The organism is Planococcus sp. 107-1, assembly GCF_021513255.1.
GTDB lineage: Bacteria > Bacillota > Bacilli > Bacillales_A > Planococcaceae > Planococcus.
Window position 1 is genome coordinate 1,265,877 of sequence record NZ_CP090977.1, and the last position, 57,671, is coordinate 1,323,547.

General features: G+C 44.0%; 58 protein-coding genes and 3 pseudogenes (2 of these 61 cut by a window edge). 48 read left to right on the forward strand and 13 right to left on the reverse strand.

All coding sequences use genetic code 11. The features are described 5' to 3' along the window. On the reverse strand, positions 1-188 hold the beginning of the coding sequence (locus L0M13_RS06760) for a BaiN/RdsA family NAD(P)/FAD-dependent oxidoreductase (protein ID WP_235198835.1). Its footprint begins 1,090 nt before the window's first position; only the first 188 of its 1,278 coding nucleotides appear in the window; the start codon lies at positions 186-188; its stop codon lies beyond the left edge, outside the window. A gap of 349 nt (positions 189-537) precedes the next feature. Here L0M13_RS06760 and L0M13_RS06765 point away from each other — a divergent pair, with 349 nt between their 5' ends. Together L0M13_RS06765 and L0M13_RS06770 are read left to right on the forward strand one after the other, a co-directional pair. Continuing rightward, complete coding sequence (locus L0M13_RS06765; RefSeq protein ID WP_235198836.1) at positions 538-2,145, forward strand: putative polysaccharide biosynthesis protein; 1,608 nt, start codon at positions 538-540, stop codon at positions 2,143-2,145. Positions 2,146-2,154: 9 nt separating this feature from the next. Further along, the gene (locus L0M13_RS06770; RefSeq protein WP_235198837.1) at positions 2,155-2,868 is read left to right on the forward strand and encodes a pseudouridine synthase; all 714 of its coding nucleotides are present in this window, start codon (positions 2,155-2,157) and stop codon (positions 2,866-2,868) included. A 94-nt stretch (positions 2,869-2,962) separates the two neighbouring features. Here the strand turns inward: L0M13_RS06770 and L0M13_RS06775 are convergent, their stop codons facing one another. Next, positions 2,963-3,184: a DeoR family transcriptional regulator gene (locus tag L0M13_RS06775; protein WP_052652080.1), complete on the reverse strand. Its 222-nt coding sequence runs from the start codon at positions 3,182-3,184 to the stop codon at positions 2,963-2,965. Between the two features lie 301 nt (positions 3,185-3,485). Between L0M13_RS06775 and pepV the strand changes: the two genes are divergently transcribed. The 7 genes from pepV to L0M13_RS06810 all read left to right on the forward strand — a co-directional run bounded on the left by pepV (position 3,486) and on the right by L0M13_RS06810 (position 8,892). Then, the gene (pepV, locus tag L0M13_RS06780; protein WP_235198838.1) at positions 3,486-4,865 is read left to right on the forward strand and encodes a dipeptidase PepV; all 1,380 of its coding nucleotides are present in this window, start codon (positions 3,486-3,488) and stop codon (positions 4,863-4,865) included. 54 nt (positions 4,866-4,919) lie between these two features. After that, entirely contained in the window at positions 4,920-5,768 is an 849-nt protein-coding gene (gene dat, locus L0M13_RS06785; RefSeq protein WP_235198839.1) for a D-amino-acid transaminase, read from the forward strand. A 74-nt stretch (positions 5,769-5,842) separates the two neighbouring features. After that, positions 5,843-6,382: an RNA 2',3'-cyclic phosphodiesterase gene (thpR, locus tag L0M13_RS06790; protein ID WP_235198840.1), complete on the forward strand. Its 540-nt coding sequence runs from the start codon at positions 5,843-5,845 to the stop codon at positions 6,380-6,382. Between the two features lie 19 nt (positions 6,383-6,401). Further along, positions 6,402-6,644 carry an acylglycerol kinase family protein gene (locus L0M13_RS06795; RefSeq protein WP_235198841.1) on the forward strand — a complete coding sequence of 81 codons (243 nt, stop codon included), beginning with the start codon at positions 6,402-6,404 and terminating at the stop codon, positions 6,642-6,644. Next, a complete protein-coding gene (locus L0M13_RS06800; RefSeq protein WP_235198842.1) occupies positions 6,641-7,315 on the forward strand; it encodes a diacylglycerol/lipid kinase family protein in 675 nt (224 codons plus the stop codon). Before L0M13_RS06795 ends, L0M13_RS06800 begins: the two co-directional genes overlap by 4 nt. Positions 7,316-7,370: 55 nt before the next feature. Next, positions 7,371-8,021: a tRNA (guanosine(46)-N7)-methyltransferase TrmB gene (gene trmB / locus L0M13_RS06805; RefSeq protein ID WP_235198843.1), complete on the forward strand. Its 651-nt coding sequence runs from the start codon at positions 7,371-7,373 to the stop codon at positions 8,019-8,021. Between the two features lie 19 nt (positions 8,022-8,040). Then, positions 8,041-8,892: a YtnP family quorum-quenching lactonase gene (locus L0M13_RS06810; RefSeq protein WP_235198844.1), complete on the forward strand. Its 852-nt coding sequence runs from the start codon at positions 8,041-8,043 to the stop codon at positions 8,890-8,892. Between the two features lie 42 nt (positions 8,893-8,934). Here the strand turns inward: L0M13_RS06810 and L0M13_RS06815 are convergent, their stop codons facing one another. Beyond that, on the reverse strand, positions 8,935-9,249 hold the full coding sequence (locus L0M13_RS06815) for a PepSY domain-containing protein (protein WP_235198845.1): 315 nt from the start codon (positions 9,247-9,249) through the stop codon (positions 8,935-8,937). 170 nt (positions 9,250-9,419) lie between these two features. Here L0M13_RS06815 and L0M13_RS06820 point away from each other — a divergent pair, with 170 nt between their 5' ends. From L0M13_RS06820 to ccpA, 13 genes are all read left to right on the forward strand, one after another. Next, entirely contained in the window at positions 9,420-10,493 is a 1,074-nt protein-coding gene (locus L0M13_RS06820) for a M42 family metallopeptidase (RefSeq protein ID WP_235198846.1), read from the forward strand. Positions 10,494-10,551: 58 nt separating this feature from the next. After that, positions 10,552-11,073 (forward strand): DUF84 family protein, encoded by a 522-nt coding sequence (locus tag L0M13_RS06825; protein ID WP_235198847.1) that lies wholly within the window; start codon positions 10,552-10,554, stop codon positions 11,071-11,073. 63 nt (positions 11,074-11,136) lie between these two features. Next, positions 11,137-11,652, forward strand: coding sequence for a hypothetical protein (locus tag L0M13_RS06830; protein WP_235198848.1), 516 nt, complete (start codon positions 11,137-11,139; stop codon positions 11,650-11,652). Between the two features lie 11 nt (positions 11,653-11,663). After that, entirely contained in the window at positions 11,664-11,981 is a 318-nt protein-coding gene (locus L0M13_RS06835) for a thioredoxin family protein (RefSeq protein ID WP_235198849.1), read from the forward strand. A 95-nt stretch (positions 11,982-12,076) separates the two neighbouring features. Further along, the gene (locus L0M13_RS06840) at positions 12,077-12,892 is read left to right on the forward strand and encodes a DUF1444 family protein (protein WP_235198850.1); all 816 of its coding nucleotides are present in this window, start codon (positions 12,077-12,079) and stop codon (positions 12,890-12,892) included. Beyond that, complete coding sequence (ytpR, locus tag L0M13_RS06845; protein ID WP_235198851.1) at positions 12,889-13,497, forward strand: YtpR family tRNA-binding protein; 609 nt, start codon at positions 12,889-12,891, stop codon at positions 13,495-13,497. Before L0M13_RS06840 ends, ytpR begins: the two co-directional genes overlap by 4 nt. Before the next feature lie 6 nt (positions 13,498-13,503). After that, positions 13,504-16,278: a DNA translocase FtsK gene (locus L0M13_RS06850; protein WP_235198852.1), complete on the forward strand. Its 2,775-nt coding sequence runs from the start codon at positions 13,504-13,506 to the stop codon at positions 16,276-16,278. A 162-nt stretch (positions 16,279-16,440) separates the two neighbouring features. Further along, the gene (murC, locus tag L0M13_RS06855; protein WP_235198853.1) at positions 16,441-17,754 is read left to right on the forward strand and encodes a UDP-N-acetylmuramate--L-alanine ligase; all 1,314 of its coding nucleotides are present in this window, start codon (positions 16,441-16,443) and stop codon (positions 17,752-17,754) included. A 284-nt stretch (positions 17,755-18,038) separates the two neighbouring features. Next, positions 18,039-18,530: a DUF948 domain-containing protein gene (locus L0M13_RS06860; protein WP_235198854.1), complete on the forward strand. Its 492-nt coding sequence runs from the start codon at positions 18,039-18,041 to the stop codon at positions 18,528-18,530. A gap of 25 nt (positions 18,531-18,555) precedes the next feature. Beyond that, positions 18,556-19,287 carry a YtxH domain-containing protein gene (locus L0M13_RS06865; RefSeq protein ID WP_235198855.1) on the forward strand — a complete coding sequence of 244 codons (732 nt, stop codon included), beginning with the start codon at positions 18,556-18,558 and terminating at the stop codon, positions 19,285-19,287. Positions 19,288-19,304: 17 nt separating this feature from the next. Continuing rightward, positions 19,305-19,634 carry a bacillithiol system redox-active protein YtxJ gene (gene ytxJ, locus L0M13_RS06870; protein ID WP_235198856.1) on the forward strand — a complete coding sequence of 110 codons (330 nt, stop codon included), beginning with the start codon at positions 19,305-19,307 and terminating at the stop codon, positions 19,632-19,634. 167 nt (positions 19,635-19,801) lie between these two features. Beyond that, on the forward strand, positions 19,802-20,887 hold the full coding sequence (locus L0M13_RS06875; protein WP_235198857.1) for a bifunctional 3-deoxy-7-phosphoheptulonate synthase/chorismate mutase: 1,086 nt from the start codon (positions 19,802-19,804) through the stop codon (positions 20,885-20,887). Between the two features lie 95 nt (positions 20,888-20,982). Further along, on the forward strand, positions 20,983-21,981 hold the full coding sequence (gene ccpA / locus L0M13_RS06880) for a catabolite control protein A (RefSeq protein WP_235198858.1): 999 nt from the start codon (positions 20,983-20,985) through the stop codon (positions 21,979-21,981). 31 nt (positions 21,982-22,012) lie between these two features. Here the strand turns inward: ccpA and L0M13_RS06885 are convergent. The 3 genes and pseudogenes from L0M13_RS06885 to L0M13_RS06895 all read right to left on the reverse strand — a co-directional run bounded on the left by L0M13_RS06885 (position 22,013) and on the right by L0M13_RS06895 (position 24,456). Beyond that, positions 22,013-23,162: pseudogene (locus tag L0M13_RS06885) on the reverse strand (acetoin utilization protein AcuC). Beyond that, on the reverse strand, positions 23,159-23,803 hold the full coding sequence (locus tag L0M13_RS06890) for an acetoin utilization AcuB family protein (RefSeq protein WP_235198859.1): 645 nt from the start codon (positions 23,801-23,803) through the stop codon (positions 23,159-23,161). The pseudogene L0M13_RS06885 and the gene L0M13_RS06890 overlap by 4 nt, the downstream one beginning before the upstream one ends. Positions 23,804-23,823: 20 nt before the next feature. Beyond that, a complete protein-coding gene (locus L0M13_RS06895; RefSeq protein WP_235198860.1) occupies positions 23,824-24,456 on the reverse strand; it encodes a GNAT family N-acetyltransferase in 633 nt (210 codons plus the stop codon). A gap of 170 nt (positions 24,457-24,626) precedes the next feature. Here L0M13_RS06895 and acsA point away from each other — a divergent pair, with 170 nt between their 5' ends. After that, the gene (gene acsA, locus L0M13_RS06900; RefSeq protein ID WP_235198861.1) at positions 24,627-26,345 is read left to right on the forward strand and encodes an acetate--CoA ligase; all 1,719 of its coding nucleotides are present in this window, start codon (positions 24,627-24,629) and stop codon (positions 26,343-26,345) included. Between the two features lie 124 nt (positions 26,346-26,469). After that, a complete protein-coding gene (locus L0M13_RS06905) occupies positions 26,470-26,631 on the forward strand; it encodes a hypothetical protein (protein WP_235198862.1) in 162 nt (53 codons plus the stop codon). Positions 26,632-26,686: 55 nt separating this feature from the next. Here the strand turns inward: L0M13_RS06905 and L0M13_RS06910 are convergent, their stop codons facing one another. Then, complete coding sequence (locus L0M13_RS06910; protein WP_235199278.1) at positions 26,687-29,635, reverse strand: transglycosylase domain-containing protein; 2,949 nt, start codon at positions 29,633-29,635, stop codon at positions 26,687-26,689. Positions 29,636-29,994: 359 nt separating this feature from the next. On the opposite strand from L0M13_RS06910, the gene tyrS reads away from it, so the two are divergent. Further along, on the forward strand, positions 29,995-31,260 hold the full coding sequence (gene tyrS, locus L0M13_RS06915) for a tyrosine--tRNA ligase (protein ID WP_235198863.1): 1,266 nt from the start codon (positions 29,995-29,997) through the stop codon (positions 31,258-31,260). Positions 31,261-31,304: 44 nt separating this feature from the next. On the opposite strand, the gene L0M13_RS06920 is transcribed toward tyrS, so the two are convergent. Beyond that, positions 31,305-31,808, reverse strand: coding sequence for a hypothetical protein (locus L0M13_RS06920; protein WP_235198864.1), 504 nt, complete (start codon positions 31,806-31,808; stop codon positions 31,305-31,307). Positions 31,809-31,991: 183 nt separating this feature from the next. Between L0M13_RS06920 and L0M13_RS06925 the strand changes: the two genes are divergently transcribed. The 4 genes from L0M13_RS06925 to L0M13_RS06940 all read left to right on the forward strand — a co-directional run bounded on the left by L0M13_RS06925 (position 31,992) and on the right by L0M13_RS06940 (position 34,478). After that, positions 31,992-32,633 (forward strand): FMN-dependent NADH-azoreductase, encoded by a 642-nt coding sequence (locus L0M13_RS06925; RefSeq protein ID WP_235198865.1) that lies wholly within the window; start codon positions 31,992-31,994, stop codon positions 32,631-32,633. 134 nt (positions 32,634-32,767) lie between these two features. Continuing rightward, positions 32,768-33,385 carry an NUDIX hydrolase gene (locus tag L0M13_RS06930; RefSeq protein WP_235198866.1) on the forward strand — a complete coding sequence of 206 codons (618 nt, stop codon included), beginning with the start codon at positions 32,768-32,770 and terminating at the stop codon, positions 33,383-33,385. Continuing rightward, the gene (locus L0M13_RS06935) at positions 33,382-33,756 is read left to right on the forward strand and encodes a hypothetical protein (protein WP_235198867.1); all 375 of its coding nucleotides are present in this window, start codon (positions 33,382-33,384) and stop codon (positions 33,754-33,756) included. Before L0M13_RS06930 ends, L0M13_RS06935 begins: the two co-directional genes overlap by 4 nt. Before the next feature lie 140 nt (positions 33,757-33,896). Next, entirely contained in the window at positions 33,897-34,478 is a 582-nt protein-coding gene (locus L0M13_RS06940; RefSeq protein ID WP_235198868.1) for a general stress protein, read from the forward strand. Positions 34,479-34,525: 47 nt separating this feature from the next. Here L0M13_RS06940 and L0M13_RS06945 read toward each other — a convergent pair whose 3' ends face one another. Both L0M13_RS06945 and L0M13_RS06950 read right to left on the reverse strand, forming a co-directional pair. Continuing rightward, entirely contained in the window at positions 34,526-35,332 is an 807-nt protein-coding gene (locus L0M13_RS06945; RefSeq protein WP_235198869.1) for a cobalamin-binding protein, read from the reverse strand. A 254-nt stretch (positions 35,333-35,586) separates the two neighbouring features. Further along, positions 35,587-36,102 carry a hypothetical protein gene (locus L0M13_RS06950; RefSeq protein ID WP_235198870.1) on the reverse strand — a complete coding sequence of 172 codons (516 nt, stop codon included), beginning with the start codon at positions 36,100-36,102 and terminating at the stop codon, positions 35,587-35,589. A 222-nt stretch (positions 36,103-36,324) separates the two neighbouring features. Between L0M13_RS06950 and L0M13_RS06955 the strand changes: the two genes are divergently transcribed. The 3 genes from L0M13_RS06955 (at position 36,325) to nadR (ending at position 39,195) form a co-directional block, all read left to right on the forward strand. Further along, the gene (locus L0M13_RS06955; RefSeq protein WP_235198871.1) at positions 36,325-37,173 is read left to right on the forward strand and encodes an STAS domain-containing protein; all 849 of its coding nucleotides are present in this window, start codon (positions 36,325-36,327) and stop codon (positions 37,171-37,173) included. A 242-nt stretch (positions 37,174-37,415) separates the two neighbouring features. Continuing rightward, a complete protein-coding gene (pnuC, locus tag L0M13_RS06960) occupies positions 37,416-38,153 on the forward strand; it encodes a nicotinamide riboside transporter PnuC (protein ID WP_235198872.1) in 738 nt (245 codons plus the stop codon). Between the two features lies 1 nt (position 38,154). Further along, a complete protein-coding gene (gene nadR, locus L0M13_RS06965) occupies positions 38,155-39,195 on the forward strand; it encodes a multifunctional transcriptional regulator/nicotinamide-nucleotide adenylyltransferase/ribosylnicotinamide kinase NadR (protein ID WP_311195635.1) in 1,041 nt (346 codons plus the stop codon). A gap of 100 nt (positions 39,196-39,295) precedes the next feature. Here the strand turns inward: nadR and rpsD are convergent, their stop codons facing one another. Then, entirely contained in the window at positions 39,296-39,898 is a 603-nt protein-coding gene (gene rpsD / locus L0M13_RS06970; RefSeq protein ID WP_235198873.1) for a 30S ribosomal protein S4, read from the reverse strand. A gap of 326 nt (positions 39,899-40,224) precedes the next feature. Here rpsD and megL point away from each other — a divergent pair. Continuing rightward, a pseudogene (gene megL, locus L0M13_RS06975) lies at positions 40,225-41,431 on the forward strand (methionine gamma-lyase). A 340-nt stretch (positions 41,432-41,771) separates the two neighbouring features. Here the strand turns inward: megL and L0M13_RS06980 are convergent. Next, on the reverse strand, positions 41,772-42,251 hold the full coding sequence (locus L0M13_RS06980) for a GAF domain-containing protein (protein ID WP_235198874.1): 480 nt from the start codon (positions 42,249-42,251) through the stop codon (positions 41,772-41,774). 45 nt (positions 42,252-42,296) lie between these two features. Further along, the gene (hisJ, locus tag L0M13_RS06985) at positions 42,297-43,088 is read right to left on the reverse strand and encodes a histidinol-phosphatase HisJ (RefSeq protein WP_235198875.1); all 792 of its coding nucleotides are present in this window, start codon (positions 43,086-43,088) and stop codon (positions 42,297-42,299) included. Between the two features lie 157 nt (positions 43,089-43,245). On the opposite strand from hisJ, the pseudogene ezrA reads away from it, so the two are divergent. From ezrA to L0M13_RS07060, 15 genes and pseudogenes are all read left to right on the forward strand, one after another. Further along, a pseudogene (gene ezrA / locus L0M13_RS06990) lies at positions 43,246-44,945 on the forward strand (septation ring formation regulator EzrA). Between the two features lie 59 nt (positions 44,946-45,004). Next, positions 45,005-46,102, forward strand: a complete 1,098-nt coding sequence (locus tag L0M13_RS06995) for a cysteine desulfurase family protein (RefSeq protein WP_235198876.1) — start codon at positions 45,005-45,007, stop codon at positions 46,100-46,102. A 61-nt stretch (positions 46,103-46,163) separates the two neighbouring features. Next, on the forward strand, positions 46,164-47,366 hold the full coding sequence (gene thiI / locus L0M13_RS07000; RefSeq protein ID WP_235198877.1) for a tRNA uracil 4-sulfurtransferase ThiI: 1,203 nt from the start codon (positions 46,164-46,166) through the stop codon (positions 47,364-47,366). A gap of 111 nt (positions 47,367-47,477) precedes the next feature. Further along, the gene (mbcS, locus tag L0M13_RS07005; RefSeq protein WP_235198878.1) at positions 47,478-49,187 is read left to right on the forward strand and encodes an acyl-CoA synthetase MbcS; all 1,710 of its coding nucleotides are present in this window, start codon (positions 47,478-47,480) and stop codon (positions 49,185-49,187) included. Between the two features lie 204 nt (positions 49,188-49,391). Beyond that, a complete protein-coding gene (gene rarD / locus L0M13_RS07010) occupies positions 49,392-50,309 on the forward strand; it encodes an EamA family transporter RarD (protein WP_235198879.1) in 918 nt (305 codons plus the stop codon). Positions 50,310-50,387: 78 nt separating this feature from the next. Beyond that, the gene (gene sppA / locus L0M13_RS07015) at positions 50,388-51,401 is read left to right on the forward strand and encodes a signal peptide peptidase SppA (RefSeq protein ID WP_235198880.1); all 1,014 of its coding nucleotides are present in this window, start codon (positions 50,388-50,390) and stop codon (positions 51,399-51,401) included. Between the two features lie 14 nt (positions 51,402-51,415). After that, positions 51,416-51,994 carry an RDD family protein gene (locus tag L0M13_RS07020; protein ID WP_235198881.1) on the forward strand — a complete coding sequence of 193 codons (579 nt, stop codon included), beginning with the start codon at positions 51,416-51,418 and terminating at the stop codon, positions 51,992-51,994. 35 nt (positions 51,995-52,029) lie between these two features. Then, positions 52,030-52,536 (forward strand): thiol peroxidase, encoded by a 507-nt coding sequence (gene tpx, locus L0M13_RS07025; protein WP_235198882.1) that lies wholly within the window; start codon positions 52,030-52,032, stop codon positions 52,534-52,536. 54 nt (positions 52,537-52,590) lie between these two features. Then, positions 52,591-53,514, forward strand: coding sequence for a class I SAM-dependent methyltransferase (locus L0M13_RS07030; protein WP_235198883.1), 924 nt, complete (start codon positions 52,591-52,593; stop codon positions 53,512-53,514). 75 nt (positions 53,515-53,589) lie between these two features. Continuing rightward, the gene (locus L0M13_RS07035; RefSeq protein ID WP_235198884.1) at positions 53,590-53,775 is read left to right on the forward strand and encodes a hypothetical protein; all 186 of its coding nucleotides are present in this window, start codon (positions 53,590-53,592) and stop codon (positions 53,773-53,775) included. A 166-nt stretch (positions 53,776-53,941) separates the two neighbouring features. After that, positions 53,942-54,793 carry an alpha/beta fold hydrolase gene (locus L0M13_RS07040; protein ID WP_235198885.1) on the forward strand — a complete coding sequence of 284 codons (852 nt, stop codon included), beginning with the start codon at positions 53,942-53,944 and terminating at the stop codon, positions 54,791-54,793. A 96-nt stretch (positions 54,794-54,889) separates the two neighbouring features. Beyond that, positions 54,890-55,885 carry an S-layer homology domain-containing protein gene (locus L0M13_RS07045; protein WP_235198886.1) on the forward strand — a complete coding sequence of 332 codons (996 nt, stop codon included), beginning with the start codon at positions 54,890-54,892 and terminating at the stop codon, positions 55,883-55,885. 146 nt (positions 55,886-56,031) lie between these two features. Then, positions 56,032-56,628 carry a histidine phosphatase family protein gene (locus tag L0M13_RS07050; RefSeq protein ID WP_235198887.1) on the forward strand — a complete coding sequence of 199 codons (597 nt, stop codon included), beginning with the start codon at positions 56,032-56,034 and terminating at the stop codon, positions 56,626-56,628. A gap of 112 nt (positions 56,629-56,740) precedes the next feature. Beyond that, positions 56,741-57,427, forward strand: coding sequence for a tetratricopeptide repeat protein (locus tag L0M13_RS07055; RefSeq protein ID WP_235198888.1), 687 nt, complete (start codon positions 56,741-56,743; stop codon positions 57,425-57,427). Positions 57,428-57,478: 51 nt separating this feature from the next. Then, positions 57,479-57,671, forward strand: the start of a protein-coding gene (locus tag L0M13_RS07060) for a nucleotidyltransferase domain-containing protein (protein ID WP_235198889.1). It continues 593 nt past the right edge of the window; the window shows 193 of its 786 coding nt (coding positions 1-193); it begins with the start codon at positions 57,479-57,481; its stop codon lies beyond the right edge, outside the window.

Here is a 57,671-nt window from a genome sequence, read left to right on the forward strand (position 1 = left end):
ATATGTTTCACAATTTCGTCAAGAGGCAGCCGGTTGGTCACATTGCAGCGTCCGCCGCCGGAAATAATCAGTTTTTTTCCGAGCTTTTTGCCTTTTTCAATAAGTAAAACCTGTTGTCCGGTTGATGCAGCGGCGATGGAAGCCATCAAGCCTGAGGGACCCCCGCCGATAATAATAACGTCATACATATATAAGAACTCGCTTTCGTTTTTAATTTGAATAGAGGAAAAGTATTTTAATTGTCGAGACTCCGCTTTTCTTAATGTCCAGACTCCAGCGCTTGTCGGGGCTAGACGGGCGCTTCCGCTTTTCTTAGTGTCCAGACTCCGATGCCTAGCTCCTCGGACATAAGCCAGCCCAGCTGTGCGGCAAAGAACGCCGCTTCGCTGTTCCGTCTTATGTCTGCCGGAGCTGAACAGGCATCTCCGCTTTTCTTTTAGTATACACGATGCATTGAAACTCGTTGAGTAATTTCTTTTATAGGTGTAAACTATCGTGTAGATTGCTTTTAACATTGAACAAGTCAGGAAGTGCAAAATGTCATCACTTATTAAAGGAACTGCCATTCTAACCTTAGGTTTATTTCTGTCAAAAATCCTTGGAGTCATATATGTCATTCCGTTCTACAGCATGGTCGGAGAAGAGAATATTGGCCTTTACCAATATGCGTACATACCTTATAACTTGATGCTGTCGTTGGCCATTTCGGGTGCGCCGATCGCGTTCTCAAAATTTGTCGCTAAATACAATTCACTCGGTGATTACGAAACCGGAAGAAGGCTGTTGAAATCCGGATTGACCACGATGATGGTCACAGGTTTTGCGGCATTCGTCTTCCTTTATTTATTTGCAGGGCCGCTTGCTGAAATCACCATCGATTCAAAAGACGAAGTCCATACAGTAGAAGATGTAAAAGAAGTGATCCAATGGGTCAGCTTTGCATTGCTTGTCGTGCCGTTCATGAGTTTGTTCCGCGGATTCTTCCAGGGCTATAATTTCATGATGCCGACGGCTGTCTCGCAGCTGATCGAACAGATTGTCCGCATTGTGTTCCTGCTTGTTGGAGCGTATCTTGTCTTGAATGTTTTCAATGGAACACCGGAAACTGCCGTGCAGATTGCTGTTCTATCTGCATTTGTCGGAGCGCTTGGCGGGGTGCTTGTCCTGTTTTACTACTGGAAAAAGAAAAAGCCGGAGTACAATCAGCTCCGGGCGAACTCGGTTGAATCGTATGATGTCAGCCTCCGTGATATGTACAAGGAAATCGCTATTTACGCGGTTCCCGTTGTCTTTCTTGGAATTGCCAACCCGCTATTCCAATTTGTCGATATGCTGACATTCAATAACGCGATGGCCTCTACTGAAGGGGCGGCAAACTCCAGCATCTATTTGAGCATGCTGAATTTCCAGACCCATAAACTGGTCATGATTCCGGTTATGCTGGCTACTGGATTTTCCATGGCGCTGATTCCATTGATCACGAAATACTTTACAACCAATGACCATAAAGCGGTCAATCGAACGCTGGATCAAACATTCCAGATCCTCTTATTCTTGACGCTTCCGGCCGTTGTCGGAATGACTTTGCTGTCTGATGAACTTTACCATATTTTCTATGAAATCAGCGATATGGGTTCTGAAGTTCTGTCCCATTACTTGCCGGTAGCGATTCTTTTCGCTTTGTTCCCGGTTACGGCATCCATTTTACAGGGAATCAATCAACAAAAATGGATCATCCTGAATCTATTAATTGGCTTGCTGTTAAAACTGGCTTTAAATATTCCATTGATCGAGCGATTTGAAACAGATGGAGCGATTGCAGCTACAATTATCGGATACGTAGTAGCTACGGGCATGAACTTGGCCGTCATCAAAGTGACCATGAATTATCACTCAAATATGGTGGTTCGCCGAATTATCCTTATTGTATTGATGAACATCGTCATGGCTATTGCGGTATTTGCTGCTTTGGCAGGAGTTGATTTGTTCATCGATATGGACACGAAAATCCATTCGATTTTCCGTATCCTGATTGTCGGGGCAATTGGCGGGGCAGTTTATGGCTATCTTGGGTTGAAAACAGGAATTGCCCAAAAGCTGCTGGGTGAACGATTAACGAAATACACAAGAAAATTCGGGTTCTAGGAGGATTACATGCGCATCGATAAGTTTCTGTCGAATATGGGGTATGGCTCCAGAAAAGAAGTGAAAATTTTACTGAAATCAAAAGCGGTTGAAGTGAATGGATCGGAAATCCGAGATCCGAAAGTGCATATAAACGAGCTTTCGGACGAGGTAACGGTCGGCGGAGAACGTGTGGAATATGCGGAATTCATCTATTTGCTGATGAATAAACCGCAAGGCGTGATTTCAGCAACGGAAGACAAATACGACCAAACGGTTATTGATCTACTAGCAGATGAAGAGCAGAACTTTGAACCGTTTCCGGTAGGGCGTTTGGATAAAGATACAGAAGGCTTTCTTTTGCTGACGAATGATGGAAAACTTGCCCACGAACTCTTGTCACCAAAGAAACACGTAGACAAAAGATATTTCGCAATCATAGACGGGGAAGTTACCGCAGAAGATGGAGCGGCTTTTGAAAATGGAGTCGTTCTCGACGATGGCTACAAAACAAAGCCGGCTGTGTTGAAAATCCTGGAAAGCGGTGCTGTCTCAGAAATTGAATTGACGATTACGGAAGGAAAATTTCATCAAGTCAAGAGGATGTTCCAAAGCGTGGGAAAAGAAGTCACGTATTTAAAGCGTTTATCGATGGGGCCGCTGGAATTAGATCCGGCGCTTGCGCTCGGCGAATACCGCCATTTAACGGAAGAAGAAATTGACCAATTAAAACAAAGAAAATGACCGCAGCCTTTGCGGTCATTTTCTTTGTTAAGAAGTTTTTCTGAGCTGTCTGTAAGATCGGCTTTCCTGTAGTTCAGGTGCTTGCGCTTTTCTATCAGGAAGTCATCTTCACCTTTTTATGCGTCGTTGTCCATTTGCCGCGAGTTGGACTCGTCACCAAATCGTTAAAGGCTAACACATTCAAATCTCTTTGAATGGTGCGAGGAGTGATGCCGAATTCATCGACTAGATCTTGCGTAGTTACAGTTCCGTTGTCACGGATGTACTTATACATATCTTTGATTCGAATGAGCATACGATCAGTTGTAGGTTTCATGTAAGAGAACCACTCCTTCATCTTTTTTCCCATAGGCAAAGACTAGCGGACGGATTGTTGAGGTATACTCAACGGTTTTGAAATAATTGCCAAAGACAGCCCCTTTTCTTAATAAATATGTCAAACCTATTATCTGACAATTTGATTATATCGAAAAAGTAATTGAATATCCATATTTTTTACCGAATTCACACAAACTTAATAAATGAAATCGGTTTTTTTTCCGTTGATTTTAAGGAACATCCTTCAAAAAAATCCAAAAAGGTGTACAATAGCTTTAATTAAAAAAGGGGAGTGAATCATGGACTGGCTACAAGAAGCAGAAAAAAGAAGAGAAAGCATGATAAACGAATTGCAGCAATTGCTTGCGATTCCGAGTGTGTTGAGTGAAGAGACAGCACCAGATGCCCCTTTTGGCAAGGATGTAAAACAAGCGCTCGATTGGTTTTTGGCGAAAGGCGAGGAAAAGGGCTTTGAAGCGAAAAATGTTGCGGACGTTGCCGGCCATCTGGAAATCGGCACTGGTGAAGAATTGCTTGGAATTTTAGGGCATGTCGATGTTGTGCCTGTAGGCGATGGCTGGACAAAAGATCCATTTGGCGGTGAAATTGAAAACGGCAAATTATATGGCAGAGGCGCCATTGATGATAAAGGTCCGACTATTGCAGCTTGGACAGCTTTAAACATCGTCAAAGAAGCCGGCTTTGAATTTTCAAAACGGATCCGCTTAATTATTGGAACAGATGAGGAAAGTGGATTCCGGTGCGTCGACCGTTATTTCGAGACAGAAGAAATGCCGACGATCGCGTTTGCGCCGGATGCGGATTTCCCGATCATCAATGCCGAAAAAGGCATCGCGGGCATCCGTTTTTCCAAAAACATCTGGGAAATGCCGGATGAATTGATTTCCTTTGTTTCAGGCAAACGGACGAATATGGTGCCGGATTTGGCAGAAGCGGTAGTTGAAGGGGAGCTTCCACAGTGGCAGCAAGCATTTGAAGAATTTTGCACCGCTCACTCGGTTTCAGGGTCGGCTGAAAAACAAGGGGATGAAGTTAAGTTGCTTCTCTCTGGGAAATCCGCCCATGCGATGGAGCCGGACCACGGAGTGAACGCGGGAATTCTACTGGCACTGTTTTTAAAAGATCATCTGACTGGAGACGGCCAGGAATTCGCCGAATTCATTTCAAATAACTTTTATCAGGATTCTCGTGGACGCAGATTGGGCTTGGACTTTACCGATGAAGTTTCTGGAGACACGACATTCAACGCGGGCATCTTCCGCTTTGAACGGAACGAGTCGGCGACCATTGACATTAGCATGCGCTATTCGATCACGTACCCGTTTGATGAAAAAGTGAAGAAGCTTGGATTGCTTGGATACGAATTGACGGTTGAATCCAATTCCCCTCCACATCATGTAGATGAAAATGATCCGTTCATCAAAACGCTTCAGCAAGCTTATGGACGGCAGACGGGCGACAAGGCCGATCTATTAGCAATCGGCGGAGGCACCTATGCACGCGTGCTTGATAAAGGCGTTGCATTCGGCATGCTGTTCCCAGGTGAAAAAGATGTTGCCCATCAAGCGGATGAATTTGTCGATATCGACAATTTGATTAAAGCGACTGCGATTTATGCAGAAGCGATCTATGAATTAGCTTGCAAGAAGAACGGCTGAACCATATTTATTGCCGCACGAGCCAAACAGAAAATGAGAAAAGAGGGACTGCTGATGGATTGGATATTGCATAATGATGAATTTATTCGTGAAGAGGAATTGAACATTTCAAAAGAAGACCGAGGTTATCAATTCGGCGATGGGATCTACGAAGTAATCCGTGTGTATGAAGGCAATCTATTCACTGCAGAAGAACATATTGACCGTTTTTACGAAAGTGCTGAAAAGATTAAAATCATCATTCCTTATACAAAGGATGTCTTCCATAAATTGATGTATGATTTGGTGGAAATGAATGAAATCGAAAATGGGCAAGTTTATGTGCAGCTTACACGCGGCGCATATACGCGTCAGCACCAATTCCCATCCGATACGTCACCAGTGCTTGTCGCTTATACAAAAACGGTAGAGCGTCCGCTTGAATTGATGGAAACAGGTGTCCATGCGAAATTTATCGAAGACATCCGCTGGCTGCGCTGCGATATCAAAAGCTTGAACTTGCTCGGGAATATCCTGGCGAAGCAGGAAGCGTACGAAGCGGGTTGTTTTGAAGCGGTTCTGCACCGCGGCGAAGTCATCACCGAAGGATCTTCTTCCAATATGTATGGCTTGAAAAACGGGATTCTTTATACACATCCGGCAACGAATTTGATTTTAAACGGAATTACACGCCGCGTAATCCTAAATCTATGTGCGGATCTTGGCATCGAAGTCCAAGAGCTTGCTTTCACGAAAACTCAAGCTTTGGAAATGGATGAGTTCTTCATGTCTTCAACGACCTCAGAGGTAATGCCGATTGTCCAAATCGATGGACAGAAAATCGGAGAAGGCGTTCCTGGTGAACTTACGCGAAAATTGCAGGAAGCTTTTGTGGCAAATCTTAAATTGACTGTGAAATCTTAATAAAGTGGCCGGCGAAAGCCGGCCGCTATTTTTTTGTTTCTCCGCAAATGGTATAATGAAGAGAGGTGAAGCTGGTGGAAGCCCATTATTTTATAGGTATCAAAATCCCTGCTATTGCAGCGGCTGCCTTGGAGCAGGCAAGAAATTCCTGGGATATGGATAGCCACAAACGTTACACAGCACCGGAAGATATGCATTTGACGCTCGTGTTTATCGGCAATGATCCGAACGGAGAAATCACGAAAGCTTCGGAAGTTTTAAAGGAAATTGATCACGCCGCGTTTGAGTTGACGATCAATGGCGTCGAAGTTTTTGGAAACCCTGAAACGCCGCGCATCGTTTATGCGGCAGTCAAAGAAAGCGAAGAACTTCAAAATCTGCAGGCTAAAGTAAAAGAGAAAGTCTTGGAATTTAAGCTGAATCCTGATTTGAAGCCATTCGTGCCTCATATTACGCTAGCTGCAAAATGGAAAGGCGGTCCGCCGGTTAAACAAGAGTGGCAGCTAAAACTCATCACGTTTACTGTGGATCGCTTTACCATATTCCGAATTGCACCTGGACAAACCCCAAAATATATCGAAGAGTTTACTTATCATTTGAAAGAAGGCGTTTAATGCGCCAAGATGAGGTCACATGAAAACATTATTTATCATCAATCCAGCAGCCGGAAACGGCAGATCCTTAAAAAAGTGGAGAAGTTTCAAAAAAACACTGGATTTTCCTTTTGAAGCGGAAATCACCGAATACGCCGGCCACGCCACCCAAATCGTCAAATCTTTGCATCAATCGCAAAATTCCTATTTGGTAATCGGATTTGGCGGAGATGGTACACAGCGGAAATCACCATCGGAGCAGCAGGGGCGAATAATCTCGTGATCGGTTCTGTTGCAGCAGGTTCAGGCAATGATTTTGGCAGGGGGTTCCAGTCATTCAAGGATGGCCCAGCTATTGCGCGATACCTGCAGTCGCCGAAAAGCGCAGCCTGTGATCTTGGTGAATTCAGCAACGGAGAAGTGCATCAATTCGTCAGCAGCAGCGGCATTGGATTTGATGCGGAGATCAGTGATATCGTCAATCGTTCTTCGCTGAAAAAACAGTTGAACCGCATCGGCGCTGGAAAACTCGTTTATTTGATGTATGTGATTCTGACGTTGATCCGTTTTCAGAAATTCGATTTAATGGTCCAACTTGATGGAGAGGAAAAAGAGTTCCATGACGTTTGGTTTGCAACCATTCATAACCAGGCGTATTTTGGGGGCGGCATGAAAATTTCCCCTTATTCGAAAACAAATGACGGTGTACTTGAATTGACAGTGGTCCATGGAATTTCGCGCTTGAAACTGTTGCTGGTCTTTGGTACGGTTTTTAGCGGAACCCATACACGCTTTAAAGAAGTGGCTCAGTTCAGCGCCAAGGAAATTTCGGCCAAGACTCCTCATCACTCAATTTACCGGCATGTCGATGGGGATGCGATTGCCAAGACGAATTTAGAGGAAACGGTGAATTATGCGGTGAGCGCTTCCAAATGGCAGGTTATCCAGCAATAAGAAAAACAAAGGCAAATTGTCTGCTTATTATTATAAGAAAGAAAGAGGATGTAAAATGAGAGCACGCTATAAACCATGGGCAGCGGAGTTAATTGAATCGCACCCTGAAATCGTTATTCCTGAACCAACTTTGTTAAAAGGCAAATGGCAGCAAGAATTTGGCAACGCACAGCCGCTTCACATTGAAGCCGGCACTGGAAAAGGGCGCTTCATTGTCGGAATGGCAAAAGCGAACCCGGAAATCAATTATATCGGAATCGAATTGTTCGATAGCGTAATTGTTACGGCACTTGAATCCGTATTGGAAAGTCCGGAAGGCGTGCCAAACCTTCGGCTTCTGCGTGTCGATGCAAAGAATCTGGCAGATTACTTTGAGAAAGCGGAAGTGGATCGCTTGTATCTGAACTTTTCAGATCCTTGGCCGAAAACACGCCATGCAAAACGCCGCTTGACGCATGAATCGTTCTTGAAGATTTATCAATCAATCTTGCCAGAAAACGGCGAAATCCATTTTAAAACAGACAACCGCGGACTTTTCGAATATTCATTGGTGAGCATTTCAGAATACGGAATGCTATTGAAAGATGTTTCCTTGGATCTTCATGCGAATGAACCGGAATGGAACATTATGACCGAATACGAAGAGAAGTTCTCTAAAAAGGGCCAACCGATTTACCGCATGGAAGCGCAGTTTCAAGTAAATTAATTCACAAGGGGGATTTATAGTGGAGAAATTTCAATTTCACGATATGGCATTAACGTGGTTAGACGGAGGAACGACTTGGCTTGACGGCGGCACGATGTTTGGGGTGGTGCCGAAAGTCGTCTGGTCAAAACGTTATCCGGTCAATGAAGAAAATCAGATTGAACTGCCGACCCACCCGATTCTTGTTCAGTATGAAGGCCATAATATTATCATCGACAGCGGTCTCGGTTCCGGAAAATTGACTGATCGCCAAAAGCGTAATTTAGGGGTTTCTTCAGAATCCCGTATCGAAGAAAACTTGACTGAACTCGGGTTGACGGTAGAAGACATCGATACCGTAATCATGACGCATCTACACGGTGACCATGCTGCTGGGCTCACGAAACTGCAAGGAGAAGAATATGTGCCGGTTTTCCCGAATGCGAAAATCCATGTTTCCGCAGTGGAATGGGAAGAAATGCAAAATCCGAATATCCGTTCCAAAAATACATATTGGAAAGAAAACTGGGAGCCGATCGTCAGCCAAGTGGAAACATTTGAAGGGGAAAAGACCTTGTTCGACGCCTTTACAATGATCCATACTGGGGGACATTCAAACGGACACAGCGTAGTCAAAATGGAAAGCGGCGGCGAAACCATTCTGCATATGGGGGATATCATGCCGACGCACGCCCATCAAAATCCGCTTTGGGTATTAGCCTATGACGATTACCCGATGGACTCGATTTTTGCCAAAGAGAAGTTGATGAAAGAAGCATTGGATAAAGGCTATTATTTCTCCTTTTACCACGATGCCTATTTCCGCATTTTAAAATGGAGCAGCGACGGCAAGGAAATCGTCGAATCTGTCGTATACAAACAAAAGCCATAAGAAAAGGAGCCGGGTTGACCGGCTCCTTTTTAAATAGGAAAATTAAACTTTCGTAACTTCAAGAACAGCGCCAGTGTAGGCATCTGCAAGGAATTCAAATTGCTCGAGTTCATCCTGGCTGTGGCGTGTAATGCCGCCTTTATAAACTTCAGTCGTGATTGCGTGTTGTTTGTATGGCTCGGTTTTCATGAAAATCCACGAGCCGTCAATCGGACCTTCTTCTTTAAATGCTGCTTTAACGCTGCTTAATACATCGTCTGCAGGGTAGAGCTTTTCTTTCCGGTCATAAACTTCTTTGATGATGAAAGTGGCTGCTACACCTGTAACAAAGCCGATCAATAAATCACGATTCTTCACTGAAATCCCTCCTATACGTACTGTTTAAATTGTACCATAGAAGTTTTCGATGCGAAATTAAAAGGGAATGCAGAGGCAGATTCTTTCGAAAAACGAAATACAAAGCTGGAAATAAACTGATAAAAGAACTAAACTAGATAAAGGCAATTTATTTAGGGGGAATTAGACGCATGAATAGTGAAACGAAAGAGTTATTTAAAACCTTAACGGAACTTCCAGGAGCACCAGGAAATGAGCATGCAGTCAGAAAGTTCATGAAACAGGAACTTGGAAAATATTCCGATGAATTGATTCAAGATAATCTTGGAAGCGTCTTTGGCGTTAAGCATGGACAAGAGAATTCGCCAAGAATTATGGTAGCAGGGCATATGGATGAAGTTGGATTCATGGTCACTCAAATTACCGACAACGGCATGATCCGTTTTCAGCCTTTAGGCGGTTGGTGGAATCAAGTGATGCTCGCGACGCGAGTCGAAATCATTGCAGGCGATCGAATTATCCCGGGTGTAATCGGATCGATTCCTCCGCACCTGCTCAGCGATGAGCTGCGCAGCAAACCGATGGAAATCAAGAATATGCTGATTGATATCGGAGCTGACGATAGAGAAGATGCGTTGTCGTTTGGCGTTCGTCCTGGCCAGCAAATTGTTCCTTTTAGCCCATTTACGCCGATGGCCAATGACAAGAAAATCATGGCCAAAGCTTGGGACAACCGCTACGGGTGCGGATTAGCCATTGAACTATTGAAAGAATTGAAAGATGAAAAACTGCCGAACCAATTATTCTCAGGGGCAACGGTTATGGAAGAAGTCGGACTTCGCGGCGCTCAAACCGCTTCGACGATGATCAATCCGGACATTTTCTTTGCGCTTGATGCTAGCCCGGCAAACGATGCCAATGGCAATAAAAACGAATTCGGCCAGCTTGGAAAAGGGACACTCCTGCGAATTACAGATAAGAGCATGGTTACACATCGCGGCATGCGGGAATTTATCTTGGACACGGCGGAGACCCACAGCATTCCCTACCAATATTTCGTTTCACAAGGCGGAACCGATGCCGGAAGAGTCCATTTGACGAACGAAGGGGTGCCAAGTTCAGTCATCGGCATTTGTTCGCGGTACATCCATACATCGGCATCAATTATCCATACAGACGATTATGCGGCAGCCAAAGAGTTGTTGATCAAACTCGTAAAAGCAGCAGATCAGACCACTGTAGATACCATTAAACAAAACGCTTAAAAAGTGCCTTCGGGCGCTTTTTTTTGAATTAATTTCAAAATAGGAAGGAAGAAGAATCATGGAAAAATTAACTGCGGCGATCGCTTCGAACAATCCGGCAAAAATCAAAGCGGTCTCAGCCGTTTTGGAAAAATTGCAATTCGAAGCCGAAATCGTACCGGTTGAGGCGGAATCCGGCGTTTCAGCCCAGCCCTTCTCGTTAGAAGAAACGCGGCAAGGCGCTGTGAACCGGGCTCAGACAGCCCTTCTTGGAGGATTTGATCTTGCGTTCGGACTTGAAGGAGGCGTATACGAATTAGAAGGGGTCCTCTATTTATGCAATTGGGGTGCGCTGGCTACAAAAGAAGGATACGTTTACACAGCTGCAGGTGCACAACTTCCGTTGCCGGAGAGGATTTCTGAACAACTGCGCGCCGGACGGGAATTGGGGCCAGTGATGGACGAATACGCCGGCGAAATCGGAGTACGCCATCATAAAGGGGCAATCGGTATCTTAACGGCAGGGCTCATCAAACGGAATGAAATGTTTGAGCACATCGTCGAACTGTTGGTCGGTCAATTCCTGAAAGACAGCGATTAAGTTGCATGTCCTAGAAAACACCTTTAAAATAAGGGTTAGTAACGAAGTTAGGGAGGAATTTGTGTGCCTCGTAAGAAATTAGGATTGGCAGTTATAGCCGCAGCATTTTTACTTGCCGGATGCGTTGCTACGCCGGAAGAACGGGTAGCGGATGGAATGGAATCCGCAAAATCGGCATTTGAACAACAACCGGAAGATGTGAACGAACAGACAGACCATGTGGAGTTCTATCTGCCGGGAGGCTACACAGTCGAAGAACCTTCTGATGAAAACAATATAATCATTACAAAAGGCAGCGATTCTTTTGTGTTATTTGTGAATCCGAATGAATCGGCAGACAGCCGCTTATTCTACGATCTTCAAAAAGCGAATCCCGAGCAAAAATGGACTGCGGATGAAACTTTCGAAGAAAACGGACGTTTCGGGTTTGCGACTGTCCGAAACATTGCAGAAGACCGCTATGAATTGGTAGTCAGTGCAGGCGGCGTCAAAATGACGACCATTTCCGAAGAAAGTAAAATTGATGGCAATATGGAATGGATGATGAAAACCGTCCGTTCAATCGATAACGAAGAATAGGAGTTTTAGCAATGAGAAAATTAGCGAGTGTTGAAGAATTCAATACATTAGCAGCTACAGAATCGGTTGTTTTCATGTTTACTGCTGGATGGTGCCCGGATTGCCGTGTTATCGATCCAATTATGCCGGACGTGGAAACGAAATTCAGCGGCTATACATTTGTATCGGTGGACCGCGATGAGTTTATCGACTTATGCATCGAAAAGGATATTTACGGCATTCCAAGTTTCCTCGCTTATAAAGACGGAGCAGAAGCTGGCCGGTTTGTCAGCAAAGACCGCAAAACGCAAGACGAAATCGAATCATTTATCACGAATTTATCTGCTTAAAGCTCTTCGCTTTAACCAGAATCGGCGGGATAAAAAAATGACGGTTCGCCATTTATGGCAGAACCGTTTATTTTTGAGAGAAAGGATGGAATCCGATGAAATCATTTGAACTTGTAAATATTTTGAGAGAGCGGATGCCAAATCCGCAATTGAATTGGCGTTTCGACCGGGAAAAAAACATGCTTCATATCGAACACGAGGCTTTGAAAAAAGGGACAAGCATTTCTCTGCCTCAAGTGATCAACCGGTATGAAGCAAAAGGGGAACCGGCGATTGATGAAATCGTCTACATCATCACGGAAACATTTGAGGCGATGGAAAAAGAGCTGAAAGGTGAATTGAAATCGACCGAACATATTTTTCCGGTTATCCGTTCCACTTCTTTCCCGGAAGAGTCGAAAGAAGGAAATAAGTTCGTGACGAGTGAACATACTGCAGAAACAAGGATCTATTATGCCTTGGATGCGGGGACTACCTATCGCTTAATTGATGAAAATATGTTAAATTCATTAAGTCTGACAGTGGAGCAGCTCAAGGAAATTGCCAAATTTCAGGTGAAGAAACTGAAAACTGCAGTGAAAGAAGACCATGTAGCAGGCAACGTGTTTTATTTTCTTAACGAAAATGATGGCTATGATGCCTCCCGAATTTTAAATGAGAGTTTTTTAAAAGAGATGAAAACAAAAATCACCGGCGATATGACCGTGTCTGTGCCCCACCAGGATGTGCTGATCATTGGAGATATCCGGAATGAAACCGGTTATGATGTGTTGGCCCAAATGGCGATGCACTTTTTCACAAACGGCAAAGTGCCGATCACTTCACTTTCGTTCATCTATGAGAATGGCGAATTGGAACCGATTTTCATTATGGCGAAGAATAGAATAGAAGAGGAGAACGATAAGAAATGAATGCTTTTTACAATAAAAACGGAATTGGCGATGTCCTTTTAGTTCAATTACAGACAGAAACACCAGAAAAAATTCACCCGGAACAAACAGGGGACATTACCTTGATCAAAGATGCTTCTGGCACGATTGCCGGCTTTAATTTGTTTAATGCCAGTGAATACATGGATTTAGGAGAAGCTGCTTCTGTTGAAGTGACGGAAGAAGTGGTCACTGTCCTTCAAAATGCGTTGGAGAAAAACGGCGTCGACTATATTTTGGAAGTCGATTTATCGCCAAAATTTGTGGTTGGCTATGTGGAATCGAAAGAAAAACACCCGAATGCGGATAAATTGAACATTTGCCAAGTGGCAGTCGGAACTGAACAATTGCAGATCGTTTGTGGTGCTCCGAACGTAGAAGCCGGCCAAAAAGTGGTAGTTGCGAAAGTTGGAGCGGTTATGCCATCTGGGATGATCATTAAAGATGCAGAGCTTCGCGGAGTGGCTTCAAGCGGGATGATTTGTTCTGCGAAAGAATTGGCGTTGCCGAATGCGCCCCAAGAAAAAGGGATACTCGTTTTACCAGAAGATGCAGAAACGGGATCACCATTTGAAGTAAAGGCGTGACGCAAAATGAGTTGGGTTAAAAATTTATGGAGCCGCATGTTCCCAGAAGACACGGAAGAAGATTACGAGGAAGTCGAAAAAGAAACCACTTCGGCTTCTTCGGTTCGTCCTCAAAGAGCACCTTTTCGTTTTCCTGTCATAACGGACGAAGAAAAAGGGTCGTTCATCAAACAGAATCCGAGAAATGACAAATTGGGCGACAGTTTAAGAAGAGGGGATGAGCAGCAGGCGGCACCGAGAAGACGTCCGGTAAATCCGGCTATCCAACGTGCTTTGAATTACGACGCGAAAACCCTCCAGGAAGCCCAGCCAGAAACGCCGAGAGAGCGCACGCCGGTGCGGAATCGTGAGCCGGTTCAGGATTTTGAACCGATTCGGACGTACGAACCGCGTCGAAGCCACGAACCGCGTAACGCTGGAGCACCAAAGCCAGCCGTTCATTCGTATGAACCGCCTGTACCGCCGAAAAGCCGCAAATACGAAGCGCCGACAAGCGTTAAGAAAACTCGGCGTTTTGAACCAACCCGCGTACCTTCACCGATATACGGATACAATGATACTCCGGAAAATCGCATCCATAAGCCGATTGTGAAAAAGGCAACCACTTTTGAGCAATTGAAAAACGATGAGAAGGAAGTTTCAGCGATTCTTGCTGCGACAAAAGCACCTGCTTTAAATTTCGCCCCGGAAACGGTTGAAAAACCAGAAGCCATGGTATCTCAGCCGACTGACAATCATTCCTCTGATCAGCCTATCGAGCTCTTGGAATCCAAAGCGGAAAAAAAGGCGCTTGAAACGGATTCAAATCCTGAGTCTATTGCTGAAACAATACTGCCAGATCAGGACTTGGCAGATGAAGATAAAGTGATTGAAAACGTGCCGGAATCGGCAGTGGAAGCAACGCTCGAACTTGAAACAGAAGCGATTGAAGCACCGGCTGTAGAACTGCCAATTGTTACAGCTATAGAACCGAGTGCAGAACAAGAATCGAGCGAAAGCAAAATTGAAAAACCGCTACATACTGAACTTGAAGCCGCTTCAGAATCGCCGGCTAAAACGGTGAAACCAGCTGGAAAACGGGAGAAGACAGTGCCGTTCAATGTATTGATGCTGAAATCGGATAAAGAACGGGTCAAAAAACCGTCCATTCCTGCAGCTACTCCTGCAATTAAAAATAATCCTGGCATAAATGTAGTTGAAGCTGAACCGGCGTCTGATAAAAAACAAGCAGCAACGGATGATAAAAAGCTGGAAGTGAACCGGCAAATGATGTCCGAGGTTCTGTCTGCTGAAAAGGAGCCTGAAACTGAACATCCAGAAGTTCTGGAACTGGAAACATTTCAGGATGTGGAAACTGTCACAGAAGTTAAAGCTTACGAACAGCCGGGGACGGATTATCTCCGTCCGCCCGAAAATGATTTAGTGGATGAAGTGTGGATGGAAGAGCAAGGCGAGCGGCTAATTGAAGCGTTATCCCATTTCCAGATTCAAGCCTCTATACTAAGCATTGTCCAAGGGCCTGCTGTTACGCAATTTGAAGTGACAGTTGCACAAGGCGTGAAAGTCAGCAAAATACGTAACTTAGCAGACGATTTGAAATTGGCATTGGCTGCCAAAGATATTCGGATTCAAGCTCCGATTCCCGGGAAAAGCTCAATCGGGATTGAGATCCCGAACCGGAAATCACGGGCTGTCCGCATTTCGGAAGTCATTGAAAGCCGCGTATTTTCGGAGTCGGAATCCCCGTTGGAAGCAGCGCTGGGCCTCGATTTGACCGGGAAACCGGTGACGCTTGATCTTCGGAAAATGCCGCACGGACTGATTGCGGGAGCTACGGGATCCGGGAAAAGCGTGTGCATCAATTCTTTGTTAGTGAGCTTATTGTATAAATCATCTCCAAGAGATCTAAAGCTTTTGCTGATTGATCCGAAAATGGTCGAATTGGCGCCTTATAACCATATTCCTCATTTGGTCAGTCCGGTCATTACAGATGTAAAAGCGGCTACCGCTTCTTTGAAGTGGGCTGTTGAGGAAATGGAACGGCGTTATCAATTATTTGCCCACGCAGGTGTTCGGGATTTAAACCGTTATAATAAGATGGTGGAAGAAAAAGGCGATTATGCTCAGCATCTGCCTTATATCCTAATTGTCATTGATGAATTGGCTGACCTGATGATGATGTCTCCTTCGGATGTTGAAGACGCAATTTGCCGGATTGCGCAAAAAGCAAGAGCATGCGGAATCCATTTGGTGATTGCGACACAGCGTCCTTCTGTTGACGTAATTACGGGATTGATCAAATCCAATATCCCGACGCGCATCGCATTTTCGGTTTCTTCCCAAGTGGATAGCCGGACGATTTTGGATACGCAAGGGGCAGAACGCTTGCTTGGCAGGGGAGATATGCTTTACTTAGGGAATGGCATGTCAGCGCCTGTCCGTATTCAAGGCACCTTTGTGACAGATGAAGAAATTGAAGACGTGATTGCCCATGTAAGAGATCAAGGTGAACCGGAATATTTCTTTAAAGAAGAGGAATTGATCAAGCGGGCTAGCGGAGCGGATTTTCAAGATGATTTGTTTGAAGAGGCTTGCCGCTTTATCATGACTCAAGGAAGCGCCTCGACGTCTCTATTGCAGCGGAAATTCCATATCGGCTATAACCGGGCTGCGCGTTTAATGGATCTTCTTGAACAGCATGGTTTTATTTCAGAGCAGAATGGCAGTAAAGCGAGAGCTGTTCTTATGACGGAAGATGATATAGCTGAGGTATTCCAGTGAAAACTTCAAAATACTTGAAAATTAAGAGGAAATATCGGGTATATTGCTCTTTCATAAAAAATGGTATAATCGAGTGATTATGTTTAAACATAAGTAAGCAGCTATTCAGTCCGTCAAACGAATTGATTAGACTAATTTTCAACTCCCACAGGAGGTTCATTTATGACAGTACTACATTTTACCGGCATTAAAGGGTCCGGTATGAGCCCACTTGCGCAGATTATGCACGACATGGGGGAACAGGTCCAAGGCTCGGATATCGAACAGCACTTTTTCACGGAAGACCGTTTGCGTGAAAGAGGCATCACGATTTTGCCTTTCGACGAAAATAATATTCATGAAAACATGACAATTATTGCAGGGAATGCTTTTAATGACAATCACCCTGAACTTGTAAAAGCAAGAGAGCTCGGTGCAACAATCATTCGTTATCATGAATTCCTTGGAGATCTGATGAGTCAATATGTATCGGTCGCTATCACAGGAGCACACGGCAAAACGTCGACTACCGGATTGATGGCGCATGTTCTTGATGGCTATAAACCCGTTTCTTACTTGATCGGAGACGGAACTGGATTTGGTAAAGAGGATTCACATTTCTTTGTTGCAGAAGCGTGTGAATATCGCCGCCATTTCTTGGCTTATCATCCAGATTATGCGATCATGACAAACATCGATTTTGACCATCCGGATTATTTCGCAGGAATCGATGATGTTTTCAATGCATTTGAAGAGATGGCGAAACAAGTGAAAAAATGCATCATAGCATGTGGAGACGATGAATACCTTCAACGGATTCAAGCACCGATTCCGGTTGTCTATTATGGATTTGGAGCTGAAAATGATTTTCAGGCAAGAAATGTCGTCAAGTCGACAGAAGGCACGACGTTTGATGTGGTGATTCGCAACGAATTTTACCACACATTCACAATTCCGATGTTCGGCGATCATGCGATATTGAATGCATTGGCAGTAATTTCCCTCTGCCATTACGAAAACATCCCAGCGGAAATCGTTCAGCAGCAATTAGCCGATTTCGAAGGAGTAAAGCGCCGTTTCACGCAAACTGAAATTGGCGGGCATATTCTAATCGATGATTATGCACATCATCCGACTGAAATCCGCGCGACTTTGCAATCTGCACGCCAGAAATTTCCGGACCGGGAACTTGTGGCGATTTTCCAGCCGCACACTTTTACGCGGACACAGACATTTCTACAGGAATTTGCCGATAGTTTAAGCGAAGCTGACCATATTTATCTATGCGATATTTTCGGTTCAGCACGTGAAGAAGCAGGCGTCCTAACGATTCAAGATCTTGAAGAAAAAATTGTAGGCAGTTATATCCTCCAAGCGGATGACGTTAAGCCGTTGCTCGCGCATGGACAAGCCGTATTTTTATTTATGGGTGCCGGAGACGTGACCAAGTTCCAAGAAGCATTCGAGAAACTATTGAAGACTGAGGAAACAGTTTAACTTTTAAAGTTAAGCTGTTTTTTTTTGCAAAAATTCGCGAAAAGGAGATTACTATATCCTTAATAGTGGAAAAGGATAAAACGGATTTTGGAAAATCCGAAGAGTAAGGATGATGGTTTTAAAAAGAATAGTTGGCGGGAGTTTCTAATTTTTTAAACCAAATTGTCTTTTCCCTAGGAGGAATTCCTTAAGTTTTGTTGAATTAAGATAAAGTACCGGTGTTTAGGTGTATAAGCAGCGGGGTACAAAAGAGATATAACAGTTTCGCAAAAGGAGGAAAAAGCATGGATTGGCAAATACTGCTTTACATAGCGGCTATCGTAGCAGCTATCGGATTTTTAATTCTATGCGTAGCATTGGCGATGACATTGAATTCGCTGAAGAACACATTGAAAGAGGTAACTGGAACAGTAGCAGGCCTTGAAAATCAATTGCAGGGGGTCACGTTGGAGACGACGAACTTGCTGCACAAAACAAATGAATTAGCTGAAGACATTCAAGTTAAATCTGAAAAACTGAATACAGTAGTAGATGCAGTTAAAGGTGTGGGGAATTCGGTTACGGATTTGAATTCATCCATCCGCCGCGTCACTTCTGAAGTTTCGACTCAAGTCGAAATGAACCAAGATAAGATTGCTCAAGTTGTTCAATGGAGCAATGTCGTCATGGGCATCCGCGATAAGTGGAAAGAGCGTAAAATCTATGAAACTCGTGCTTCGTCATCTTATGCACCGGTTCCAGGGCAAAAGCAATTGCCGCATAACGATCAATACTAAATTACCATAATGGAGGAATGTTCAAATGACACATAACAATGATAACAACCAACGTCCAACTTATAATGAACCTCAATACAATCGTGATTACTATTCTCAAAACGGCCAGAACTATCAGCAAAATGATTACGTGCCGCAATCTTACGGCATGACGAACCGCTACGATGATCTTTACGATTACGAAGATGAGTCAGGTTCAAAAGACTTTATCATCGGTGCTTTAGTCGGCGGAATCATCGGCGCTGCAACGGCATTGTTCTTAGCGCCTAAATCAGGCAAGGAATTGCGCTCTGATTTAAATACACATGCGACTACTTTAAAAGAGAAAACCTCTACTTATACAGACACTGCCAAAGAAAAATCAGGCGGATTGACGCAGCAAGTCAAAGAGCAGTCTTCTAAAGTTGTCGATAAAGTGAAGAACCTGAAAGGCGGCCAGTCTCCAATGGACGACGGCACAGCTTCGTCAGAAGGCGAAGAATCGATCGAGATGCTGGATACAGTTCAAAATTCAGTAGACCAAGCAGAATCTACAGGCAAGGAAGCATTTACTTCAACTGCAAATGCTTTACGCGAAGCGGTAGAAGAAGTGAAAGAAGAAAAAAAATCGGAGTCTAGCAATAGCTCAAACAACAGCAACAACTCGAACAAAAACTCGAGCAACAGCAATTCATCTAACAACAGCCCAAACAATAACAACTCAAGCAATAAGAACAATAACTCAAGCAATAAAAACAACAACAAATCATCAAACTGATGTAGGAGGCGGGTTAAATGAAAAATCTAGTGCGTGTACAGGATCTGGACAGTTTGAAGCAGCATGCAGGCAAAGCCCAGCATTACTGGCTATTTAAACACAGCAGTACATGCCCGGTTTCAGCCGCTGCATGGAATGAATTCAATGAATACTGTTCACTGCATCCGAATCAATTGTTTTTGTTTTTAGTGGTTCAGGAAGACCGGGAATTGTCACAAAACATTGCGGAAATTACCGGAATTAAACATGAATCGCCTCAATTATTCCATTTTGCAAGTGAAAAAGTGGACTGGCACGCCTCTCATGGAGATATAACAAGCAAATCCATGACAGAATTTATCGCTTGAAAAGTAAGCTGGAGCCTAGTGCTTCAGCTTTTTTTATTTCAAAACACTTTAGCGCGTTGAATCGCTAAAATAAATTTCGTGACTTTATTGAATACTTTGCTTATAATAGTTCTAATATGTTAATATGAGTCACTAAGTAAGGTGAATCTCGAAAGGGGAAGTAGAAAATGAGCCAATTAGATTTAGAACAGCTTAGAGAAAAAGTTGACGCAGTCAACCTGCAAATCCTTTCTCTTATCAACGAAAGAGCAACAGTCATCCAGGAAATCGGGAAAATCAAAGAAAAACAAGGTGTCAATCGCTACGATCCATTGCGTGAGCGCCATATGCTTAACTTATTAAAAGACCATAACAGCGGTCCACTTGATCAAAAGACCGTTGACCATATATTCAAGGAAATTTTCAAATCTGCTTTGGATATGCAAGAAGAAGACCAACGCAAAGCATTGCTGGTCTCCCGTAAAAAGAAATCCGAGGATACAATCATCACGATCAACGGAGAACGCATCGGTGAAGGCACACCTTCATTCATCTTCGGACCGTGTGCAGTAGAATCTCAAGAACAAGTAACGAAAGTGGCAGAAGCTATTGGCGGAAAAGGCCTTCGCTTAATTCGCGGAGGGGCTTACAAGCCACGTACTTCCCCTTATGATTTCCAGGGTCTAGGCCTTGAAGGTCTGAAAATGTTGAAAGCGGCAGCGGAGCAATACAATTTGGCTGTCGTATCTGAAATTGTCACACCTTCACATTTAGAAGATGCATTGCCTTACCTAGACGTTGTTCAAGTAGGAGCGCGCAATATGCAGAACTTCGAATTGCTGAAAGCAGTCGGGCAAATCAATAAACCGGTTCTTCTAAAAAGAGGGATGGCTGCAACAATCGATGAATTCATTAATGCAGCAGAATACATCATCGCATCAGGAAATGATCAAATCATCCTTTGCGAGCGCGGAATCCGCACTTATGAAAAAGCGACAAGAAATACATTGGATATCTCGGCAGTGCCGATTTTGAAGCAAGAAACACATTTGCCGGTATTTGTTGATGTTACGCATTCCACTGGCCGCCGCGATCTATTATTGCCGGCTGCTAAAGCGGCTATCGCTATCGGAGCTGATGGAGTTATGGCTGAAGTTCATCCAGACCCGGCAGTTGCCTTGTCAGATGCAGCTCAGCAAATGAACTTGCAGCAATTCGACGAATACTACGATTCATTGATGAAATTCATGAAGCAATACGAATTAAAAATGTAAATTCGAAGAGCCGGGCTCCCCGGCTTTTCTTTTTTTAGTTGATTAGATGAAACGCTTTATCGTATGATTATAGATATAGGAAAGGAGGGCGCACCGTGACCGTTACGATTTATGACGTAGCAAGAGAAGCGAATGTATCCATGGCTACCGTTTCGCGAGTAGTGAATGGCAATCAAAACGTAAAACCTGCTACGAGAAAGAAAGTATTAAAAGTAATTGAAGAATTGGGGTATCGCCCTAACGCAGTGGCTAGAGGATTAGCCAGCAAGAAAACCACAACGGTCGGCGTCATCATTCCCGATATTTCAAACAGTATGTATGCAGAATTAGCTCGGGGAATAGAAGACATTGCGACCATGTACCGCTATAACATCATTTTGTCGAACTCAGACCAAAATCAGAATAAGGAACTTCAATTGTTGGAAACAATGCTTGGAAAACAAGTGGATGGCATAGTTTTCATGAGCGATGTAATCTCAACTGAACTTCTTTACGAAATGGAAAGATCTCCGACGCCGATCGTTTTAGCTGGATCCATCGATGAAACGAACGCAGTAGCGTCTGTAAATATCGATTATTATGGAGCTGCCTACGAGGCGGTTAAAAAATTGGTCGATAATGGACATAAGAAAATTGCCTTTGTTTCAGGTCCACTAAGCTCTAAAATCAATAAAGACTATAAATTAAAAGCTTACACAGAAGCGTTATTAGATGCAGGCATTGACTATGATGAGAAACTGGTCGTAGAATGCAATAATTCCTATGACGAAGGCATGGAAGCTGTCTCTACTTTGCAGCCTCATGAGCCAACCGCATATTTTGTCAGCAATGACGAAATGTCTATCGGCGTCATTCATGCGCTTGAAGAAAGCGGAAAAAAAGTGCCTGAGGATGTAGAAATCATCAGCTATGAAAATTCCAAACTGGCACGCATGGCACGTCCGATGCTGACATCGATCGCATTTCCTTTATATGATATCGGAGCCGTTTCCATGCGCTTGCTGACAAAATATATGAACGAAGAAGAAATCGAAGAAAAACAAGTTATTTTGCCGTATCGCATTGAAGAACGCCAATCTACAAAAAACGCATAAAAAATAGAGCCTATTAGGGGCTCTATTTTTTTTATGCATTTCGAATCATATATAAGGCTTTATTGAGCATCTGGAAGTTCTTGTCGGTTATTTCTTCTTTTCTTGGAATGGCTTGGTACATATTAACGGGATCTTCCCATGTTTTAATTAACGGCACAGGCGATTCAGGCTGCCATTTTGAAATCCAGGCATCGGGCAAGTCGCCATTTGGGAGAGGGAAATTATTCATTTCCATCCAGATCATTGACCATGCGGGGAACGACACGCCAAATATCGTAGCCTCCGCCGCCTACGGCAATCCATCGGCCCTCACAATACTCATGAGCCAGCTCATGAGCAATTTTAGGGATTTCCTTATAGATATTCATCGTTCCGTATAAATGGGTAAGAGGGTCCAAATAATGGGCGTCAGCACCGTTTTGACTAAGGATGACATCGGGTTTAAAGAATTCAACAATTTCTTTCATTGCGGTCCGGTAGATTTCAAGGAATGATTCATCTTCCGTAAAAGCATCGATGGGAAAATTAAAAGAAGTGCCATAGCCTTGTCCGCTCCCACGCTCATTGATGTTGCCAGTCCCGGGGAACAAATACCTTCCCGTTTCGTGAATGGAAACCGTGCAGACTTCTGGATCGTCATAGAAGCTCCATTGGACGCCATCTCCATGATGGGCGTCTGTGTCAATGTATAAAACTCGAGCTCCATATTTTTTCTTAATATAGTTGATGGCAACAGAACTGTCGTTATAAATGCAGAAACCTGAAGCTTTTCCGCGGAACCCGTGATGGAGGCCGCCGCCCAAATTCAACGCATGCTGGGCTTTTCCTTCCATAACATAATCTACAGCGGTCAGTGTGCCGCCAACTAATCGGGCACTTGCTTCGTGCATATTTTCAAAAATGGGAGTATCTTCAGTTCCGATGCCATAGCTTTCACCGGCTTCCGATGAGATTTCCCCTCTGCTTGCCTTTTTGACGATATCAATATAACGTTCATCATGGGCAAGCAAAAGCTCCTCGTCTGTAGCGACTCGGGCAGGTACAATCAAGTCTTCTGGCAGCGCATTCATTTCGCGGAGAAGATCGATTGTCAGAACGAGCCTTTTTTGATTGAATGGATGCGTATCAGAAAATTTATACCCCAATTGATCTTCTGAGAAAATGAAGACAGCGTGTTTCATTCGTTCATTTGCGGCGCGCTCGGCCATAGGACATCGAAACCTTCTTTTCGTAAGTCATCTATGAGAGCTAGTGGGTTCATGGTCTGAGCGCGGAAAACCAATATCTTGTTCGCTCGGTTATGGCTGTCGGGGTATACGAGCACGCTTAGGATATTGACGTTTTTATCATGAAATACTTTGGAGACATCAAAAAGAACACCGGAACGGTCAGGCACTTTGATTTCAATTTGAGAGCCCGGCTGGTGAGCGCCGGTCAATTCAATGTACTTGTATAAAAGATCGGTCTCCGTGATAAAGCCGACCAGCTTGCCGCTGCTGATAATGGGAAGGCAGCCTATTTGCTGATCGTAGAAAACCACAGCGATTTCTTCAACGAAATCCATTGGATGGGCGGTGATCGGATTCTTGGTCATGATATCTTCAACTTTTTTTTCGTACGCATCTTTCTTAGGAGAAATGGTGAAACGAGAAGGCAAAGCATCTTTTAAATCGCGGTCAGAGACGACGCCGACCACTTTTCCGTTTTCGACTACGGGTGCATGACGGATTCGCTTTTCTTCAAAAAGTTCAAAAACGTTTTGCACGGTTTGTTCTGGAGTTAAAGTTTGAATATCGGTTTTCATAATTTCTTCTATTAACATAGATACACCCCTTTATTCGATTAATACATATAGCGGTTCATGAAACGGAGCTGGTCAAATTGCTGGACAGATGAAGGTGGAACCCGGCTGCCGATTCTGGCCATTAAACAATTCGCAGGATGGGAACTGATTTCAGGATCATCTGTAGCGAAATACTCCAACCCGCCAGCCTGCATCATTTTCTCCATAATTTTTCGGTACTCCCAAACATTCAATCCGGTGCCTTTTAAATCCCAGTGCCAATAATATTCGGTTGTGATGACGATGAAATCTTCGAAATAATCATCCTGCATCGATAAACGCAGCAAAGATTTCCCGACGCCGCCACCCCGGTATTTAGGGATGATTTCGATGGCCCCAAGTTCAATCAAATCTTTCATTTTTCCTTCTGACCATCGCTCAAGTGGATCGGGATAGAGGAAAGTCACGTAGCCGACAATGGTATTTTCTGACCGAGCAATGAGAATGCGGCCTTCCGGAAGATCGGCAATTTCGGTAATGGCTTTATGCTGTTGGGCAGGCTGCCTAAACGCTACTAGGTCTTCATGAAATTCAAGCGCTTTCAATTCATTCGAAGGAACGGGCCCTTCAAGAAGCAAAGGTCCGTTCTTTGTTTCTAAATTCATTGAATGGTATTTCTTCGGATGTTCCATCTTTTCACCGCCTATTGGGTACAATTAGGTACATTATACATGAAACGAAAAAGGAAATGGGACTTGGAAAGTGAAATTATCCATTGTTTTCTAAAAAGTTAAAATTATTAGCTTTCAATTGTCAGAATGTTGTAGAATATAAGAGAACCAATTGGGAAAGGATGATTTGGATGAAAGTGGAAGCGATACCGGCAAGACAAGGGGAGCATCATCTACATAATTATGAAGACATCGCAGCAGATTTCGACTGGACTGAAGTTGAAAAAGAATTCAGTTGGTATGAAAGCGGTAAAGTAAATATGGCGTACGAAGCGATCGACCGCCACGCTGAATCCTATCGAAAGAATAAAGTAGCTCTATATTACAAAGACTCATCGCGAAACGAGTCCTATACGTTCTATGAAATGAAGCGTATGACAAATCGTGCAGCGAATTTATTGAAATCCCATTCAGAACTGGAAAAAGGCGACCGTATGTTTATTTTCATGCCGCGTTCTCCGGAACTCTATTTTGCAATGTTCGGCGCACTCAAAATGGGCTTGATCGTTGGGCCGTTATTTGAAGCATTTATGGAAGGCGCCATTTACGATCGTTTAGATGACAGCGATGCGAAAGCGATCATCACAACACCGGAATTATTGCCGCGTGTGCCGTTTGACCGGCTGCCGAATCTTAAAACCGTTTTCCTCGTAGGTGAAGAAATTGAAGAAAATGATCATACGGTCGATTTCATGAAGCATCTTCACGGATCTTCCGATAAATTTGAAATCGAATGGCTGGATAAAGAAGACGGTCTAGTCTTGCATTATACTTCCGGTTCAACCGGGAAACCGAAAGGCGTTCTTCATGCCCAATATGCCATGGTCCAGCAATATCAGACCGGCAAATGGGTATTGGATCTTCAAGAAGAAGATATTTATTGGTGTACAGCCGACCCAGGCTGGGTTACTGGAACGGCGTATGGCGTTTTTGCTCCTTGGCTGACAGGAACAACGACGGTTATTTTAGGCGGCCGTTTTTCTCCAGATGGATGGTACAAGGCCATTGAAGATTTCGGTGTTACGGTTTGGTACAGTGCGCCAACCGCTTTCCGTATGCTGATGGGTGCAGGAGATGCATTAGTAAAAGAATATGACCTCTCAACGCTTCGCCATGTTCTATCAGTAGGGGAGCCGTTAAATCCGGAAGTGGTGCGTTGGGGTGTCCAAGTATTCGACAAACGAATCCACGATACGTGGTGGATGACTGAAACGGGTGCGCAGACGATCTGCAACTATCCTTCGATGGCGATCAAACCGGGCTCAATGGGCAAACCGGTGCCAGGCATAAAAGTAGCAATTGTGGATGACCAAGGCAATGAACTGGCTCCTAACCAGATGGGGAATCTGGCAATTGAAAAAGGTTGGCCGTCGATGATGCGCCAAATTTGGAACAATCCATCAAAATACGAATCGTATTTCCTGAATGATAAATGGTACGTTTCTGGAGATTCGGCTTATATGGATGAAGAAGGTTATTTCTGGTTCCAGGGTCGTGTAGATGATGTTATCATGACTTCCGGCGAACGCGTTGGCCCATTCGAAGTGGAAAGCAAACTACTCGAACACCCGGCAGTAGCAGAAGCAGGAGTGATCGGAAAACCGGATCCGGTGCGCGGAGAAATCATCAAAGCGTTTGTCGCTTTGAATACGGGTTATGAACCATCAGATGAATTAATCCAAGACATTCAGCAATTCGTCAAAAAAGGATTGGCTGCCCATGCAGCACCAAAAGAAATCGAATTCAAAGACAAATTGCCGAAGACCCGCAGCGGTAAAATCATGCGCCGCGTCTTGAAGGCATGGGAACTCGATTTGCCGACAGGAGATTTGTCAACGATGGAAGATTAAGACGAAAAGCGGAAGCGCCCGGTTAGCCCCGACAAGCGCTGGAGGGCTTTCGGGGAAAGGCGCTCTTTGCCATTTGCTGAGAGACCGAAGCGACTCGAGGGGCTGGGCGCTGGAGTCTGGACAAATGAAAAGCGGAAACATCCGTTCAGGTTCGAAAGGCATAAGACGAATTGGCGAAGCGGCGGTTTTCAGCCGCACAGCCAAAGAGGCTTATGACCCGAGAACCTGGCTGTTGGAGTCTGGACAACGAAAAGCGGAAACAGCCGTTCAGGTTCCACAATTTTAAAAAGAAAAGGCACCAGCTGAGAATTTTTCAGCTGGTGCCTTTTTTGTTACTGGTATCACTCTCCGTCGCCTTCTTCCGGTTCAGTTGGTTCTTCCGGAGGAGGAGTGGTACCGCCATCTGCTGGCGGTGGAGTAGTTTCTTCTTCTTCGTCATCTGCAGGAGGCGTTTCGGTTTCTTCCTCTTCATCTGCAGGAGGGGCTGTGTTTTCATCTGGCTGAGCAGGAGCTGCCGGTTTTGGTGCTTCAATGCCCACTGTATTGGATAGTGGCGATTGTTGGCCTGTGATGTCCACAGCTACGACAAAATAGCTGCCTGGACCCGGCAAGGTATAAGAATTCCCGCGAGATTCCGATATGGAAGCGACTAAAGAATTGCCTCCGCCGCTCCGGTAAATACGGTAGCCGACTACATCATTCGAAGCGGAATTGCTCCAAGTTAAAGTTCTTCCGTTTAGCGATGCTTGGACGCCGGATGGAGCGATGCCATCATGGTTTAAAGTCGAACCTGAAACGATGTTTGAGAAGCGTGAATTGCCAGGGAAAAGCTTGCTTGCGTCTCCGCCTAGCTTACCGAGCATACGGTCTATATAAGCTTTGGAAACACCGGCGCCGCCGCTGCTGACAAATTCTCTTGGCGTACTATCCAGTGCCAAGTAACGAGAACCATTTACTGTCGTATAAGAGCCTGAAGTCAAGCTGTCATCTGCTTTTGTCGGAACCATGACGTTGGCATTGAACAAGTCGGCTTTCACTAAGCCGGCACCCGAACATGCACCGCCTGGAGCAAGCCCTGAAATGCTGCAGAATGAGCGGGTTACGACGCCTTCAGGTGCTTTGAACGTTTCTTTAGTGCCGATTAATTCAGGGTTTGTGTCATAAGCGGCATTCATTAAGCGCGCCCATAACTGGTTGACCCGGACAGAAGGCTGCAATTCGCTGTTTGGCCGGTCGTTTAATTGGAACTTCTCCGTTCCATAGCCGAGCCATACGCTCATCGTTACGTTCGGATTCAAGCCGACGATCCATACATCTTTTGCATCTTGGGTAGTCCCGGTTTTGCCGGCAAAGTCTGAGCTGAATTTAAGTAAGCTGTTTGCACGGTTACCTGTACCGCGGTCTGTTTTAAAGACATCGCGCATCATATCCGTAAGGATATAAGATGTTTGCGGAGAAAATATTTGTTCTCCGTCTTCTGTATTCTGTTCAAATACGATATTGCCGTCTGCATCTTCAATGCGTTGAATCATGTAGGCATCCTTGTGTTTGCCATTAGCGGCGAACATGGAATAAGCGCTCGTCAATTGTTCAACTGATGCTTCGACACCGCCTCCAAGAGCAGACGGTAAAAAGGCATTGATGTTCTCTTTATTAACAGCGACTCTAGACATTCCTGCTTTTCTCATAAAACTGCTTGGATCTTGATCGTTTATTTGAGAATAGAGGCGAATAGCCGGCAAGTTTTGTGATTCCGCTAAAGCGTTTCGGGCCGGCATGATGCCTTGCTCACTTGTGGAAATAAAATTGCTCGGTGAATATGGTTTCTGGCCCGAAATGCGCTGGGTAAATTTCACATCGACTACTGGGCTGCCGGCTCCAATTTTTCCAAATTCTATTGCAGGACCATATACGAGCAGGGGTTTAACCGTTGAACCGATCGAACGGAAAGCCTGCGTAGCATGGTTCAACTTCTCAATTTCAAAATCGCGTCCGCCAACAAAGCTTAAAATTTTGCCTGTGCTGTTTTCGATCGTCATACTGCCGACTTGTACGGGATATTGCTTCTGGATCTCTTCTCCTTCTGCGTTGAGAGCAGGAGCTGTCAAAGTCGCTCCATAGGATTCATAGGACTGGGCCGCTTTTTTTTGTGCATCGAACATTTCCTTGTTGATCGTCGAGTAAATGCGGTAGCCATTCGAACGCACGGCACGGTCTGCCAAAATGGCATATTCTTCGTACAATTTATCATTTTCTTCTAATGTAGCAGGGTCGATTCCATTTTGTTCAGCGAGTACATCCATAATGATGCGGGAAGCACGTTTTTCAAGTTCCACTGTGATGTGAGGGTATTTCTCATAAGAACGCTGTTCGTCCAAACGGAAATCTTTTTTGATGTCATAAACGATTGCTTCATCGTATTCTTTTTGGGTAATGTATTCTGTTTCCTTCATCCGGAATAGCACCGTCTTCATTCGGTCAATTCCGTGCTGCAATCCTTCATCGTCTTTCGGATCACCGTTCGATGTATAAGGCGTATAGCGGAAAGGCGCTTTCGGGATCCCGGCGATAAAGGCTGCTTGCGGCAAATTCAACTCACTTGCGGATACGTTGAACAAACCGTTTGCTGCAGTTTCAATCCCGGCAATATTCGCGCCGGAAGAGTTTCTTCCGTAAGGGATGATATTTAAATAGGCTTCTAAAATCTCATCTTTCGACATGAATTTTTCGAGGCGCATCGCAAGCAAAATTTCTTTGGCTTTTCGTTCGTAGGATACCTCATTGGTTAAAATTTGGTTCTTGATCAACTGCTGCGTCAATGTCGATCCGCCTGTTTGGCTGTCAGAGTTTGAAACATCTTGGAACAATCCACGGAAAATCGCTTTTGGCACGATTCCGTCATGTTCTAGGAAGTATTCATCCTCTGTCGCAAGAACCGCGTCAATTGCAAATTTTGAAACCTTATCGAGCTTTGTTTCTTTCCGTTCTAAATCAGTGCGTAATTTACCGATATAGACTTCGTTGTCAAAAAACATCTCAGAGGTTTCGGCATAGCTGTAAATTTCACCGCGCATTTCATCCGGCGTACGAAGTTTTTCTTCGTCCACCAGGGAAGCGAAATAACCGGCTCCAACGGAAGCGGCAAATACACCGCCGACGACAAATATAATTGCAAGCAAAATAGCTAAGTTCCATAGCACACCACTAGTGATGCTCAGTCGCTTTGCCCATTTTGCGGAAGTCCATCGATTGTAAGTTTCTTCGGTTTTCCTAAGGCCGTCCCTTATCATTTCAAGCACTTTATCAACCTCCTAAAATCTCGCTTTATTATAGCATATTCACACAAAAGCAACTAAAAAGATTGACAATATGTCATAATAAAGTAAACTAACTAATATATTTTCATATTCAAACGATGAAGAGTCCGAAGTAGGCGTTGCAAACTTTGTAGAGAGAGCCGGTGGTTGGTGCAAACCGGTCAAAGTGCAGCAGCTGAATTACAGTCTTGGAGTTTACGGAAGTGCCCCGTACGGCACATATTGAGTCGGGAGAATCAGATTCTCCAAGCTGGGTGGTACCGCGCAAAAGCGTCCCTGCATGAATTTCATGCAGGGCTTTTTTTATTAGCTGAAACAAGGAGGAAATGGAAATGGCAAATGCATTATTGGAAGATTTAAAGTGGAGAGGCTTGCTTTACCAGCAAACCGACGAAGAAGGCATGGAGAAATTGCTGGATGAACAGAAGATTTCGTTGTACTGCGGTGTAGACCCGACAGCGGATAGCATGCACATCGGCCATATCGTGCCGCTATTGACATTGCGACGTTTTCAGACGCACGGGCATCAGCCGATTCTTTTAGTCGGCGGAGCTACCGGCATGATCGGCGATCCCTCTGGAAGAAATGAAGAACGCCAACTGCAGACAACGGAACAGATTGATAAGAACGTGGAAGGCATTAAAGTCCAAATGGAACAAATTTTTGATTTTGCTTCTGAAAATGGTGCGAAAATGGTCAACAACCGCGACTGGATAGGGCAGATGAGCATTATTGAATTCTTGCGCGACTACGGAAAATTGATTTCCGTGAATTACATGTTGGCAAAAGATTCGGTTGCATCACGTTTGGAACAAGGAATTTCTTTCACGGAATTCTCATATACATTGATTCAGGCAATTGACTACAACCACTTGTACAACCATTACAATTGCCGCGTTCAAATCGGCGGTTCTGATCAATGGGGGAATATCACATCAGGGCTTGAAGTGATCCGCAAAACACATGATGAAGAAGCGAAAGCTTTTGGCATCACGATTCCGTTAGTGACGAAAGCGGACGGAACGAAGTTCGGGAAGTCTGCAGGCGGCGCCGTTTGGCTCGATGCGAAAAAGACTTCTCCTTACGAGTTCTACCAGTTTTGGATCAATACAGCGGATGCAGATGTCATCAAATACTTGAAGATTTTCACATTCCTCGACCGCGAAGAAATTGAAGCGCTTGAAACTACAGTGGAAACGGAAGCGCATTTGCGTAAAGCGCAAACGGTTTTAGCGGAAGAAATGACCAAATTGATCCACGGCGAAAAAGCGCTTGAAGATGCGCAGCGCATCACGAAAGCCCTGTTCAGCGGAGATTTGAAGGCTTTATCAGCAGAGGAAATGCGCGCTGCTTTTAAAGACGTGCCATCAGTTGAACTCGCGAAAGAAGCGAAGTCGATTGTCGACTTGATCGTCGAAGCCGGCATTTCTTCATCTAAACGCCAAGCTCGGGAAGATGTTACAAACGGAGCAATTTCGGTAAACGGCGAAAAAGTCACCGACCTTGACTACATCATCGATGAAAAAGACCGGTTGGAAGATGCGTTTTCCATCATCCGCCGGGGCAAGAAAAAATACCATATGGTTCAATTTAATTAATAAGGAAATAAAAAAACGCGGCTTCCATGGGGAGGCCGCATTTTTTAATCCGCTTCTGAAGCAATTGTTTTTTCTTTCTTCATTAATTGTATGAGCTGATAGCCGTCAGATGGGCGTCCTGCGTATGGACCCATCCATTTCGGATAGATGACCGGGATGGACGTACCGGCAAATAACCAAAGATTAATGTACATGAAACCTTTCGTGAAATTCTGAAGGTCCCAATTCGTCAGCTGATTTAAAGCGGCGAAAGACAAAAGTGCAAGGCTTAATGAAGCAGCAGGGCCTCCTGCTAAGAATAAGAATCGTTGAATTTTTGATCGTTTTTCTTTTGGCTTCACCAAAGCGCAAAATCCGTAATAAGCCCACCGGATATGAAACGAAACTTTTCCGAACCGAAAATTTTCTTTATTGCTGTCATCCAACGGACCTAGATAGACGCTCACTTTTTCTTTGGATAACCAAGCACTGCCAATGGCATGGCCGACTTCATGAAGAAGGACTGCAATCGGTAGGCCCACCAAATAAATCAATACAAATGAAATCATGCCATCCCTCCTGGTCTTAATACGGAGCTAGAATCGAAAGGTTTCACCAGTAAATGGAAAAAGTCATAAAATGTTCACGAAACGAATATCTTGAAGTCAGGATAAGTCGTCTGACAACAAAAAAATACGTATTCATTATATGATAGGGGATGTGAATATAATTTATTGGAGGAATTTGAACAAATGAATGTATTAGTAGTAAAAGCGAACAACCGTCCGGCAACTGAAGGCATTTCAAGCAAGATGTACGAAACTTTCATGGAGTCGGTGAAAGATAATAAAGACTTGAACGTAACAACTTATGATGTGTACGAAGAAGATATGCCTTATTTCGGCCAAGATCTTTTCAATGCATTCGGCAAATTGCAAAATGAAGAAGAATTGACAGATATCGAACAACGTCTATTAGCAGCGAAGCAAAAAGCGATGGATGCCATTTCTGCAGCTGACCTTGTGGTATTTGCATTCCCATTATGGAATTTGACGATTCCTGCTAAATTGCATACATTTATCGACTATGTGTATGCCGCTGGATTTGCATTCAAATACGATGCAGAAGGCAAAATGATTCAATTGATGACAGATAAAAAAGCGATTTTCTTGAATGCACGCGGAGGCGTTTACTCTTCACCAGAAGCGGCACCGATGGAAATGGCTGTTAACTATATGCGCAATGTTTTCGGCGGCGTGTTCGGCATGCAAATCGTTGATGAAGTCATCATCGAAGGCCATAACGCAACACCTGACAAAGCGGCACAGATTATCGAAGAAGGCCTTGAGCGCGTGAAAGAGGCAGCTTCTAAATTGGTTCACCAAAACGCATAATCAACTGAAGAAGCGCTTAACTGTCTATCGAGCAATTTTGCTTGGTAGACGGTTTTTTTTATTTTAAAGAGGAATAGCGGCATTCCGCAGAGAATGCAGTTAAGAGGATATTATTAGTTGAATCGAGGGATTTGATGAGTACAAAATGGTTGGAATGGGCTAAACGCATTCAGTCTCTGTCTCAAGCCGGGTTAACTTACTCGAAAGATGTATACGATATGGAGCGTTTTGAAGAATTGCGCACTATCAGTACAGAAATTATGGCTGAACATACCGAAGTGGAAATGGAAAAGATCAAAGACTTATTTGCGAGTGAAAAAGGTTACCAAACCCCCAAGGTGGATGTCCGGGGAGCCGTATTCAGAGATGGGAAAATTTTATTGGTCAAAGAGAAAGTCGACAATAAATGGGCGCTTCCAGGCGGCTTTTGTGATATCGGCCTATCCCCAAGCGAGAATATTGTGAAAGAAATAAGGGAAGAGTCCGGTTTTCTAGCTGTTCCAGTAAAACTATTGGCTCTTTTGGATATGAATAAACACGGACATCCGCCGCAGCCCTATCATTATTATAAATTATTTGTTCAATGCGAAATTGTAGGAGGTAGGGCATCATTTGGAGTAGAGACGGACGGAGTCGAATTTTTCCCAGCTGCTGCTTTACCTGAACTTTCTTTGAATCGGAACACAGAAGCTCAAATCGAGATGCTTTTTTCGTTTTTACATCATCCAGAAAAAGCAGCGGTTTTGGATTGAATTTAAACGTAAGGTGGGATATGGATGAAGCGGCAGCATGCGGTTTGGGAATAATAATAATAGCGGCACTGACAGCTTGTATGCCTACAAGCCCGATTATCGAGAAAGAAATAGAAAAAATCGATATTCGCTGTCTGGAAACAGAGGAGTTAATTGAAATAACAGATCCGGTCCGTTTACAGGCCGTAAAAGAGGAAATCAATTCAAGCAAACGAGAAGGAACAGAAGAGTTCGAACTGGCGGAAGGCCATACTGCAACATTGCGATTTGATGATGGCAGTGAATGGGAGATGACGTTTTATCCTTCAGGGCATGCGGTGATTGAAGGATATTATGTCCGTTCAGAACTTGAAGATTTTTGTAAAGAATAAAGGTACATAAAAAGGAAAGGTTCGGCTAAACATCGGTTGTTTATAAAAAGAAGTTAAATAGATAAACAGGAATGTTTACCTCCTCTATCTGCGGGTAATTTGTCACTATGGCAGAACATAATCCAGAGGAGGCGTTCAGAATGGCAAAACAAAGAGTAGCAGGATCGTATCAATCGGAAAGTGAAGCAATTGCCGCGATAGAGGATTTAAAGCGGCAAGGCTACCGTTCAGAAGATATATCCGTATTGAGCAAGGATAAAAGAGAAGCTGAAAATATTATGGAAGAAACCGATACGCATGTCGAAGAAGGTGCAGCGGCAGGGGCTTTAACAGGCGGCGCATTGGGTGGCCTTGGCGGTGTGCTCGCTGGGCTCGGAGCTTTGGCCATTCCCGGAATCGGTCCGATCGTGGCAGCGGGACCCATTGTCGCTGGGTTGACTGGAGCTGCAGCTGGAGCGGGCATCGGTGGTTTAGCTGGCGCTTTAATCGGGATGGGCATTCCGGAAGACGAAGCGCAGCGGTACGAATCACAATTTAATGAAGGCAGCATATTGGTTTTAGTGGAAGACCAGGAAGATTTCATTCCAGACCACAATGACCGAGATGGCTTTGTGGATAATAAAGATCCACTGATCGGCGGAAATTCTTCAACGACCATTAGAGGCGATCAAGGCCTAGATGACGCGCGTTCAATTGAAAAACGTGGACCTGCGGGACTTTAAAAAACGAAATAGATAAAAACGAGCAGCCGATTTGCGGCTGCTCGTTTTTACATTTGTTTCGCTTTGATGAATTGCGGCAATTCCATATCACCATACTGATCCGGATGAAGCAGTATTCCGAGCTTTACTGCTCCTTCGATTAAGCGGGGAGAAGGCCGGCAATACAACTCTTCTTCCATTACATGAATGTTGTCATAGCCTTTCAGTTCGTCCCAGCCAGGGCGTTTGCGGACAAGTTCCGGTTTAACTTTGGAGGTCATGATGCCAACCCAGGCGAGAAGAATATAATCAGGGTTTCGTGTGTGTACATCTTCCCAATCAGTTTGGATATTTGCAGATTCAATGTCTTCAAAAACATTTTGTCCGCCGGCTAGCTTGCTGATTTGAGTCAGCCAATTGATGCGGCCTGGCGTGAAAACGGGCTTCGGCCACCATTCCCAGTAAAGGGAAGGACGAGAAGCAACAGTTGCCGCTCGCTTTTTTAAATCAGCGACAACAGATAGAAATTCCTGTTGAATGGGAACAGCGTCTATGCCGCAAGCTTCGCCAATTGTTAAAAGGTCATGGCCAATTTCCTCTAAATTTTGAGGATCCAACACCAGGTGTGGAATCTTCCTTTTTACCAATTCTTCCACATTTCTTTCCATTCCAGGTACGCTAAGAGAAGCCAGAACCAAATCGGGCTTCAACGCTTCGAGTTCATCCATTCGAATCGATAAATCAGGGCCGAGCCGAGGCAAGTGAGTAATTGAACTCGGCCAATCGGAATAATCATCGATTCCTACAAGTAAATCCTCTGCCCCTAAAAATGCAAGCAGCTCGGTATTGCTTGGACAAATTGAAATAATCCGCATTATCTGCACCTCCGTTTTAACCAGTTTACCATTAAAAAAATCCCTCTGCCAAACAGGCAAAGGGACTCATAGAAGAAGACAGTCATACAGAGTTTGGCATTCCGCCGCTATTGCTGATAGTTGGGAATCGGTAACAGGTAACTTGGGAACGGGTGATGGGTCATGGGTTTGGCCATTTCCTGTTCGAGTAAGTGCACCGAAGTGCAGCAATTTTCTTCCTCTATGCCTTGAAGCGGAGTCTCACCCCTTCAAGGTTAAAAATATGTTGAACCATCGAAATCAAGTGCTATCGTATAATTTTTAGCGTTGACGGCATTCGATAGCCGGTTCGCCTGGCGTTCATTTTCAAGTGCTTTTAAGCGATATTCCTCGGGATCGAATAAGGCGACTCTGATAAGCGCCGCAGCCTCGCCGAAATTATAAGGAAATTCCTCTTTTTTAGAAGCGCCAAAAACTTTGTAGAGGCGGGCTTTTGCGCGAAGCTGGGTAGCATATTCAATCGCCTCAACGATAGTTAGGGCTTCGCCGTTGAATTCGATGACATGCGAAATGTTTGCTTCATACATTAATTTGTCCAATGTCCTAAAATCCTTGCGGACGTTTTCCAAATCGTATTCAGCATCTGCGATTGAACGAGCTTGTTTAGGCAAGCTGCCCCCTTTTTCAATCTCTGCAAAAGAGACACGCACCATTTCCTCTTCCAATTCGTGAATCCGCTTTGCCAAAATGCTTTTTAATTTGACTGCCTCTGCAAGTGAAACTTTCGCCATATGCCTTACCTCATTTCAGTTTTCATGATAGTACAAGATTAGCACCTCCACTATAAATCGACAACAAAAAGGGAAAGAATAAAAAATGTCACGGTTATAATTATGCACTTGCTGGGAGAATCGTATATTATTACATTAAGAACATTTAATTTAGAAACTAAGGTGATTTTCAAGGCAAATTAGCCTGTCCGAAAATGCCTCTGGATGCAAAGGGAGAGACATATGCTCAAAAATCAGGGTTTGTATCATTATTTGACTGAACGTACATGGGAACTAACTGAAAAATGGTATGAAGGGTTGGACAAGAACAAAGGAGGAGTCTACAGCTCGACAGACCCTGAAAAAATTAAAACTTTAAAGCATCAGAACCATGAATTCCACGTGCGTTTCTGTGCAATGTTTGAAAAAGACAAAGATGAGTTTTTTGCAGGATTCCAAGATTGGATTGAAACGATTGCAAAAGATGAAGACCATCTTTCAACTCCTGTCGTAAGCGTACTTGGCGAATTTTTCCGTACGCAAGAACAATACCTGCAAATGATCGGAGCTTACGCTAAAGAAAATGAAGACAAAGTCAACATTGAGCAATTAAACGAATGGAATATTGCGGTAGTGAATGCGATCACTTCGGTCATTCTCGAATTCACTTCCCAAAACACAAAAGCCGCTCAAGAGCGTCTATACGCTCAACAGCAGATGATCATTGAGATGAGTGCACCGGTCATTTTGCTGACGAAGCATTCAGGTTTTCTTCCGCTCATCGGTGAAATCACGACCCACCGTGCGCAAATCATTTTTGAGAAAACGCTGCGCCAGAGCGCCAAACACAATATCGAAAAACTGTTTATTGATCTGTCAGGGGTGCCAATCATCGATACGATGGTGGCGCAGCAAGTTTTCCAGTTGATCAATGGGTTGAAAATTATTGGAGTCAAAACAGCCTTGTCCGGATTAAGCCCGGTGATTGCTCAAACGGCAGTCCATCTCGGGATTAAATTTGTCGACATTGAAGTTTACAATACATTGGCACAGGCATTAAAGGAAAATGGCATTTCGTTAATAGATGGATAAGGATGATTCCTTTAGACGTCGCCTTCGTTGTTAGTTGAATTCAACAACGAAGGCGGCGTTTTTTAATTAACTCTTTTTTATGAAAGAAATGTAAAATTATTCTAAAAAAATAATGCATCTTACTTTTTCGAAGAAGTATACTGATGAATGGAGGAGGAAACAGAAACGCATCAAGCGGCATGGAGTGGAAAGGGCAATCCGTAAGTGAAGTTACTAGCTTATACAAATGGGAGGACTAAAGAATGGTCGGTACTGCTGCACTTTCAAAAAGGAAAAAGTTTTTTGAAGATTGGAGTCTGTTTGAAAAAAGTTGGTTGGTTATTTTCGCTGCTATCAACATCTATTTATTTTTTGCCTGGGATGATACACTCCTCGGTCTAATCAGTTCATTGACCGGAATGTTTTGTGTACTGCTAGTGGCAAAAGGGAAAATCAGCAATTATTATTTCGGAATGATCCAGACATCTACATACGCTTATATTTCTTTCACTTACGGATTGTATGGAGAAGCCATGCTCAATGGGCTTTTCTATTTCCCGGTGCAGTTTATCGGATTATATCTCTGGCACCGCAACAGCATCAAAAATAAAGACAGCGTCCAAGGGGAAGACGTAGCCGTCAAACTAATGAGCGTCCAATCGTGGGTCTACTCAATTATTGCAGTAATTGCCGGTACCGCTTTATATGCCATTTTGCTACAGCTCATTGGCGGAAGAACTGTGGGTTTGGATTCTGCGACGACGATTCTTTCTGTTATGGCACAAATCCTGATGCTTAAACGATTTGCTGAACAATGGCTTATATGGATTTTGGTAAATGTTTTGTCCATTGCACTATGGGTGATCACGCTCGATGCATCGGGCGGCAATGATTATACGCTGGTCGTCATGTGGACCGCATTTTTGTTCAACTCGATTTACGGCTATTTCAACTGGAGAAAAATGGCTAAGAAACAGGTTTTAGAAAAGGAGAACATTTAATATGCCAATGGGAAAAGTCGGGATGTATGGAGGGAAATTTCTGATCGTACATCAAGGGCATGTCAGCGCAATGATTCGAGCCAGTACAATGGTCGAAGAATTGCATGTCATGATTACACATGACGAAGAATACGAAAAGGAATTTTACTTTAAAGGCACGACAATGAAACCCATTCCATTCCACCAACGGCTTCGGTGGTGGAATGAACTGACAAAAGACTTGCCGCATGTTAAAGTTCATGCGATTTCAGAAAAGCAGACAGGTGAATTTTCGGATTGGGAACAAGGGGCCGAAAGCATTAAAGAAGCTATCGGAAAAGAGATTGATGCGGTTTTCAGTTCAGAGCCGGAATATGGAGCGCATTTCGAGAAGCTTTATCCAAAAGCCGAACACATTATTCTGGATGCAGAGCGGCGCACGTATCCGGTATCCGCTACGCAAATCCGGGAAGAAGGGGCGATGAAACATTGGGGAATCATCCCGCATGTCGTCCAACCGTATTTTGTCCGAAAAATTGTAGTGGTGGGAACTGAAAGTGCCGGGAAGTCAACTTTAGTAAAAAATTTGGCCAATCTGTACAATACGAGTTATGTAGAAGAATACGGACGGAAATTTTACGAAAACATTGGCGCTGAAATTGCCATCGAATCCGATTTTCCTAAAATAGCATTCGAACATAAATACCATGAAGAAGAGCAAGCTAAACGAGCCAATAAATTGCTTTTCATTGATACAGAAGCAAACGTGACTCAATACTTTTCCTGGGCTTACCTTGGATATGAGCAGCCCGTATTAGATCAGGTGGCCGATCTCCAAGATTATGATTTATGGCTATTCTTAGAGCCGGATGTAAAATGGGTGGATGACGGCATGCGTTCCTTCGGAGATCAATCCATACGGGAACAGAACAATGCCTATCTTAAACGGCTGCTGGATAAACGCGATATCCGCTATCATTCGATTAGCGGCGATTATAACGAACGGTTGGAACAAGCGATCGAACTTGTGGATGGAGTACTGGAAGAAAAACTTTATTCATAATCTGGATTAAACAGCAAAAAATGGCTTCCTTTAAAAGGGAGCCATTTTGTTTCCATAAAAAAACCTCGAACCGGCGGACCGGTTCGAGGTTTTTAAACAATTAACGTGAGTAGTACTCAACGATCAACTGTTCGTTGATTTCAGCAGATAATTCGCTGCGCTCTGGAAGGCGTACGAAAGTTCCTGTTTTGCTATCAGTATCGATAGTTACATATTCAGGTACGAAGTTGCTTACTTCGATTGCTTCATTAACTACATCAAGGTTGTTAGATTTTTCACGGAAAGCAATTGTTTGTCCTGGTTTTACGCTGTATGACGGGATGTCAAGGCGTTTGCCATCAACAAGGATGTGACCGTGGTTAACTAATTGACGAGCTTGGCGGCGAGTGCGCGCAAGACCTAAACGATAAACAACGTTATCAAGGCGAGCTTCAAGCAAGATCATGAAGTTTTCACCGTGTTTACCTGGCATTTTGCCAGCTTTGTTGAATAGAGTTTTGAATTGGCGTTCAGTTACACCGTACATGAAACGAAGTTTTTGTTTTTCTTGAAGTTGCAAACCATACTCAGAAACTTTTCTGCGTTGGTTAGCACCGTGTTGACCTGGTGCGTAAGGGCGTTTTTCTAATTCTTTACCTGTGCCAGTTAGTGAAACTCCTAAGCGGCGTGACAGTTTCCATGATGGACCTGTATAACGAGACATATATGTCTCCTCCTCTTTTTTTGGTTTTTGAAGTAAAATAAAAACCAGATGCATTCATGCTGTAAGCCATTTTGTTTTCATGTACCTTCGCTCTGCAGCCATGAGTTACGCGATACACCTATTCATATAGGAACAAAATGGTCAAACACGCACATACAACTGCTGCGATTATTTTACACAAAGTCTAGTATAACTGAAATCGAATCCAGAAGTCAACGAAAAGAAAGCAGGTTGCAAAACAATGGCTTTCTTTTTTTATTTTCCCATGTAGAATAAAAATAGAAGTAATGTAAGCGTTTTCAAAAACAACTAAGGGGTGTAGGGAAATGAAGAAATCAAGGATGAATATGGAGACGGCGGTAATTCATAAGGGGTATGACAGTGCTGTTCATCACGACAGCCTAGCTGCGCCGCTGTACCAGACTTCGACTTTTTCTTTTGAAACGGCAGAAGAAGGGGAAAATCGTTTTGCAGGGGAGAAAGCCGGAAATATATATTCGCGACTTGGAAACCCGACTGTGCGCATTTTGGAAGAGCGAATGGCCGAGATTGAATACGGCGAAGGAGCGCTTGCGTTCGGATCAGGGATGGCTGCAGTCAGTGCGATTTTAATCCACACAACGAAAGCAGGAGACCATGTTCTATGCTCACGCGGCATTTATGGCTGTACGTTCGGACTGCTGGAAATGATGGAAGAGAAATATAAGATTACCCACAACCTTGTCAGCATGACAACGGAAGAGGAAATCGAACAGGCGCTTCGCCCGGAAACCGTATGCATCTATTTGGAGACGCCGATCAATCCGACGATGGAAATTGTTAATCTCGAGGCGGTTATGGCTGTAGCTAAAAAGCATAACTTGCGTTATTGTAGATAACACCTTCAGTTCGCCTTATCTTCAAAATCCGATTTTAATGGGAGCGGATTTCGTTCTGCACAGTGCCACAAAGTATTTGAATGGACACGGTGATGTAATTGGCGGCATTCTTGTCGGAAAAGACGGCGAAGAGATGCAAAATATCCGCATGACGGTGCAAAAGGATGTAGGCGGAATCATGTCGCCTTTCGATGCTTGGCTTGTCATCCGCGGATTGAAGACATTGCATGTCCGGATGGACCGCCATATTGCAAACGCGAAGAAAGTTCTATCGTTCCTGAAAGAAGAACCGCTGGTGAAAAAAATCTATTACCCATTTGACGATGCACACCCACAAGTGGAAATTGCAAAAGCACAAATGAAAGACGGCGGCGGATTAATATCGTTTGAAATTGAAGGCGGCAAAAAAGAAGCGCAAGCTTTCATGAATGCGTTGTCTTTAATTAAAATCGCAGTCAGTCTAGGAGATGCGGAGACCTTGATCCAACATCCGGCATCCATGACCCATGCCGTTGTTCCGCAAACAGAAAGGGAAGCGATGGGCATTACCGAATCCTTAATGCGTCTTTCTGTAGGGCTTGAACATACCGACGATTTAATCGCAGACTTAACAAAAGCGTTTGAGACGGTAAAACCAAAACTGCAGGAAGCATAGAAAAGCGGAAGCAGCCATGTAAGTTCGACGGGCATAAGGCGAATTGCCGAAGCGGCGTTCTTTGCCGCACAGGCGAGGCGACTTATGACCCGAGAACTTGGCTGCTGGAGTCTGGACAAATAGAAAAGCGGAGGCGGCCATGTAAGTTCGACGGGCATAAGGCGAATTGCCGAAGCGGCGTTCTTTGCCGCACAGGCGAGACGACTTATGACCCGAGAACTTGGCTGCCGGAGTCTGGACAAGAAAAGCGAAAGCAGCCATGTAAGTTCGACGGGCATAGCTCCTCATTTTAAAAAAGAAAAGCCTGAATCTCGTTATATGAGATCCAGGCTTTTCACGCTTATAGATGTTTTAGTAGAACTTCTGCGAAATGTTCAAGGCCTGCTTGGTCATCTGTTGTAAAGCGGCTAAGTTCCGGGCTGTCGATGTCAAGAACACCGATCACTGTGCCATCTTTGATCAAAGGCACGACGATTTCAGACTGAGATGCGGCATCGCAAGCGATATGTCCAGGGAAGGCGTGGACATCCTCCACCAGCATTGTTTTCTTTTCAGATACGGCTGTGCCGCAGACGCCTCTTCCGACTTTGATGCGTACACATGCCGGAAGGCCCTGGAATGGCCCGAGAACCAATTCACCGTCTTCCATCAAGTAAAACCCGACCCAGTTAATGCGTTCTAAAAATTGGTTTAATAAGGCAGAAGCGTTGCTTAAGTTTGCGATCGTATTTTTTTCACCTTCGAGTAATGCATCCAGCTGCTTGCCGAGCATCGCATACTGGTCTGCACGGGTGCCGCTGTAATCTGTTTGAGTAAACATTCAAAAACCTCTTTTCATTTAAGGGTGATCTAAAATTTAGCTTTTTTAAGTATAGAATTTCTCGTAATGCTTATGCAAGCCATTCGCACTATGGGCATCAGAGCCAAAAACAAGCGGAATGGAAAGCGATTTCGCATAGTCGATATAGGAAAGCGGCGGATAGGATTCTTGGCAATCGGGTTTAGAGAATCCTGCGCCATTCATGTCAATTTCCATGCCTGCTTTCTTGATTTGTTGGAATAATGCTTTTATGTGCGAACTATCATCGATTTGCTGTCCGTGGGCAAGTTGGAATTTATGCACCAAGGTGGGATGGCCAATCCGTTTGGGTTTGAAAGCTCCAAGATCTGCAAGAACCGAAGATTCCACTGTACGATAATAATCACTGTAGACGGATTCGACAGAACCGGATTGCCGGGATAATTCCATGAAAACCTCTTTGCTGAAATCCATGCAATAAAATTGGCCGGCTGCTTCAAGGAAGTGCACCGATAAGATAGAATCATCCAAAGCAGGTCCATATTCATCTAAAAATGCCCGTGTTTCTTTTTCGTAGCCGCTAATAAAATCAATTTCCAGGCCTAGGCGGATGCGGATATCACGCTTATATGCATCTTTTGCCTGTTGTATGGCGTCTATATAGGAATGCATCTCATCTAAGCGCATTCCGCTGTCTTTCTCAGGCGTTGGATCAACAAACGAGAAGGGGAGGGGAGCGTGTTCTGTAAATGAGATGTCGGTAAAGCCGGATTTAATCGCTTTTTCTATGTAGGAATCGAGTGGATCTTGCGTGCCATGAGGACAGAAAGGCGTATGAATGTGCCCGTCTCTTTTCATAAAAACACCAGCTTTCTTTCGAGATGAAAAATATTTATCCGTTTTCTCTAATTTGACAAACAAAAGAATGGAATACATGTTAAAATAGTAGAATCATGAAATACATTTACATAGACCAGCAAATGTGATTTTGGAACAGGGGGCTATATGACTTATGATGAAGTATATCATCATTGCGGTCATCATTCTATTAGCGGCAATTACCGTCGGCTTTTTGTTTCGCAAGAAACACAGCGCGGAAATTGAACGCTTAGAACAGTTAAAACTGCAAATACAAAATAAACCGATACTTGAAGAACTAACGAAAGTAAAACAATTAAATATGAACGGCCAGACAGAGGAAATGTTTGAACGCTGGCGCAACATATGGACGGAAGTAATGGATGTACATATTCCGAAAATCGATGCTTCTCTTTTTGACGCTGAAGATGCCATCGACCGTTTTAAATTCGGAAAAGCTTCATCGATTGAAAAAGACATTGAGGCCCGCATTGAAAATGTGGATCAGCAAATGAACGATATTTTGGTCGAATTGGAAGAATTGATTGGCAGCGAAGAAAAAAACCGCAGTGAAATGGATTTGATGAAAGAGCAGTATCGCCAAGCACGCAAGAATTTATTGGCTCATCAACATTCCTATGGTGCTGCTGCCGGTCCTCTCGAGAAGAAACTCGAGTCGTTCACACCGTTATTCAATGAGTACGATGAGCTGACGGAACAAGGAAATTACTTGGAAGCTCGTGAAATCGTCATGAATTTAGCGGTTGAAGGCGATTATGTCTTCTCGTTAATCGATGATATTCCGCCTTTGCTTACAGATGTCCAATCCAAAATTCCTTCCTATATAAACGAATTGCGCAACGGTCAACGAGAGATGGAATCTCAATCGTATTATTTGAACCATTTGGAGTTGACTGATCAGCTGAATGCAATGGAAGATGAACTGGCTGTATTGAAACAGAATATTGCGGAACTGAACATTGCAGAAGCAAAAGAAGAGGCAGAATTGATGAAAGACAAAATCGATTCTTTCTATGAATTGCTTGAAAAAGAAGTAAAAGCGAAGCATTATGTGGATCAGTATAAAGTGGAGACGGGACGCCAATTGGAAATCGTTTCCGCGAAACAAATGCTATGGCGGAAGAGTGTGCAATTGTCCAGCAAAGTTATAAGATTCCAGAGAGCGAAGCTTCAATCCCGATCGATTGCCTCGACAAACTGGAAGAATTGCAGCGCCGCTTCGATCTATTAGAGTCTCGCACGGGAGAAGCGCAATCGGCTTATTCGAGCTTAGAAGAAGAGCTTGCGTATATCCGTGAAGAATTGACAAGAATTGATATCACCCAAAATGATTTCTCTAATTCGTTAAGAAGCTTGCGCATCGATGAAAATGCGGCACGCAAGAAATTGGAAAACCTTAAGCGGCAATTGCAGGAGACCGATCGTATGCTCCACAAAGCGAATATGCCTGGCATCCCGGAAGAAATGGATGTCCGTCTAGAAGAAGCGGAAGAGCATTTATTTGTTGCAATGCAAGGATTGCAGGAAGTTCCATTAAATATGAAATTGGTCGATAACTACTTGATGAAAGCTGAAAAGTGCATCGATGAGGTAGACGATAAAGCAACTGAGATGGTAGAGAATGTTCAATTGATTGAACGCATCATCCAGTACGGAAATCGTTACCGCAAAACAAATCCGCAAATGAATGCAAAGTTGATGGAAGCGGAGGAGTCGTTCCGCCAGCTTCGTTATACGAAGGCATTGGAAGAAGCCGCTACAGCTGTTGAAAACTTTGAGCCTGGTTCAATGAAGCGCATTGAAGTGCTGGTCAAAGAAGACGCTTGGCGTACGTAAATACAAAAAGAAACCACCAGCCATTTGAGCTGGTGGTTTCTTTTTCGGAGGTGCCTTAAATGATTTACTTGGATAATAGTGCAACAACCAAGCCGAGAAAAGAAGTGCTTGAAACATTTTTAAAGGTCAATGAACAGTATTATGCGAATCCGGCTTCTTTGCACCAAATGGGAAACGAAGCTGAAGATTTGCTGGAAAATGCGAGACAGCAAATAAAGCGCATTTTAAATATGAAGAACGTAATTTTTACATCAGGCGGAACAGAATCCAATAATTTAGCCTTATTTGGAGTTGCCCATGCCAATCGGCAACGCGGCAAGCATATCATTTCATCTGAAACCGAACATCCTGCAATTTTAAATTCTTTAAAGGAATTGGAAAAAGAGGGATTTGAAATCACGCTTTTAAAAGTGAATGGGGCAGGCGAGATCAGTTTGGATGAGTTGAAGAATGCGCTCCGAAACGATACGATTCTTGTAAGCTTGATGCATGTAAACAATGAAATCGGAACAATCCATCCGATTGTTGAAGTCAAGGCATTGTTAAAAGGTTCACGTGTTTTATTGCATGTTGATGCCGTGCAGAGCGTAGGGAAGCTCCAGTTGAGTCCCGAGGCAACGCCGGATCTATTGACGATTTCTGGCCATAAAATACATGGCTTGAAAGGCAGCGGCGCATTGGCTTTCAACCAGCTTGAACTGGCAGCGGTTCAATTTGGGGGCGGACAGGAATTCGGTTTGCGAAGTGGAACGGTATCAGTGCCGCATGCAGCAGCTTTGGCGAAAGCACTCCGGCTGGCTGAACCCAATCCTGCGTTTGCTAAGTGGAATCAGGAATTGAGGTCGTTTTTCTCGGAATTTCATGGAGTCAAAATAGTAAGTCCTGAAACGGCGGCTTCGCATATTTTGGCTGTGGCTGTAAAAGGAATTAAAGGCGAAATTCTTGTATCTGGACTGCAGGCAGAATCCGTCATCGTTTCGACTTCAAGCGCCTGTTCTTCAAAAAGCAAAGATACAAGCCATGTGATTGAAGCCATCGGACTTTCGCGTGAGTATAAAGACGGTGTGATGCGAATTAGTTTCGGTGCATTTACAACGGAAGAAGATATTGCCAGTTTAAAAGAAGCATTCAAAAAAACGTATAAGCTCATAAAATAATCGGCTAGTTGACAGCCAGAAATTTAAATATATCAGTTTCGCTAAAAAGGAGATTTATTGGATGAAAACAAATCAAATCCTCGTCCGTTACGGGGAATTATCAACTAAAGGAAAAAACCGGAGCTCGTTCATTGGCCGGCTTCGTGATAATATACGCCAGATGTTCGCAGATTTAGACAGCATTCGGGTGAAGGCAGAACGCGATCGGATGTTCATCTTTACAGATAGCGAAGAAGATATGCAGCAAATCCTGGAAAGGCTGCCAAAAGTTTTCGGCATCCAATCATTCAGCCCGGTGACAGAAACGGCTTTGACGATTGAAGCGATGCAAGCGGCTGCGATTGCAGTTGTTGATAAAATCAACCGGGAAGGAAAAACATTTAAAGTGAATGTCAATCGTGCCAATAAAGATTTTCCGCATGAAAAGCTGGAAATAATGCAAACAATCGGTTCAAGCGTCTTGCGCAATTTTCCAGAACTCACTGTGCAGATGAAAAAACCGGACATCGAATTGAAAGTTGATATTCGGGAAAATGGTGCATTTTTAATGGCTGAAGTCATTCAAGGAGCCGGCGGACTGCCGGTCGGAGCTGGAGGCAAGGCCTTATTGATGCTGTCCGGTGGAATCGACAGTCCAGTAGCAGGGTACCACATGCTAAAACGTGGGGTACGCCTGGAACTGATCCACTTTTTCAGCCCGCCTTTCACGAACGACCGCGCAAAAGAGAAAGTGTTTGATTTGGCAGAAAAGCTCAGCCATTTCGGATCTTCAGTGAATCTGCACGTAATTCCTTTCACCGAATTGCAGCTGGAAGTGCATAAGCAAGTACCGGACAATATTACAATGACCTCGACGCGTCGAATGATGATGAAAATAGCTGATTTGGTTTTAGCCGAAACGAAAAGCCAGGCGATTATTACAGGAGAAAGCTTAGGGCAGGTAGCGAGCCAAACGCTTGAAAGCTTAAACGCTATTAACGCCGTGACCCATTCGCCGGTATTGCGTCCCTTAATTGCAGCGGATAAATTAGAAATCATTGAAACGGCTCAAAAAATCGGTACCTACGATATTTCCATTCGTCCATTTGAAGATTGCTGTACGATTTTTACGCCAGCCAATCCGAAAACAAAGCCGAAACTGGAAAAGGTGGAATACTATGAGAACTTTGTATCGTTTGATGAGTTGATCCAGCAAGCTGTACAGAACAGGGAAATCATTAAATTTCCACGGAAGAAAGAGAATAAGTTCGAAGACCTTCTTTAAACTGCCTGAATTGGCAGTTTTTCTTTTATTATAATTATTTTGAATAATAAAATATTTGAGTTATAATGATAGGGATATAATATTTTTTTAGCATCCAAGGGGGAATACATCGTGAACAGAGAAGATTTATTGGCACCGGAATCTTATAATTTAACCGAAGAAATTGAACGTTTTGCGACTGGAAACGGCAAACTTGCCATCATTTGGGAAAATGGGCAAGGGGAAAAGAAAGAAGTTACATATGATGAATTGATCAAACAAGCAAATAAAGCGGCGAATAGCTTTGAAAAAGCAGGACTTAAAAAAGGGGATATCGTTTTAGTTATGGTGCCTCGCTTAATCGAAGCCTATATTGCCTATATCGGGGCTCTTAAAGCGGGTCTTGTCGTGATTCCAAGTTCTGAAATGCTTCGCGCAAAAGATATTTCTTATCGGTTGAACCACAGTGATGCGAAAGCGGTCATTGCTCACGAACCGTTTATGGATCAGTTTGAAGAAGTTGAGGAAATGAAAAAAGTGACGAAATTCGTCATCGGAAAATCTGACAGCAGCTGGATATCATTGACTGATGAAATGGAAGCGGCTTCTGATGATTATCAAGCTGCAGCAACGAAGAATGACGATATGGCTTTCTTATCTTATACATCCGGTACTACCGGCAATCCAAAAGGGGCTGTCCATAGCCACGGGTGGGCTTATGCACATCTACGCACTTCCGCTGAACATTGGCTAGGCGCAAAAGAAGGTGACCTTGTCTGGGCAACAGCAAGCCCTGGCTGGCAGAAATGGATCTGGAGCCCGTTCCTTGCGACGCTCGGAAGCGGAGCTACAGGCTATGTTTATAACGGCAAATTCGATCCGGAAGTCTATCTACAGATTTTAGAACGGCAAAAAATCAATGTGTTATGCTGCACGCCGACTGAGTACCGATTGATGGCGAAACAGAAAAATTTAGCATCTTTTGATTTGTCTTCTCTTCACAGTGCGGTTTCAGCAGGTGAACCGTTGAATGCGGAAGTCATCAATGTGTTTAAAGAGCATTTCAACCTAGAAGTCCGTGATGGATACGGCCAGACCGAAAATACATTATTGGTCGGAATCATGAAAGGGATGGAAATCCGCACTGGTTCCATGGGGAAACCGACTCCGGGCAATCGCGTGGAAATCATCGACGAAAACGGCCAGCCGGCAGCGGAAGGGGAAGTCGGCGATATCGCTGTCCATGTTTCGACACCCGCTTTATTCAAAGGCTATTTCAAAGACGATGAGCGGACGAAAATGCAATTCCGCGGCGATTATTACGTTACGGGAGATAAAGCGTCAAAAGACGATGATGGGTATTTCTGGTTTGAAGGAAGAGGCGATGACATCATCATTTCTTCCGGCTATACGATTGGGCCTTTTGAAGTGGAAGATGCCCTTGTCAAGCATCCAGCCGTTCAGGAATGTGCGGTCATCGGAGCACCGGATGAAATTCGCGGAACCATCGTGAAAGCCTTTGTCGTTCTCGTAGAAGGCAATGAACCGTCAGACGAACTAGTCAAAGAATTGCAGGATCATGTAAAAGAACTGACGGCACCGTACAAGTATCCGAGAGCCATCGATTTTTTAGCAGAACTTCCTAAAACCGCTTCAGGGAAAATCCGGCGAGTGGAGCTTCGCCAGAAAGAAAAAATAAATCGTAGCAGCAAGCGGCCGATGATTCGGCCGCTTTTTATTTTTCTTTTGTTTTGTCCTTACCGAATTTACTCGCCTGAAACCATGCTGCTTCGCCAATTCGTCTTATGCCCGGCGAATCTAAATGGCCACTTCCGCTTTTAATGTTGTCCAGACTCCGGCAGCCAGCTTCTCGGGATCTTAAGTCAACCCACTACGGAAATCAGGATTTCCTGCGTGTCCTGCCTTAAGCCCGTCGAAGCTACGTGGCTGCCTATGCTTTTATTGTTTACTTAAAAATTATCGGGGCATATAATTAGACTATTATTTCGAGAGACAAAATAGAGAGAGAATGGTGAGCGTTTCAAGATGAGTGATGAAAAAAGAGGTATATTGTTTACGATAATGACTTATACGATTTGGGGATTTCTGCCAATTTATTGGAAGACCGTGGACCATGTACCGGCTGATGAAATTTTAAGCGGCCGAGTCATCTGGTCATTTCTGATTACCTTGGCGGCCATCTTTTTAATCGGCCGGTCTAAGCTATTAATGGCGGACTTAAAAGCCTTATGGAAATCGAAAAAAACATTTTTTACGTTGATGCTGGCTTCGTATTTAATTACAGCCAATTGGTTTTTGTATATTTTTGCAGTCACGAACGACCGGATTGTTGAAACAAGTCTTGGCTATTACATCAATCCGCTTGTATCGATGCTGCTGGGTGTATTTTTCTTGAAAGAGAAAATGGCGCCGGCTGTTAAAGTCGCTTTTGTTTTTGCGGCAACAGGCGTGGCGATCTTGACGATTTCATACGGTGAGTTTCCTTGGCTTGCTTTTGGAATGGCATTTAGTTTTGCATTCTACGGCTTTATCAAGAAAACCATTAAATTGGATGCGCTCCGGGGATTGGCGCTTGAAACCTTATTTGTGCTGCCGCTCGCCGCTGCATACATGGTGTATTTGTTTGCTTCCGGGCAGGCCGTATTCCTGCATGATTCAGGTACAACGGATATCCTGCTGATCTTAAGCGGTGCGGCTACTGCGCTGCCATTATTCCTGTTTGCAACGGGTGCGCCGCTGATTCCGATGTATATGATCGGTTTTCTCCAATATATTGCGCCGACTTTGATGCTATTGCTTGGCGTGCTTGTATACGGGGAAGCTTTTGACCGCATTGATTTGATTTCGTTTTCGTTTATCTGGTTTGCATTAGCATTGTTTACGGGGTCGAAAATTATCGAAGCCCGGAATTTAAAACGGGCGAATGCCAATGCACCGCTTTAATAACTTAGAGCAGAAATGAAACATTTTTTAGGGTTACCCGTATAATGGATTGTAGACTTAAAGGAGGGAACTGAATAGATGAATACAAAAAGATGGATCGCATTGCTGGCGGCCGCAGCTGTTTTAGGCATTTCTCTTGTCATTAACTCCGCATTTGCATTTTTCCAGTCGGCGATGAATGCGAATTTTGATGAAGTGTTGGCTACAGGCGAAACGAGTTTTGCAGAAAATGTGATTGAATCCGGTGATTTTGATGAGCGCATTGCGGTATTGAATGTAGAAGGGGTTATCCAAGACACCGGGGAAGCTTCATCTTTGTTCGGCAGTACCGGCTACAACCATGAGTTTTTCATGGAACAGCTGGAGCAAGTGAAATCAGATGACAGCATTAAAGCTTTTGTCCTAAATGTCAACTCACCGGGCGGCGGAGTGGTCGAATCGGCTGAGATCTACGATAAGATCAAAGAAATCCAGGAAGAAACGGAAAAACCGATGTATGTGTCGATGGGTGCAACAGCTGCATCCGGCGGCTATTATATTGCAGCTCCGGCAGATAAGATTTTCGTAAACCGTGAAACCTTGACTGGATCGATCGGTGTCATCATGGAAAGCGTCAACTACGGAAAGCTTGCCGAGAAATACGGCATTGACTTTGTGACCATCAAATCAGGGCCGTATAAAGATATTATGAGCCCGACCCGTGATATGACGGACGAAGAAAAGAAAATCCTTCAAGATATGCTGGATGATTCATACGAGTCATTTGTCGATATCATTGAAGAAGGCCGCGGCATGTCAGAAGCAGAAGTGAAAGCTGTAGCGGATGGCCGCGTCATGAATGGCCGCCAAGCCGTGGAAGCGAATTTGGCAGATGACTTCGGATTTGAAGAAGATGTCATTGCGGCAGTGAAAAAGGATTTCGGATTAGAGAACGCGGAAGTTTTCGAATACGGCGTATCTGATGGACTTGGATCCTTGCTTTCATTTAAACTCAACTCATTTTTAGGCAATGATATTGAATCGAAAATGATGGCCAAATTATTTTCAGAGTACAATTCACCGCGGATGATGTATCTTTACGGTGAAAAATAAAGGAGGGACGATTGATGACGGACCATTTGAACGAGGGAACTCATGCTGCAATAGAAGAACCTGTAGCTCGTCCTTCAACTCCGAGTTACGAAGAAGTTCTATTTTACGAGCGTAAGCCTGCAGGATTTTGGGTGCGGTTTTGGGCGTATTTGATCGATTTGCTGCTCATTTCAGCGGTCACTTCGATATTGGTGAAACCGATCTTCCTTCTGTTAGGGCTTGAGACGAGCGATTCGCCTTGGTATGCATCGTATGCCATCATTTCTGCGATTCTCTTTTATGCCTATTTCGTGTTAATGACAAAATACTTTAGTCAGACAGTCGGCAAAATGATTATGGGCATCCGTGTCGTTTCGCTGAAAACGGATAAGCTATCATGGAGCACCTTGCTATTCCGCGAATGGATTGGCCGCTTTATTTCGGTGACAATCCTGCCGCTGTATTGGATTGTGGGATTCACTCCTTTGAAACAAGGGATCCATGATTTTATCGCAGACACGACAGTGATTCATGAACAGGCTTACCGCAAAAGTACGGTGATGAAGAAAAAAGCGGCGGATGGGTCTGAGTTGCAACACACCGAGGCGTTCTAGTAAGATTGGAAGTGGAGAAAAAGGAGGCGTTTTTGTTGGTACAAATTACGTTTAAGAAAAATCCTGTGACTTTGCCAGGAAATGAAGTTAAGGTGGGGGACCAAGCACCGGATTTCACGGTTCTGGCAAATGATTTGAGCCCTGTGTCATTGAAGGATACGGCTGGTAAAGTACGTTTAGTCAGTGTAGTCCCTTCACTTGATACTGGCGTTTGTTCCGATCAGACGAAACGGTTTAGCGAAGAAGCTGCTTCGCTTGGCGACAATGTCGAGGTATTGGCAGTATCAGCGGATTTGCCATTCGCCCAAAAGCGTTGGACCGAAATCAACGGAGTGAACAGCATTACAGCGCTGTCGGATCACCGGGACTTATCGTTCGGTGAAGCATACGGCGTAACGATGAAAGAGCTGCGTTTACTCGCGCGTTCTATTTTCGTGGTGGATGCAAATGACCGTGTGGCATACGTGGAATACGTTCCAGAAGGTACGGATCACCCAGATTACGACAAAGCGATCCAAGCAGTAAAAGAATTGACAAACTAATACAAGAAACCCACTCATATTGAGTGGGTTTCCTTATTGAGGACGGTTAAGAACATGAATTCAGCGATGGAAAAGATATTCTATTTTATTGATAATCACGCAACAGACGTACAAAAGAAACAAGACCTTTCGTATTTGGAGAGTTTGCTTGAAACGACGGAGACATGGCTTGATGGCCATATCCAGCCTGCAGAAGAAGCCGGAAAAGAAGATGTGCGAAAAGCGATCCAGCTGGCAGTTTTAAAAGGGATGAAAGAACATGTCCAGCCGCATCATCAGATGACGCCGGATGCACTTGGACTGTTGATGGGCTATTTGGTCGAGTTGTTCATAAAAGAACAAAAAGCGACGATCATGGATCCTGCGCTTGGAACAGGCAATTTGCTGTTGACGGTCATGAATTATCTGGACGGCCAATTGACGGGAGTCGGTGTTGAAATTGACGATCTGTTGATCCGCTTGGCAGCTTCTACGGCAGATTTAGTGGAACAGCCCGTGACTTTTTACCGCCAGGATGCTTTGCAGCCGCTATTGATTGATCCGGTGGATGCGGTAATTGCGGATCTTCCGGTCGGCTATTATCCCGATGAGGAAACAGCCGGCGGATACGATTTGAAAGCGGAAGAAGGCATGTCTTACGCCCATCATCTATTCATCGAGCAAGCGTTGAAACACACGGTTGATGGCGGATATTTGTTCTTCGTCATTCCAAAAGGGCTCTTCGAATCACCGCAATCAGCACAGCTGCATAATTTCCTGAAAAAGCATGCCCATATTCAATCGGTTATGGAATTGCCGAGTACCTTATTCAAGAATTCTACGTATGCAAAAGGCATTTTGATTCTTCAGAAGAAAAAAGAAGGTGTGAAAGCGCCGAAAGAAGTATTGCTCGCAGTGGTTCCGAATATGTCGAAGCCAGAGCCGATGGCGAAATTCTTCTCTCAAGTCAGCGGTTGGTTTAAGGAAAACAAAGCTTAATTTCCTGTATTTGTGTTATAATAAAAGCCAATAGTCCAACAGTATAGGATCTTTACAAGAAACGAGGGATGAAAGATGACTGAATCGAATGACACACCGAAAAAAGTCAGTTTGCAGGAAGCCGTAAAACGCCAGCTGGAAGCAAAGAAAAACCAAGCCGCTAACAATAAAGGCGGAGGCGGATCTTCAATGGAAACGAAAAAGATGAAGAGCCAACAAACGAAAAAAGTGAATAACACACGCCGTAAAATGGGCGTGTAAACGAGAACCTTCAGCAGTTGCTGAAGGTTTTTCTTTTTGGGTTTCGATAAGCCGTTTAGGGCATTCAAGAGAAAAGGCGATTTGGTGAAGAAAAGCGGATTGCACAGGAAAACCCGATGCTTTTACAGAAATAAAGAGAAACGAAAAAATAGAGGAGTTCAGCCACATGGATAAATGGAAACAGCTGATAATCGATACAGAAAGAGGGATTTTTGAAGTGTTCGCCAAAGGGGAAGGGCCGCCGCTTTGTGTAACGCATCATTATTCTATTTTCAATGAAACCGGTGACTATTTTGCGGAAACGTTCACACCATTTTGCACCGTCTATTTAGTCAATTTAAGAGAGGCGGGACAATCGGTAAAAGCGGAACAGCCCTATCAATTAAGTATGCTCGAAACAATTTTTGATTTAGAGGCGGTCCGCAATTCTCTTGGGTTTGATCAATGGTTATTTGCCGGACATTCAACAGGCGGCATGCTCGGGGTTATCTATGGAATAGCCGCTGCAGAAAGTTTAACGGGATTGCTGCTTGTCGGTGCGGCGGCAAGGGATTATGCCGCTTTTTCAAGTGGCTGCATTTATAATGAAGCCCACCCTCAATTTCAAAAGATGCAAGATTTGCTGGAAGCCCTGAAACGGGAAGGGCTTAATCCGGAAAAAAGGAAAGAGTTGGTGATTCAACGGGCGAAACTTTCGCTGCATCAACCGGACCGCTATCCTCACTATTTCAACGCCGCCCATGTAAAATCAATTTCAGGCATCCGTCTGGATTTCTTCAGCCGGGAACTGCCAATTTTCGATGTGACCCGAAAATTGGACACTATATCCGTGCACACATGGATTGCGTGCGGTGAACATGATGTCCAGTGCCCGCTCCTCTATTCCTTAGAGATGAAAGAAAGGATTCCAGGTTCGCAATTGACGGTCTTCAGCAACAGCAACCATTATCCGTTTTTGGAAGAAAAGCCGAAATTCGTGCAGGAAGCCCGGTCATTTATCAAAGAATTAGATGTGTAAAATAAAGGCTCTTTTGGCATTTTAAATGTGTATACAGTTAATTTCTTTGATGGTACAATCAGGAAAAATAGGTTATCAGGACAGGAGAATAATGAGTTGAACAAAGATAAATTTTTTATGGCAGCTTCAGCAACAGTCATCGCAGTCGCCAGCGCAGCAGCGCCTATTCATGCAGCGTCTGCGTATTCTTTTACAGATGTCGGGCCTAAATACGAGGAAGCTGTCAGTTTTCTATTTGAAAATGAAATTCTCAGCGGCAAAACGTCAACTCAGTTTGGGACGCAGCAGGCTTTGACTAGAGGCGATGCAGCAGTTATCATGGCCCGCACTTTAGGGGTAGATACGGAACTGGCACCGGATGCCGGATTTACTGATCTCAACGACCGCGTACGTGGTTCTGTCAACGGACTTGCTGAACTTGGCATTGTGGCTGGCGTCACAGATACGCAGTTCAAACCGAATGACAAGTTGACGCGAGGTGCCATGGCGAAATTCCTGGTACTTGGTTTCGGATTGGAAGAAGAGGAAGAGTCTGAAACACCATTTACCGATGTTGGCGGCGTGTTCACCCCGTATATCAATTCGTTATACGGACTTGGAATTACCAATGGGAAAACAGAAACGTCTTATGGAACTTACCTGAATATCACACGCGGTGAATTTGCGAACCTTCTTTATAAAACCATTTCGTATATTATCGATAATAATTACTTTTTTGAAATTGAACGTGCAGAAGTCACTTCCTCCACTTCGTTTCAAATAGTGGCTAAAAAAGAAGTACCGGCCGAATTCTCACCCCGTGATTTAGGCTATTACTTTTTCTATTCCGCGAGACTGGATGATGGCACTTTGATCGATTTCACGCCGAATTCATTCCAACTCTCACCAGACCGCAAGACCTTTATCATCAATCACAAAAATGACGATATGGCCGGAAAAAAAGGCGTTATTGTTATCAATGATTTTGAAAGCACCGTTGAAATCCCATTCGATTTTACGGTCCCTGAAATGACGTCCGGCGAAGGCATTCAAGTGACCGAAGATATCCAAACAATTTTTTCAGTGCCGACAACGCTTGAAAGAAAAGAATAGAAGATAAGCCCTTGCTGTTTTTTGGCTAGGGCTTTTAATATGGAAAATACGTACAGCTGTGAACCGCTAACGGTTTACCGTATAATAAAAAAAGCGGAATAAATGGAAAATTAAATGAATACATAAGTTGGAAGGGGAATCATTGGATGACGACAATCGGAATTGTAAGACATGGAATTACGGAATGGAACCGGCTAGGAATCTCCCAAGGATGTGCAGATGTGCCGTTGAATGATACAGGACGCATGCAAGCAGTGGCCATCGCTCAACGTCTTGCTGAAGAAAGCCCGTGGGATCTTATCGTTTCAAGCGACCTTTCTCGAGCAAGGGAAACGGCAGAGATTATTGCCAAAAAACTGAACATGCCGATTGCCCATTTTGATCAGCGAATCCGTGAGATTTCCTGTGGACAAATTGAAGGGACGACCGAAGCTGAACGTCTGGAAAAATGGGGCGCTGATTGGCGAAGTTTGGACCTTGGAATGGAAGCACCAGAAGATGTTGCAGCCAGAGGGATGGCGTTTATTGAAGAAATAGCCGCACGATACCTTGGCAAGCGGATATTGATGGTCAGCCATGGGGCATTGATCGGCTTAACCTTAAAGGCGCTATTGCCGGACCAATTCCAGAAGACAGATTTGGAAAATACGTCGATTACGCTGCTTGAACATGCAGAAGGGATTTGGCAATGCCCTTTGTATAATTGCACGAAGCATTTAACAACGATTCAACTAGCAGATTAAAAGAAAAAGCTAGCCCGTCGTCCCTTCTCTTTTCTAAATATTTTTTCAATTACATAAGTTTTACATTATAATGAAAGCATGGTTAAGAGGAGTTCAAGCGAGGAGGGACGGCATGGACAATTTAAAGGAGAAGGTAGCGGAAGCTTTTATTCAGTTGGAGAAGAAAAACTTAGGTCAGGCTGAGTTTTTATACAGGGAATGCATGGAAGAATGCCGGGAGGGCAATCCGGATTTATTCAAGTCGGCGCTTCTTGGATTGGGCAATGTGAAAAGCGCTCAAGGGAAATTTGATGAAGCGCAAGAAATCTATCAGCAGCTCTTTGATGCAGCGTCTCGAGAAAACGATTGGGAATACAGTGCAGTTGCGCTGCATCAACTCGGGGCAGCGGAGCGTTTATCTGGAAAGCTGAAAACAGCAAAAGAAACCTTTATCCGTGAATATGACCTCCTGCAAAAGCATATGCCTTCCTCTAATGCCCTATTCGCGGCTAATTACTACGAGCATGGACTTATTGCCTTGAGTGAAGGAAAGCTGAAAGCAGCTAAAAAGATGATGCAGACATCACTGGATTATGCCCTGAAATCAGATGACTTGGTAAGCATCGGCTATTCTTATAGAGGCAACGGTGCAGTGATGCAAGCGATCGGGCGAAAAGAAGAAGCGGTGAAGTCTTTTGCTACCGCAAACAAAATGTTTGGGCAGGCCAAAGAAAAGCTTGCGATCAAGGAAGTGCAGGCAATTATTGCGGAATTGGAAAACGCAAATTCCACAGAGAACCGCAAAAGTGAACTTTTATAGAATTTGCACATAACGATACGCTTTAACAATGGGATTTAGGAAGGTGAAAACATGCTGCCACAGGAATTAGCAGTCCAGAAGATAACAGAAAGTCTATCAAGTGATCCATTCGTAAAAGCGGTATTCTTAAAAGGTTCGATGGGAAGAAACGAGCATGATGAACATTCGGATATCGATCTTTATTGCTTAGTTGAACAAAAGGACGAAAAAGCGTTTCTCAAAAACAGGAAAGCCCATCTTGAAT

Excerpts from the sequence above, each read along its gene's own strand:
- L0M13_RS06765 (WP_235198836.1), top strand. The coding sequence starts at position 538 with ATGTCATCACTTATTAAAGGAACTGCCATTCTAACCTTAGGTTTATTT.
- L0M13_RS06770 (WP_235198837.1), top strand. The coding sequence starts at position 2,155 with ATGCGCATCGATAAGTTTCTGTCGAATATGGGGTATGGCTCCAGAAAA.
- L0M13_RS06775 (WP_052652080.1), bottom strand. The coding sequence starts at position 3,184 with ATGAAACCTACAACTGATCGTATGCTCATTCGAATCAAAGATATGTAT.
- pepV (WP_235198838.1), top strand. The coding sequence starts at position 3,486 with ATGGACTGGCTACAAGAAGCAGAAAAAAGAAGAGAAAGCATGATAAAC.
- dat (WP_235198839.1), top strand. The coding sequence starts at position 4,920 with ATGGATTGGATATTGCATAATGATGAATTTATTCGTGAAGAGGAATTG.
- L0M13_RS06795 (WP_235198841.1), top strand. The coding sequence starts at position 6,402 with ATGAAAACATTATTTATCATCAATCCAGCAGCCGGAAACGGCAGATCC.
- trmB (WP_235198843.1), top strand. The coding sequence starts at position 7,371 with ATGAGAGCACGCTATAAACCATGGGCAGCGGAGTTAATTGAATCGCAC.
- L0M13_RS06820 (WP_235198846.1), top strand. The coding sequence starts at position 9,420 with ATGAATAGTGAAACGAAAGAGTTATTTAAAACCTTAACGGAACTTCCA.
- L0M13_RS06825 (WP_235198847.1), top strand. The coding sequence starts at position 10,552 with ATGGAAAAATTAACTGCGGCGATCGCTTCGAACAATCCGGCAAAAATC.
- L0M13_RS06835 (WP_235198849.1), top strand. The coding sequence starts at position 11,664 with ATGAGAAAATTAGCGAGTGTTGAAGAATTCAATACATTAGCAGCTACA.
- L0M13_RS06840 (WP_235198850.1), top strand. The coding sequence starts at position 12,077 with ATGAAATCATTTGAACTTGTAAATATTTTGAGAGAGCGGATGCCAAAT.
- ytpR (WP_235198851.1), top strand. The coding sequence starts at position 12,889 with ATGAATGCTTTTTACAATAAAAACGGAATTGGCGATGTCCTTTTAGTT.
- L0M13_RS06850 (WP_235198852.1), top strand. The coding sequence starts at position 13,504 with ATGAGTTGGGTTAAAAATTTATGGAGCCGCATGTTCCCAGAAGACACG.
- murC (WP_235198853.1), top strand. The coding sequence starts at position 16,441 with ATGACAGTACTACATTTTACCGGCATTAAAGGGTCCGGTATGAGCCCA.
- L0M13_RS06860 (WP_235198854.1), top strand. The coding sequence starts at position 18,039 with ATGGATTGGCAAATACTGCTTTACATAGCGGCTATCGTAGCAGCTATC.
- L0M13_RS06865 (WP_235198855.1), top strand. The coding sequence starts at position 18,556 with ATGACACATAACAATGATAACAACCAACGTCCAACTTATAATGAACCT.
- ytxJ (WP_235198856.1), top strand. The coding sequence starts at position 19,305 with ATGAAAAATCTAGTGCGTGTACAGGATCTGGACAGTTTGAAGCAGCAT.
- L0M13_RS06875 (WP_235198857.1), top strand. The coding sequence starts at position 19,802 with ATGAGCCAATTAGATTTAGAACAGCTTAGAGAAAAAGTTGACGCAGTC.
- L0M13_RS06890 (WP_235198859.1), bottom strand. The coding sequence starts at position 23,803 with ATGTTAATAGAAGAAATTATGAAAACCGATATTCAAACTTTAACTCCA.
- L0M13_RS06895 (WP_235198860.1), bottom strand. The coding sequence starts at position 24,456 with ATGGAACATCCGAAGAAATACCATTCAATGAATTTAGAAACAAAGAAC.
- acsA (WP_235198861.1), top strand. The coding sequence starts at position 24,627 with ATGAAAGTGGAAGCGATACCGGCAAGACAAGGGGAGCATCATCTACAT.
- L0M13_RS06905 (WP_235198862.1), top strand. The coding sequence starts at position 26,470 with ATGAAAAGCGGAAACATCCGTTCAGGTTCGAAAGGCATAAGACGAATT.
- L0M13_RS06910 (WP_235199278.1), bottom strand. The coding sequence starts at position 29,635 with ATGATAAGGGACGGCCTTAGGAAAACCGAAGAAACTTACAATCGATGG.
- tyrS (WP_235198863.1), top strand. The coding sequence starts at position 29,995 with ATGGCAAATGCATTATTGGAAGATTTAAAGTGGAGAGGCTTGCTTTAC.
- L0M13_RS06920 (WP_235198864.1), bottom strand. The coding sequence starts at position 31,808 with ATGATTTCATTTGTATTGATTTATTTGGTGGGCCTACCGATTGCAGTC.
- L0M13_RS06925 (WP_235198865.1), top strand. The coding sequence starts at position 31,992 with ATGAATGTATTAGTAGTAAAAGCGAACAACCGTCCGGCAACTGAAGGC.
- L0M13_RS06930 (WP_235198866.1), top strand. The coding sequence starts at position 32,768 with ATGAGTACAAAATGGTTGGAATGGGCTAAACGCATTCAGTCTCTGTCT.
- L0M13_RS06940 (WP_235198868.1), top strand. The coding sequence starts at position 33,897 with ATGGCAAAACAAAGAGTAGCAGGATCGTATCAATCGGAAAGTGAAGCA.
- L0M13_RS06945 (WP_235198869.1), bottom strand. The coding sequence starts at position 35,332 with ATGCGGATTATTTCAATTTGTCCAAGCAATACCGAGCTGCTTGCATTT.
- L0M13_RS06950 (WP_235198870.1), bottom strand. The coding sequence starts at position 36,102 with ATGGCGAAAGTTTCACTTGCAGAGGCAGTCAAATTAAAAAGCATTTTG.
- L0M13_RS06955 (WP_235198871.1), top strand. The coding sequence starts at position 36,325 with ATGCTCAAAAATCAGGGTTTGTATCATTATTTGACTGAACGTACATGG.
- pnuC (WP_235198872.1), top strand. The coding sequence starts at position 37,416 with ATGGTCGGTACTGCTGCACTTTCAAAAAGGAAAAAGTTTTTTGAAGAT.
- nadR (WP_311195635.1), top strand. The coding sequence starts at position 38,155 with ATGCCAATGGGAAAAGTCGGGATGTATGGAGGGAAATTTCTGATCGTA.
- rpsD (WP_235198873.1), bottom strand. The coding sequence starts at position 39,898 with ATGTCTCGTTATACAGGTCCATCATGGAAACTGTCACGCCGCTTAGGA.
- L0M13_RS06980 (WP_235198874.1), bottom strand. The coding sequence starts at position 42,251 with ATGTTTACTCAAACAGATTACAGCGGCACCCGTGCAGACCAGTATGCG.
- hisJ (WP_235198875.1), bottom strand. The coding sequence starts at position 43,088 with ATGAAAAGAGACGGGCACATTCATACGCCTTTCTGTCCTCATGGCACG.
- L0M13_RS06995 (WP_235198876.1), top strand. The coding sequence starts at position 45,005 with ATGATTTACTTGGATAATAGTGCAACAACCAAGCCGAGAAAAGAAGTG.
- thiI (WP_235198877.1), top strand. The coding sequence starts at position 46,164 with ATGAAAACAAATCAAATCCTCGTCCGTTACGGGGAATTATCAACTAAA.
- rarD (WP_235198879.1), top strand. The coding sequence starts at position 49,392 with ATGAGTGATGAAAAAAGAGGTATATTGTTTACGATAATGACTTATACG.
- sppA (WP_235198880.1), top strand. The coding sequence starts at position 50,388 with ATGAATACAAAAAGATGGATCGCATTGCTGGCGGCCGCAGCTGTTTTA.
- L0M13_RS07020 (WP_235198881.1), top strand. The coding sequence starts at position 51,416 with ATGACGGACCATTTGAACGAGGGAACTCATGCTGCAATAGAAGAACCT.
- L0M13_RS07030 (WP_235198883.1), top strand. The coding sequence starts at position 52,591 with ATGAATTCAGCGATGGAAAAGATATTCTATTTTATTGATAATCACGCA.
- L0M13_RS07035 (WP_235198884.1), top strand. The coding sequence starts at position 53,590 with ATGACTGAATCGAATGACACACCGAAAAAAGTCAGTTTGCAGGAAGCC.
- L0M13_RS07040 (WP_235198885.1), top strand. The coding sequence starts at position 53,942 with ATGGATAAATGGAAACAGCTGATAATCGATACAGAAAGAGGGATTTTT.
- L0M13_RS07050 (WP_235198887.1), top strand. The coding sequence starts at position 56,032 with ATGACGACAATCGGAATTGTAAGACATGGAATTACGGAATGGAACCGG.
- L0M13_RS07055 (WP_235198888.1), top strand. The coding sequence starts at position 56,741 with ATGGACAATTTAAAGGAGAAGGTAGCGGAAGCTTTTATTCAGTTGGAG.